Annotated in this window: 42 protein-coding genes and 1 pseudogene; 22 read left to right on the top strand and 21 right to left on the bottom strand. The window is 69.7% G+C overall.

All coding sequences use genetic code 11. The annotated features are described in order from the left end of the window. Positions 1 to 127 precede the first annotated feature (127 nt). The 4 genes from ACIBO1_RS30285 to ACIBO1_RS30300 all read right to left on the bottom strand — a co-directional run bounded on the left by ACIBO1_RS30285 (position 128) and on the right by ACIBO1_RS30300 (position 3,141). A complete protein-coding gene (locus ACIBO1_RS30285) occupies positions 128 to 334 on the bottom strand; it encodes a helix-turn-helix transcriptional regulator (protein WP_350695398.1) in 207 nt (68 codons plus the stop codon). Then, entirely contained in the window at positions 334 to 813 is a 480-nt protein-coding gene (locus ACIBO1_RS30290; protein ID WP_396752426.1) for a DUF2975 domain-containing protein, read from the bottom strand. The genes ACIBO1_RS30285 and ACIBO1_RS30290 overlap by 1 nt, the downstream gene beginning before the upstream one ends. Before the next feature lie 63 nt (positions 814 to 876). Beyond that, entirely contained in the window at positions 877 to 2,253 is a 1,377-nt protein-coding gene (locus tag ACIBO1_RS30295) for a transaminase (protein ID WP_396752428.1), read from the bottom strand. 69 nt (positions 2,254 to 2,322) lie between these two features. Further along, complete coding sequence (locus tag ACIBO1_RS30300) at positions 2,323 to 3,141, bottom strand: SAM-dependent methyltransferase (protein ID WP_396752430.1); 819 nt, start codon at positions 3,139 to 3,141, stop codon at positions 2,323 to 2,325. Between the two features lie 209 nt (positions 3,142 to 3,350). Between ACIBO1_RS30300 and ACIBO1_RS30305 the strand changes: the two genes are divergently transcribed. Further along, positions 3,351 to 4,598: a cysteine desulfurase-like protein gene (locus ACIBO1_RS30305; RefSeq protein ID WP_396752432.1), complete on the top strand. Its 1,248-nt coding sequence runs from the start codon at positions 3,351 to 3,353 to the stop codon at positions 4,596 to 4,598. A 121-nt stretch (positions 4,599 to 4,719) separates the two neighbouring features. Here ACIBO1_RS30305 and ACIBO1_RS30310 read toward each other — a convergent pair whose 3' ends face one another. Continuing rightward, a complete protein-coding gene (locus tag ACIBO1_RS30310; protein ID WP_396752434.1) occupies positions 4,720 to 5,103 on the bottom strand; it encodes a hypothetical protein in 384 nt (127 codons plus the stop codon). Between the two features lie 50 nt (positions 5,104 to 5,153). Between ACIBO1_RS30310 and ACIBO1_RS30315 the strand changes: the two genes are divergently transcribed. Next, complete coding sequence (locus ACIBO1_RS30315; RefSeq protein ID WP_396752436.1) at positions 5,154 to 5,807, top strand: TetR/AcrR family transcriptional regulator; 654 nt, start codon at positions 5,154 to 5,156, stop codon at positions 5,805 to 5,807. A gap of 46 nt (positions 5,808 to 5,853) precedes the next feature. Beyond that, positions 5,854 to 6,204: a UBP-type zinc finger domain-containing protein gene (locus ACIBO1_RS30320; RefSeq protein WP_396752438.1), complete on the top strand. Its 351-nt coding sequence runs from the start codon at positions 5,854 to 5,856 to the stop codon at positions 6,202 to 6,204. Positions 6,205 to 6,286: 82 nt separating this feature from the next. On the opposite strand, the gene ACIBO1_RS30325 is transcribed toward ACIBO1_RS30320, so the two are convergent. Next, a complete protein-coding gene (locus ACIBO1_RS30325; RefSeq protein ID WP_396752440.1) occupies positions 6,287 to 7,861 on the bottom strand; it encodes an alpha/beta hydrolase in 1,575 nt (524 codons plus the stop codon). Between the two features lie 402 nt (positions 7,862 to 8,263). On the opposite strand from ACIBO1_RS30325, the gene ACIBO1_RS30330 reads away from it, so the two are divergent. Further along, positions 8,264 to 8,977, top strand: a complete 714-nt coding sequence (locus tag ACIBO1_RS30330; protein WP_396752442.1) for a DNA alkylation repair protein — start codon at positions 8,264 to 8,266, stop codon at positions 8,975 to 8,977. Between the two features lie 132 nt (positions 8,978 to 9,109). Here ACIBO1_RS30330 and ACIBO1_RS30335 read toward each other — a convergent pair whose 3' ends face one another. Then, positions 9,110 to 9,628: a hypothetical protein gene (locus ACIBO1_RS30335; protein ID WP_396752444.1), complete on the bottom strand. Its 519-nt coding sequence runs from the start codon at positions 9,626 to 9,628 to the stop codon at positions 9,110 to 9,112. 138 nt (positions 9,629 to 9,766) lie between these two features. On the opposite strand from ACIBO1_RS30335, the gene ACIBO1_RS30340 reads away from it, so the two are divergent. The 3 genes from ACIBO1_RS30340 (at position 9,767) to ACIBO1_RS30350 (ending at position 11,862) form a co-directional block, all read left to right on the top strand. Next, on the top strand, positions 9,767 to 10,993 hold the full coding sequence (locus tag ACIBO1_RS30340) for a trypsin-like serine peptidase (protein ID WP_396752446.1): 1,227 nt from the start codon (positions 9,767 to 9,769) through the stop codon (positions 10,991 to 10,993). A 102-nt stretch (positions 10,994 to 11,095) separates the two neighbouring features. Continuing rightward, on the top strand, positions 11,096 to 11,290 hold the full coding sequence (locus tag ACIBO1_RS30345) for a hypothetical protein (protein ID WP_396752448.1): 195 nt from the start codon (positions 11,096 to 11,098) through the stop codon (positions 11,288 to 11,290). 86 nt (positions 11,291 to 11,376) lie between these two features. Beyond that, positions 11,377 to 11,862, top strand: a complete 486-nt coding sequence (locus ACIBO1_RS30350) for a hypothetical protein (protein ID WP_396752450.1) — start codon at positions 11,377 to 11,379, stop codon at positions 11,860 to 11,862. Between the two features lie 9 nt (positions 11,863 to 11,871). On the opposite strand, the gene ACIBO1_RS30355 is transcribed toward ACIBO1_RS30350, so the two are convergent. Continuing rightward, a complete protein-coding gene (locus ACIBO1_RS30355) occupies positions 11,872 to 12,765 on the bottom strand; it encodes an endo alpha-1,4 polygalactosaminidase (protein WP_396752504.1) in 894 nt (297 codons plus the stop codon). Positions 12,766 to 13,102: 337 nt separating this feature from the next. Then, on the bottom strand, positions 13,103 to 13,777 hold the full coding sequence (locus ACIBO1_RS30360; protein ID WP_396752451.1) for a TetR/AcrR family transcriptional regulator: 675 nt from the start codon (positions 13,775 to 13,777) through the stop codon (positions 13,103 to 13,105). Between the two features lie 75 nt (positions 13,778 to 13,852). Here ACIBO1_RS30360 and ACIBO1_RS30365 point away from each other — a divergent pair, with 75 nt between their 5' ends. After that, entirely contained in the window at positions 13,853 to 15,445 is a 1,593-nt protein-coding gene (locus ACIBO1_RS30365) for an alpha/beta hydrolase (protein ID WP_396752453.1), read from the top strand. A 65-nt stretch (positions 15,446 to 15,510) separates the two neighbouring features. Here the strand turns inward: ACIBO1_RS30365 and ACIBO1_RS30370 are convergent, their stop codons facing one another. Both ACIBO1_RS30370 and ACIBO1_RS30375 read right to left on the bottom strand, forming a co-directional pair. Further along, positions 15,511 to 16,032 carry a hypothetical protein gene (locus ACIBO1_RS30370; protein WP_396752455.1) on the bottom strand — a complete coding sequence of 174 codons (522 nt, stop codon included), beginning with the start codon at positions 16,030 to 16,032 and terminating at the stop codon, positions 15,511 to 15,513. Between the two features lie 427 nt (positions 16,033 to 16,459). Continuing rightward, positions 16,460 to 16,744 carry a hypothetical protein gene (locus ACIBO1_RS30375; RefSeq protein WP_396752457.1) on the bottom strand — a complete coding sequence of 95 codons (285 nt, stop codon included), beginning with the start codon at positions 16,742 to 16,744 and terminating at the stop codon, positions 16,460 to 16,462. Positions 16,745 to 17,043: 299 nt separating this feature from the next. On the opposite strand from ACIBO1_RS30375, the gene ACIBO1_RS30380 reads away from it, so the two are divergent. From ACIBO1_RS30380 to ACIBO1_RS30390, 3 genes are all read left to right on the top strand, one after another. Next, on the top strand, positions 17,044 to 19,521 hold the full coding sequence (locus ACIBO1_RS30380; protein ID WP_396752459.1) for an AAA family ATPase: 2,478 nt from the start codon (positions 17,044 to 17,046) through the stop codon (positions 19,519 to 19,521). Positions 19,522 to 19,562: 41 nt separating this feature from the next. Continuing rightward, on the top strand, positions 19,563 to 19,685 hold the full coding sequence (locus ACIBO1_RS30385) for a hypothetical protein (protein ID WP_396752461.1): 123 nt from the start codon (positions 19,563 to 19,565) through the stop codon (positions 19,683 to 19,685). 78 nt (positions 19,686 to 19,763) lie between these two features. Continuing rightward, a complete protein-coding gene (locus tag ACIBO1_RS30390) occupies positions 19,764 to 20,669 on the top strand; it encodes a copper transporter (protein WP_396752463.1) in 906 nt (301 codons plus the stop codon). Positions 20,670 to 20,690: 21 nt separating this feature from the next. Here ACIBO1_RS30390 and ACIBO1_RS30395 read toward each other — a convergent pair whose 3' ends face one another. Then, a complete protein-coding gene (locus ACIBO1_RS30395; protein ID WP_396752465.1) occupies positions 20,691 to 21,638 on the bottom strand; it encodes an SDR family NAD(P)-dependent oxidoreductase in 948 nt (315 codons plus the stop codon). Positions 21,639 to 21,747: 109 nt separating this feature from the next. Between ACIBO1_RS30395 and ACIBO1_RS30400 the strand changes: the two genes are divergently transcribed. Further along, the gene (locus ACIBO1_RS30400) at positions 21,748 to 22,413 is read left to right on the top strand and encodes a TetR/AcrR family transcriptional regulator (protein ID WP_396752467.1); all 666 of its coding nucleotides are present in this window, start codon (positions 21,748 to 21,750) and stop codon (positions 22,411 to 22,413) included. Positions 22,414 to 22,447: 34 nt separating this feature from the next. Further along, complete coding sequence (locus ACIBO1_RS30405) at positions 22,448 to 23,167, top strand: hypothetical protein (protein ID WP_396752469.1); 720 nt, start codon at positions 22,448 to 22,450, stop codon at positions 23,165 to 23,167. Positions 23,168 to 23,264: 97 nt separating this feature from the next. Here the strand turns inward: ACIBO1_RS30405 and ACIBO1_RS30410 are convergent, their stop codons facing one another. Then, entirely contained in the window at positions 23,265 to 24,218 is a 954-nt protein-coding gene (locus tag ACIBO1_RS30410) for a ketopantoate reductase family protein (protein WP_396752471.1), read from the bottom strand. A gap of 84 nt (positions 24,219 to 24,302) precedes the next feature. Here ACIBO1_RS30410 and ACIBO1_RS30415 point away from each other — a divergent pair, with 84 nt between their 5' ends. Further along, positions 24,303 to 24,872 carry a TetR/AcrR family transcriptional regulator gene (locus tag ACIBO1_RS30415; RefSeq protein WP_396752473.1) on the top strand — a complete coding sequence of 190 codons (570 nt, stop codon included), beginning with the start codon at positions 24,303 to 24,305 and terminating at the stop codon, positions 24,870 to 24,872. 186 nt (positions 24,873 to 25,058) lie between these two features. Here ACIBO1_RS30415 and ACIBO1_RS30420 read toward each other — a convergent pair whose 3' ends face one another. Beyond that, a complete protein-coding gene (locus ACIBO1_RS30420) occupies positions 25,059 to 25,808 on the bottom strand; it encodes an SDR family NAD(P)-dependent oxidoreductase (protein WP_396752475.1) in 750 nt (249 codons plus the stop codon). Positions 25,809 to 25,922: 114 nt separating this feature from the next. After that, a complete protein-coding gene (locus ACIBO1_RS30425; protein ID WP_396752477.1) occupies positions 25,923 to 29,609 on the bottom strand; it encodes an endonuclease/exonuclease/phosphatase family protein in 3,687 nt (1,228 codons plus the stop codon). Positions 29,610 to 29,881: 272 nt separating this feature from the next. Between ACIBO1_RS30425 and ACIBO1_RS30430 the strand changes: the two genes are divergently transcribed. Next, positions 29,882 to 30,364 carry an RICIN domain-containing protein gene (locus ACIBO1_RS30430; protein ID WP_396752479.1) on the top strand — a complete coding sequence of 161 codons (483 nt, stop codon included), beginning with the start codon at positions 29,882 to 29,884 and terminating at the stop codon, positions 30,362 to 30,364. A gap of 67 nt (positions 30,365 to 30,431) precedes the next feature. Here ACIBO1_RS30430 and ACIBO1_RS30435 read toward each other — a convergent pair whose 3' ends face one another. The 3 genes from ACIBO1_RS30435 to ACIBO1_RS30445 form a co-directional block, all read right to left on the bottom strand. Beyond that, positions 30,432 to 31,334, bottom strand: a complete 903-nt coding sequence (locus ACIBO1_RS30435; RefSeq protein ID WP_396752481.1) for a zinc-binding dehydrogenase — start codon at positions 31,332 to 31,334, stop codon at positions 30,432 to 30,434. 162 nt (positions 31,335 to 31,496) lie between these two features. Continuing rightward, complete coding sequence (locus ACIBO1_RS30440) at positions 31,497 to 31,718, bottom strand: hypothetical protein (protein ID WP_396752483.1); 222 nt, start codon at positions 31,716 to 31,718, stop codon at positions 31,497 to 31,499. 2 nt (positions 31,719 to 31,720) lie between these two features. Next, complete coding sequence (locus ACIBO1_RS30445) at positions 31,721 to 32,929, bottom strand: helix-turn-helix domain-containing protein (protein WP_396752485.1); 1,209 nt, start codon at positions 32,927 to 32,929, stop codon at positions 31,721 to 31,723. A gap of 245 nt (positions 32,930 to 33,174) precedes the next feature. On the opposite strand from ACIBO1_RS30445, the gene ACIBO1_RS30450 reads away from it, so the two are divergent. Together ACIBO1_RS30450 and ACIBO1_RS30455 are read left to right on the top strand one after the other, a co-directional pair. Continuing rightward, positions 33,175 to 34,305 carry a helix-turn-helix domain-containing protein gene (locus tag ACIBO1_RS30450; protein WP_396752487.1) on the top strand — a complete coding sequence of 377 codons (1,131 nt, stop codon included), beginning with the start codon at positions 33,175 to 33,177 and terminating at the stop codon, positions 34,303 to 34,305. After that, complete coding sequence (locus ACIBO1_RS30455; protein WP_396752489.1) at positions 34,302 to 34,883, top strand: HD family hydrolase; 582 nt, start codon at positions 34,302 to 34,304, stop codon at positions 34,881 to 34,883. The genes ACIBO1_RS30450 and ACIBO1_RS30455 overlap by 4 nt, the downstream gene beginning before the upstream one ends. Positions 34,884 to 35,020: 137 nt before the next feature. Here ACIBO1_RS30455 and ACIBO1_RS30460 read toward each other — a convergent pair whose 3' ends face one another. Then, the gene (locus ACIBO1_RS30460) at positions 35,021 to 35,245 is read right to left on the bottom strand and encodes a hypothetical protein (protein ID WP_396752491.1); all 225 of its coding nucleotides are present in this window, start codon (positions 35,243 to 35,245) and stop codon (positions 35,021 to 35,023) included. A 62-nt stretch (positions 35,246 to 35,307) separates the two neighbouring features. On the opposite strand from ACIBO1_RS30460, the gene ACIBO1_RS30465 reads away from it, so the two are divergent. Together ACIBO1_RS30465 and ACIBO1_RS30470 are read left to right on the top strand one after the other, a co-directional pair. Further along, entirely contained in the window at positions 35,308 to 35,844 is a 537-nt protein-coding gene (locus ACIBO1_RS30465; protein WP_396752493.1) for an AAA family ATPase, read from the top strand. A 1,073-nt stretch (positions 35,845 to 36,917) separates the two neighbouring features. After that, a complete protein-coding gene (locus ACIBO1_RS30470; protein WP_396752495.1) occupies positions 36,918 to 37,394 on the top strand; it encodes a DUF4231 domain-containing protein in 477 nt (158 codons plus the stop codon). Here the strand turns inward: ACIBO1_RS30470 and ACIBO1_RS30475 are convergent. Further along, positions 37,373 to 38,248: a hypothetical protein gene (locus ACIBO1_RS30475; RefSeq protein WP_396752496.1), complete on the bottom strand. Its 876-nt coding sequence runs from the start codon at positions 38,246 to 38,248 to the stop codon at positions 37,373 to 37,375. The two genes, ACIBO1_RS30470 and ACIBO1_RS30475, sit on opposite strands and share 22 nt — an antisense overlap. A gap of 164 nt (positions 38,249 to 38,412) precedes the next feature. Here ACIBO1_RS30475 and ACIBO1_RS30480 point away from each other — a divergent pair, with 164 nt between their 5' ends. Together ACIBO1_RS30480 and ACIBO1_RS30485 are read left to right on the top strand one after the other, a co-directional pair. After that, complete coding sequence (locus ACIBO1_RS30480) at positions 38,413 to 40,014, top strand: helix-turn-helix domain-containing protein (protein WP_396752498.1); 1,602 nt, start codon at positions 38,413 to 38,415, stop codon at positions 40,012 to 40,014. Further along, complete coding sequence (locus tag ACIBO1_RS30485; RefSeq protein ID WP_396752500.1) at positions 40,011 to 42,365, top strand: hypothetical protein; 2,355 nt, start codon at positions 40,011 to 40,013, stop codon at positions 42,363 to 42,365. The genes ACIBO1_RS30480 and ACIBO1_RS30485 overlap by 4 nt, the downstream gene beginning before the upstream one ends. A 182-nt stretch (positions 42,366 to 42,547) precedes the next feature. Here the strand turns inward: ACIBO1_RS30485 and ACIBO1_RS30490 are convergent. Further along, positions 42,548 to 42,677, bottom strand: a pseudogene (locus ACIBO1_RS30490) (arginine deiminase family protein); the annotation flags it as partial. Between the two features lie 168 nt (positions 42,678 to 42,845). Here ACIBO1_RS30490 and ACIBO1_RS30495 point away from each other — a divergent pair. Continuing rightward, positions 42,846 to 43,217 (top strand): transposase, encoded by a 372-nt coding sequence (locus tag ACIBO1_RS30495; protein ID WP_396752502.1) that lies wholly within the window; start codon positions 42,846 to 42,848, stop codon positions 43,215 to 43,217. Positions 43,218 to 43,300 lie beyond the last annotated feature (83 nt).

Genomic DNA, 43,300 nt, shown 5'->3' on the forward strand with positions numbered 1-43,300 from the left:
GTTTTGGGCGGGGCTGGGGGGGCCCCCCCCCCCGCGGGGGTGGGGCCCCCCCCCCCCCCCCGCCCCCGCCCCCCCCCCCCCCCCCCCCCGGGGGGGCCCCCCCCCCCCCGCCGGCCCCCCGCGAGGCTCACTCCTCCACCCATTCGAGCAGGTCACCGGGCTGGCATTCGAGCACCCGGCACATGGCCTCCAGGGTGCTGAACCGGACGGCCTTGGCCCGGCCGTTCTTGAGCACCGCCACGTTCGCCGGTGTGAGCCCGACCCGATCGGCGAACTCACCGACGCTCATCTTGCGCTTGGCGAGCTGGACGTCGATGCGTACCACGATGGGCATCAGATCACCGCTTCCATGTCGGTCCGCAGCGTGGTGGCCTGTCGCAGCAGCGCGCGCAGCACCACCATCAGCAGCCCCAGCACGGCGACGCCGGTCGAGAGCAGGAGCAGCAGGAACGGGACTCCGGGGTCGTCGGCCCTGAATCCTACGTAGAGGAACACGGCCACCAGCACCACCCAGGCGGCGGCGACGGCCCACACGATCACGTCCACCCAGACCAGCGAGGCCGGGCTGAAGATTCGGTCGTTCTTGACCAGGGTGAGCAACTTCCAGGTGGCGACGACCACCACCTGGACGCAGAGCACCCAGAAGACCGTGACCGCGGTCAACGGCCACCGCAGGTACGCCTGTTCCGGTGACTCCTGCGCCATGTGGGCGAACTGCCCCGGCAGCGAGAGGGTCTGGAACACGACCAGGATCCCGAACAGCACCACGAGGAAGACTCTGAGGGCGGCCACCGCCCAACGTGTCACCAGCATGTATCGACTATCACTCGCTACCTATCGAGAGTCAATAGGTTTCGGCTGTTCCCACCCGATCGGTCACCCCACCAGCTCGCCCAGCGCGTCACCGAAGACCTCGTGGTGTCGGCGTACGTCCTCGACCGTGGTCTGCGGACACATCAGCGCCATGTTGTGGAACGGGGTCATCAGGATCCCCCGGTTGAGCAGGTAGACGTGCAGGTAGTCCTCCAGGTCGGCATCGGCGCACCGGGCCGACTCGGTGCCGGTACGCGGAGCCGGGTCGACGAATCGGTACTCCACCCGCGCGCCGAGCCGACTTACCGACCACGGCAACGCGTACTCGGCGAACAGCGCGCCCACCCCCTCGGCGAAGCCGGTCGCCACCTCGGCCATGCCGGCGAACGCCTCGTCGGTGAGCACCTCCCGCAGGGTGGCCAGGGTGGCCGCGATCGACACCGGGTTACCGGCCAGGGTGCCGCCCACCCCGCCCATGTCGACCAGGTCGAGGTCGGTCCGGCCGGTCAGCGCGGCGGCCAGTTCGGCAGAGAGGCCGTACGCGCCGACCGGGATGCCGCCGCCGATGGCCTTGCCGATGGTGACCACGTCCGGCGTCAGATCCCAGGCGGCCGTCGCGCCGCCCGGCCCGGCGGAGAACGTGTGCGTCTCGTCGTTGACCAGGTAGGTCCCGTGCTGCCGGGTGAGCGCGCGTACGCCGTCGAGGTAGCCGGGCTCGGGCAGCACGATGCCGATGTTGGTCAGCGCCGGCTCCATCAGCACCGCGGCCACGTCACCGTGGGCGAGTTCGCGGGCCAGCCCGTCCAGGTCGTTGAACTCGGCGACCCGACTGGTGGAGGTCACGTCGCAGGGAGCGCCGACATTGCCCGCCCGGCTGGTGGGCCGCCCGTCCGGCCCGACCACGATCAGCGACTCGTCCACCGATCCGTGGTAGCAGTAGCTGTTGACCAGGATGCGTGGGCGGCCGGTGACGGCGCGCAGCAGCCGGATGGCCCACCGGTTGGCGTCGGTGGCGGTCAGCGTGAAGCTCCAGGCGGGCAGCCCGAAGCGGCGGGTCAGCTCGGCACCGACCGCCGCCGCTTCCTCGGTGGGCAGCATGGTGGCCGCCCCGCCGAGGTCGGCGAGGCGTCGGGTGACCGCCTCGACCACCGGCGTCGGAGAGTGTCCGGCCATCGCCCCGGTGTCCCCGAGACAGAAGTCCACGTACTCGTGGCCGTCGACGTCGGTGACCCGGGCCCCGCGTGCCCGGTCCAGGTACACCGGGAAGCCGGCCGCGTTCTTGTTCATCCAGGTCATCGGGACCTTGCCGAACAGGTGCCGGGCGTCGGCGTACGCGGCGGCCGAGCGGGGGTGGCGGTCCACGAACGTGGACCGCTCCCGCGCGAGCAGCCGGCCAAGACGGGTGCGGTCGACGCCCTTAGCTTCGAAATCCGTCGGCATCGGGCGACAGTACCAACGAGATAGCCTGCCAGCTAGATGACGGACGACTGATTACTGCCGCTGACCCGGTCAGGGCTTACGACCGACCGCGCAGTACTGGTCGATCTCCTCGGGCAGTTCGGCCGGGTCGCCGTCGGGACGCCAGCGGGTCACCGAGACCACGCCCGGCTCGACGAGTTCAAGACCCTCGAACAGTCCGGCGATCCGTTCCGGGCTGCGCAGGTGGTATCGGGGGTTGGCGGAGAGGTTCCAGATCCGGACCGCCTCGGTGACCGCCTCGCTGGTGTCGCTGCCGTCGTACATCGCGAGGTAGCTGCCGGAGGGCAGCCGACCGACCAGGCCGTCGATGATCGACTTCGCCTCCTCGTCGGACTCGACGTGGCCGAGGATGCCCATCAGCATCACGGCGACCGGCTGGTCCAGGTCCAGCGTCCGGGAGGCCGCGCGCAGGATCCGGTCCGGGTCGCGCAGGTCCGCGTCCACGTAGTCGGTGGCACCCTCGGGCGTACCGACCAGCAGGGCGCGGGCGTGTGCCAGCACGAGCGGGTCGTTGTCGACGTACACGATGCGCGCGTCCGGGACGACGGACTGCGCCACCTCGTGAGTGTTGTCGGCGGTGGGCAGGCCGGTGCCCACGTCCAGGAACTGGCGGACGCCCGCCGTACCGGCCAGGTGGCGCACCGCCCGGGCCAGGTAGGCCCGGGACAGCCGGGCGTTCTGCGCGAGCTGCGGCAGGTTGGCGATGATCTGGTCGCCGACCTCGCGATCGGCGGCGAAGTTGTCCTTGCCGCCGAGCAGGTAGTTCCAGATCCGCGCGGTCTGCGGCACTCCGGTGTCCAGAGTGGGCCTGTCCTGTTCGCCGCCGTTCACCGCCGTGCCGTCCACCACGTTCGCACCCTCCGTCTCATTCGGACCAATGTCGTCTTCCGGGCGTCAGCCTAGACCGCCGGATCGACCATCGCCGCCCCCGCCGACCGTGCGTACGCCCCCGACCGACGGGCCGACACCGCGTGACCGGCGCACCGGCCTGCACTATGTTGCAGGCGTCGCGCCCCTCGCCGGTGCCGGACCACCCGCTCGACCGCCAGGAGACCGAGATGACCTCCACCGCATCCGCCGGACCGACCGGGTTCGACGTCGCCGCGCTCCGCGCCCACTTCCCGTCGCTGGCCTCGGGCATCGCACACTTCGACGGCCCGGGTGGCACGCAGACACCCCGGCCGGTCGCCGACGCGGTCGCCGCCACCATGACCGCGCCGATCTCCAACCGGGGCACCGGCGCGCTCTCGGAGACCAACGCGGACGCCGCCGTCGGCGCGTTCCGGCTCGCCTACGCCGACCTGCTGGGCGTACCCGCCGCCGGGATCGTGCACGGCCGCAGCGCCACGCAGTTGACCTTCGACTTCTCCCGGACCCTGGCCCGCGACTGGGGTCCCGGTGACGAGGTGGTGGTGACCCGGCTCGACCACGACGCCAACGTCCGGCCGTGGGTGCTGGCCGCCGAACGGGCCGGTGCGCAGGTGCGCTGGATCGACCTCGACCCGACCACCGCCGAACTCGACCCGGCCTCGGTCGCCGCCGCTGTCACCGAGCGGACCCGGCTGGTCGCCGTCACCGGCGCGTCGAATTTGCTCGGCACCCGACCCGACGTCCGGGCGATCGCCGACGCCGCGCACGCGGTCGGCGCACTGCTCTTCGTCGACGGCGTGCACCACGCGGCACACCAGTTCGTCGACGTGCCGGCGCTCGGCGCCGACTTCTACGTCTGCTCCCCGTACAAGTTCCTCGGACCGCACTGCGGGGTGCTCGCCGCCGACCCGGGCCTGCTGGAGACGCTGCGACCGGACAAGCTGATCCCGGCCACCGACGTGGTGCCCGAGCGCTTCGAACTCGGCACCCTGCCGTACGAGATGCTGGACGGCGCCACCGCCGCTGTCGACTTCCTCGCCGACATCGCCCCCGGCGACGACCCGACGAACACGTCTCGGCGGGAGCGGCTGCGTGCCTCGCTGCACGCCGTCGACGCGCACGAGACCCGCCTGCGGCAGCGGATCGAGGAGGGACTGGCGGACCTGGGGCCCGACGTGGTCGTCCACTCCCGGGCCGCCGACCGCACCCCGACGCTGCTGCTCACCCTGCCCGGCCGCAAGACCCGGGACGCCTACCGGTTCCTGCTCGGCCACGACGTCCTGGCACCGGCGGGTTCCTTCTACGCGTACGAGCCGTTCCGTCGCCTCGGCCTGGACGACGAGCACGCGCTGCGGCTCGGCCTGGCCCCGTACAACGACGACAGCGACGTCACCCGCGTCCTGGACGGCCTGGCCGCCTTCCTCACCCGCGTGTAAGGAAGGGTCCCCTGCTAACGCCTCGTGCATAGCAGGGGACCCTTCCTAACATCCCCGGTCGCCGGGGAGACGCGGGTCGGGGTCCGCCGGGGTCCTCCGGGATCGGTCGGGTCGGTCGGGATCAGGCGTCCAGGCGGACGGTGACGGTGACCAGGCCCTTCCCGTCGCGTCGGGCGACCGCGTGGCCGGTGCGGTCCACGCCGTCCAGATGCAGCGTGATCGGGCCGCCCTCGCCGACGAAGTTGCGCCACCACTTCTTGGCGTCGGCGAGGCCCACCGGGATCGTCACCGTGTCGCCGGTACGCCGGTATCCCACCGGGGTGCTGAAGGTACGTCCCGAGCGGCGTCCGGTGTAGGTGACGACGGTCAGATACCGACTGACCAGGCGACCCCATCGGCGCGAGGAGCGCAGGCTCAGGGCGCAGGCGTTCACCCGCGCGACGGCCCTGACGGGCAGGGAGAACCGGTAGCTCACCATACCTCCACGGATCTTGGTGCCCGCCAACGTAACAGGTTAAGCGGAGAGCACCATCCGCTTACGCTAAAGTGAGAAGGATGAGTGGGACCGCCTCTCGGATGCCGGCCGTGGACGGGCTGCGCGCCGACGCGCGACAGAACCGCGACCGGATCGTCGAGGTCGCCGGCGCGCTGTTCGCCGAACGCGGGCTCGACGTGCCGATGGCGGCGATCGCCCGCCGCGCCGGGGTCGGCGTCGCGACGCTCTACCGCCGGTTCCCCACCAAGGAGTCGCTGGTCGCCGAGGTCTTCGCCGACCAGTTCGCGGCCTGCGTGTCGGTGATCGACGAGGCCCTGGCCGACCCCGACCCGTGGCGCGGCTTCTGCACCCTGGTCGAGAAGGTGTGCGCCATGCAGGCCGTCGACCGGGGTTTCAGCGCGGCCGTCGTCGCGTCGCTGCCTCATGCCATCGACCTCGACCGGGAACGCGAACGCGGCCTCCGGGGGTTCGCCGAACTGGTTCGACGGGCCAAGGCCGCCGGGCGGCTGCGCCCCGACTTCAGCGAGGACGATCTCGTCCTGCTGCTCATGGCCAACGGCGGCATCGTCGCCCACTCCGCCGACGCGGCGCTGGCCGCCTCCCGACGGCTCGTCGCGTACCTGTTGACGTCCTTTGCCGGCGACGGTCCCCTGCCGCCGCCCGTCGCGCTCAGCCTGCGCGACGTCCCGCATCTGGCGACGAGCCGGACCTGACCCGCCGCCCCCGGCGGTGACCACCCACTTCCCACGGAGGAGAGCCATGGACGGCATCGACCCCTCGGTCCCACCCAGCGGCCCGGGATGTGCCGAGTGCGAGGCCGCCGACCCGCCGGGCTGGTGGGTCCACCTGCGGCGCTGCGCCCGGTGCGGGCAGGTCGGCTGCTGCGACTCGTCGCCCAGCCAGCACGCGAGCGCCCACGCCGCCGCGACCGGCCACCACTTCGTCCGCAGCTACGAGCCGGGCGAGGAATGGTTCTGGGACTACACCGAGCAGACGATGTACGAGCAGGGTCCGGAACTCGCCGCCCCCGCACACCGCCCCCTCGACCAGGGCGTACCCGGCCCCACCGACCGGGTCCCCCGCGACTGGCGGCGACACCTGAACCGCTGACGGATGTTAGGAGGGGTCCCCTGCTATGCGCGAGGCGTTAGCAGGGGACCCTTCCTTACATCCAGCCGAACATTCAGCCGGCTCAGAAGAGCCAGGTCGGCAGCTTCGGCTCGCTGCGCAGCGGCACCAGCGGCGGCGCCTCGTCGGCGGCCGGGCCGGCCGAGCGGCCCCGAGCCTCGTCGGACTCCGTGCCGGGCGGCGGCGCTGCCGCGCACCGCGTACCGTCCGCCGGCACCACCAGGTCGATCAGGTACGCCTCGATCGCCTCGTCGGCGCAGGCCACCCGGCCGTAGACGATGTGTCCCCAACCCTCGTAGGTCAGCAGCTCGGCGTGGTCACCGAACTGTGCGGCGGCACCGAGCGCCCAGTTGTAGCCGGTCGCCGGGTCGTGCAACGAGTTGACGAACAGCAGCTTGGCCTGGTTGGTCGGGGTGATCGGCCGCTGCGGGTTGTCCGCCGTGCTGGGCCAGCCGAGGCAGATGGCGCCGATGGCCGCCCGGGGCAGGTCCGGCAGGTCCGGCGAGGCGAGTTGGGCCGCGTCCACGATCGTCCGCCACTGCCCGATGTTCTGCGCCCCGAGGTTCCAGTCCTCGCAGAGCACCGCCTGGTACGCGAAGGGCACCACGGTCGGCGGCTGCTCCTCGGTCGACTGGCGGGCCGCCGGCACGCCCCACGGACGGCCGGCGTCGACCCGCTCCAGCTCGGCGGCGATGTCGAGCCAGTACGGCTGGTAGTTCACGTTGCCCAGCACGAAGTTGACCAGATCCCGCTTGGTGATCTTGTAGCTGTGGTTGTCCGGGTCCGGCAACTCGCCCCGGCCGGCGCGGTCGAGCAGCCGCTGCCAGAACCCGCGGATGTCCCGCCCGTGCAGCGCGCACTGCGGCAGCCGGGCGCAGCCGGCCACGAACTCGTTGAACGAGTCCTGCCCGGCGGCCGCCTGGGTGACGGCGAAACCCTGGGCGTCCAGGCTGTGGTCCATGCTGCTGTCGGCCACGATGGCGCGTACCCGGGTCGGGAACAGTTCCGCGTACTGCTGGGCCATCAGCGTGCCGTACGACATTCCGAGGAAATTCAACTGCGTGTCGCCGACGGCGGCCCGGATCGCGTCGATGTCCCGGATCACCTGAAGGGTGTTCACGTGGTCGAATACCGGCCCACTCCGGGAGCGGCAGTCGTCGGCCAGCGCCCGACTCGCGGTGACCATTTGGGTGAAGTCGGCAGCCGTCTTGATGGCGCCGGCCGGCAGGGCCGACAACTTGTCGACCGCACACATGATGGGCGCGCTGCGAGCGACTCCACGCGGGTCGAAACCGATAATGTCAAAATGACGACGCAATTCGTCACCGTACGTGGCCCACAAGGCGGAGTCCACGCCCGACCCACCCGGGCCGCCCGGATTCACCAACAGCGATCCACGCCGCACCTCGGGATCGGTCGCGGGCCGCTTGGCCAGCGCCAACTCGATCGTCGGGCCGAGCGGATCGGCCCAGTCGACCGGCACTTCGAGGGTGCCGCACAGGGCACTGTCATCCTGCTCACAGGGCTCCCACTGCACCTGTGACACGGGTGCCGCCGAGGCCGGCGACACCACGACCGGCACCAGCGCCGCCCCCACCGCGATACCGGCGAGTAATTGCCGGATCAATTTCTTGCGCATGTGCCCCTCTCCCCGATGACTTTCCCGGCCCCCTGCCGGGCGACGCTCAAGTTAGCGAATCCGCCGAGGCTCGGGGTTACCGGAAAGTGTCAGCGGCAATACCGTTCGGACAGCCCCGGCCAACAATGATCCGGAACCGCTTGTGATCTGATTCCGGGACGCCGACGTGAATAGAGAGGTCACCGCCGTCGCGGAGGCGGCGAAGGTGGCGTGAATGAAGGACCACCGAGGACTGTCAACATGGTGGACGTCACAGGGCGGCGCATTCTTGGAATTCACCTACCCGGCACTTTCCCGCAACGCCCGTCAAAACTGCGTGACGGATTCGAAACGTCGCCGCGCCACGGTGGGCCCGGGCGGCCGACACCGTACGGCGCACCGTTCGCGGTAGGTTGCCGAGTCATGGCCACCACTGCCGCCGACATCCGGCGCGACCTCGCCCAGCTCGCCGACCCGGCCCGCGCCACCGGTGTGAGTCGGTACCTCAAGATGTTCCCCGGCGGGTACGGCGAGGGCGACCGGGCCATCGGCGTCACCGTGCCGCAGCAGCGCCGGGTCGCCGGCCGACACTGGCGCGGCCTCGACCTGGCCGAGACGGCGACGCTGCTGACCAGCGAGGTGCACGAGGAGCGGCTGACGGCGATCTTCATCCTGGTGCGCAAGTTCGGCAAGGCCGACGAGCCGGAACGCGGCCGGATCGTCGAGCTGGTGCTGACGCACAGCGGTCACCTGAACAACTGGGACCTGGTGGACTCCTGGGCGCCGTACGTCCTCGGGCCCTGGCTGCTCGACAAGGACCGCGAGGTCCTGGACCGACTGGCCGGATCGGACCTGGTCTGGGACCGGCGGATCGCGGTGATGGCCACTCTCGCGTTCATCAAGGCCGACGACTACGCGTGGACGTTCCGGCTCGCCGAGCGGCTGCTGCGCGACCCGCACGACCTCGTGCACAAGGCCGTCGGCTGGATGCTGCGCGAGGTCGGCAACCGGGACCTGGCGGCGGAGGAGGAGTTCCTGGTGCGGCACTACCGGGTGATGCCGAGGGTCATGCTGCGGTACGCGATCGAGAAGTTCCCGCCGCAGCGACGGAAGGACTACCTGTCCGGAACGGTCTGAGGCCGCCCCGGACGGCTCGGGCGGCTGTCGTCACATGACGTAGGTCAGGCTGACCCAGAAGACGAGGACGGAGGCGGCCAGCATCCCGCCCACACACCGCACCACCCGCGATCACGGTCAGCACGGCGCGGGTCAGGGCCGGGTCGCGCGCAGATAGATCGTCACGGCGTCCGCCGCGTCCAGGTCCACGAGCAGGCGACGGTACGCACCGCCGGGCCCCGGCGCCTCTTCGGCCAGTCCGGAGACGCGGGCCGCGCGCTCGGGGTGCCAGGTGTCCCCACCGCCCACGTCGTCCTCCCGCGTGACGGCGCGGAGCCCCGGAGTCAGCTCCGCGCCGAAGCCCCCGTCGGCGACGAAGGTGTCGAGGGCGGCGCGGGGAATCCGGAACTTCGCCGACAGGTGGGTCTCCAGCCCGTTGCTGCTGACGGCCGAGAGGAACACCGTGCCGGGCGGGAACGTGACGTGGGCGACGGCCTCCACCTCCGACGCGGTCGCCGGTCGCGGCGGTGACTGGAGCGCGTCGTCGGTGTCGCCGAGCTGCGCCACCGCCACCACGCCGCAGGAGATCAACGACAGCACGAGACTCAGCCCGGCCAGGACGAGGGCGTACGTGGAGGCGCGGCGGGGCTCCCGCGTCGGCTGGTCGGACACGGGCAGGACCCTACGCGACGGGTGCCGTCAGGCCGGAGTCCCCACCGACAAAACATCGACGGTCTTGCATGTATCGCCGCAGCTCGTGTATGAAGACTGAGCAATCGTTAAGGTTCCGGTCTCCTGGGAGGAGCGACGATGACACACGCCCCGCGCCGTCTGCGCACGCTGGCGGTCATGCTCAGCGCCTGCACACTCGGGCTGAGCCTGCTGTCGGCACCAGCCGAGGCGTACTCGGCGCCACCTCTCGCGCCGCAGTCCGCGCGCGCCCCCGAGTCGGAGCAGTTCGTGGCCGAGGGCGTGACGACCGTCGGCGAGCTGCGCACCGTCGACGGCGCCTTGTCGTACGCCCGCGACGGCCGGACGCAGGTCATCCACCACCCCGGCGCCACCTACGTCAAGGTGCACTTCGCCTCACTGCGGCTCGGCCCCGGCGAGTACGTCACCGTCGCCAGCCCGGACGGCCGGGAGAGCCACCGGTACGACCGCGACCTGAACCGGGCCACCGGCTCGGACTACACCACCGACGGGCGGCCGGGCTTCTGGGCCATGTCCGTCGAGGGCGACACCGCCGTGGTGACGCTGCACAGCACCCGCGCCAGCCGGGGCAGCGCCGCCACCATCGACCGGTTCTGGCGCGGCTACGACCGCACCGAGATCGCCGCGCACAACTTCTCCACCCAGTCGGTGTGCAGCACCGACGCCCGCCGCGACGTGGTCTGCTACCAGAGCAGCCACCCGACCGAGTTCGCCCGGGGCAACGCGGTAGCCCGCCTGCTGATCAGCGGTGGCGGCATGTGCACCACCTGGCGGGTCGGCAACACCAACCGGATGCTGACCAACAAGCACTGCTTCTCGACGCAGTCGGCGGTCAGCGGCAGCGAGATGCAGTTCAACTACCAGTGCGCCACCTGCGGCGGTGCCAACCCCGGCCCCGGCACCAAGGTCAGCGGCGCCACGCTCTACCGGGTCAGCAGCGGCGGCTCCAACCAGCTCGACTACGCCCTGTTCTCGGTGAACAACTTCGCGGCCATCCAGGGCTTCGGCACGCTCTACCTGGCGACGACCGCCACCACCACCGGCACCCAGATGTACATTCCCGGCCACGGTGACGGCAGCCCGAAGCGCCTCTCCATCTTCGAGGACACCCAGAACGGCGCGCGCTGCACCGTCCGGAACGCGAACTACAACACCTGGAACATCAGCTACAGCTGCGACACCTCCGGCGGCAACTCCGGTTCACCGGTGCTGAACAGCAGCCACCGGGTGATCGCCCTGCACCACCTCGGCGGCTGCCCGTCCAACCAGGGCGCGAAGGCGCACCTGATCTACAACGAGATCGCCAGCCTGATCGACAACGGCTGACCCGAGCAGCACCGCAGTCACCACCGGCTGGCCGCCGCCGACACCGGCGGCGGCCACGCCGTGACGCGCATCGCGCAGAGGCTCTCGGGGTAAGAAACTGCCATGAGACGGTGGCCGTACCCGGTGCGGATGTTCCTCGCCCTGCTCGTTGCCATGCCGGTGATGCTGCTGATCAACTGGATCATTCGTGGCTCCTGGCAGGACGCCCTGATATCGACGCTCCTGCTCACCGGCGTCTACGCGGTCGTCCTGGCGATCGGTCTGCGGACCGGCTACTTCCGGGAGCGGCAGAAGTGACGACCTCCCGTCCGTGACCCCGACTCGTCCGCCTCGGCGACGAACATCGAGGTCAGGGGTTGCGACCAGGGCATACGCTCCGGCGCATGAAGGCTTACCGCGCCTTGCCCCTGGCCCTCCTGTTCCCGCTCCTGGCCGCGTGTGTGGTCAGCCCGGTGGAGGAGGTCGCGGCGTCGACGCTCACCTACTCCTGTTGCGAGACCGCCGACGTCGAGAGGTCGTACCAGCCGGGGCAGACCTTCACCCTGAACTGGGTCGTCGAGTCACCCGACGAGCCGCCCGTGACGCCGACTCCCGGGCCCGGCGTCGAGCTGACCGCCCACCTGATCGGCCCGTTCGAGTCGGTCGAGCAGCTCACCGCGCACGCGATGGGCACGCTCACCGTCCCCGGGCTGGTCACCTACCCGGCCGAGCCGGTACGCCCCGCCGACGCGCCTGACCGACGTCCGGTCAGCACCATCGTCATCGCCCCGGACGCCGGCCCCGGCTACTACAACCTGATCAGCTCGATGGCCGACCAGGGGAACGCGGTCGGTGGCGAGAGCGTCATCCAGGTCGTACCCGCGGACTGAGGTCCCCGCTCAGCACGCCTTACGGACGTACGTGCGGGAGCCGGGCGCCGAGACGGCGAGGTCGCGCAGCACGACCGAGAGGGTGCTGCCGTGCGACCCGCACCCCTTGCTGAAGCCGCTCTCCGTGTACTCGATGACGATCACGTTGGCGCCGTAGGTGCGGGTGTACGCGTCACACTCGTTCCAGGTGCCGCACTCCTCGGCGACGGCGAAGTCGAACCCGGCCTTGCGGGCGTTCGAGGTGCTCAGCTCCGCGAGGTTCTTCTGCGCCACGGCCAACCCCTTGCCGTGCGCGTATGCGCTCAGCGACGCCGCGTACGCGACCGCCTGCGACTCGGTCAGCAGGCCCTTGGACCGGGTGAACGAATCCAGGTTGTCCGGCTCGATCGCCTTGAACCCCTTGCTGGCGCACCGGTCGATCCACCCGCCCACGATCGTGGTCAACGCCGTCCGCTTGGCGGCGGTCGAGAAGTCCAGCATCAGCTCGTTCCAGTCCTCGTCGACCACGAGGTTGCCCTGCGCGTCCCGCAGCAGCAGGTCCGGGTGGTTGGTCTTCCACCACGACTCCGCGCCCGGCTGCGCCTGGAAGGCGTTGACGTAGCAGATGTTGTACAGCCCGGCGGCCGGTGACGCCTCCAGGTCACGGCTGACCACGGTGACGCCGGACGGCGGCGCGTACACCCCGCCGATCTGGTAGTCGAACCCGGCGTTCGCGGGCGGCGGCGCCCACGTCGGCGCGGTCGTGCGGTTCCCGGTCGGCGGGGTCGGCGACGACGCCGACGAGGCGGGGCTGCCGGAGGCCGACGGGGTCCGCGAGGGCGGCGGCGTGGTCGCGGGCACGCTCGGGGACGTACTCGCCGACGGTGCCGCCGTGGTCGGCCCGGCGCTCACCGGCGCGCCCAGGGCCGACGACGCATCGGAGGTCGGGGCGTCGCTCGGGGTCACGCTCGGCGTGGGCGTGGCCTGCTGCCCGAGGCCCCACCAGGGCTGTCGGCCGCTCGCGCCGGCGGCGCCGATGCCGACACCGAGTACGACGACAGCCACCGCCGCCGCCGCCGTCAGCCCCACCCGGGCCCGCCTGCGCTTCGATCCCATCGAGCCCAACTCCTCCAGGTACGTGTGAGCGCACCCTATGAGACCTGGTCGGGACCGGGACACCCCCCGCTTCGAGGGGTGCGGACACCCCCTCCGACACGGTCGTTGTCCCTCGCTGCGGCACCGCCGCAGCGCTGGCCGGCGTTCAGCGACGCGGTACGCCGCACCTCGTCGGGTAGGCCCCGCGCAGCCGCTCCAGCATCCGGGTGACGATCTGCCGCACGTCGTGCGCGGCCAGGGGCTCCGGCGCGTACGCGTCGGTGAGCGCCAAGCCGTTCAGCATCGCCGTGATCGCGGCGGCCTCCAACCGCGTGTCCGCCTCGGACGCCGTGGTCCCCGCCAGAGCGCCACGGACCAGGTCGGCGATGATCCGTTCCCCCTCGGCCTGGATCCGCGCCAGTTCGGCTCGGAGGTGCGGCACCGTGCGAGCCCGCATCAGGTATTCCAGGTAGGCCACGTTCTCCCGGTGCGGCACCTGACCGGGCGCCGACCGCAGCAGCAGCGCGCCGATCGCGTCGAGTGCGTTCGTGCCGGTCGGCCCGGCCACAACGCCCTCGCCGCCGCCCGCACCGCCCTCGCCGCCGGCCGCAGCGCCCTCGCCGCCGAGGCGGTCGCTCATCCGGGAGACGACGACGGAGAAGGTGAAGGTGAGCATCTCGTCGTGGCCGGTGAAGAAGTGCCGGATGCTGCCGATGGCCAGTCCGGTGCGCTGCGCGATGCGGGCGAGGGTCACCGACTGGATGCCGTTGTCGAGGATCTCGTCCAGAACGGCATCGGCGACCAGGCGTCTGCGCTGGTCAGGGTCAACCTGTTTGGGCACCCCATCTTTCTAGCATGACCGTGCTACGGCATTTAGCATGGTCATGCCAAATAAGACGGACGGCGGTCGGGAGCGATGAGAACCGAACCCGCCCTGCGGCGACGGGCGATCGTCGTCGCACTGGCCGCCACGCTCGTCGCGGGTACCGCCGTACCCGCGACGGCGGTACCCGCCGAGGCCCGTCCCCCCGCCACGCCCACCGCCGCCCCCGACCGTGGCTACCGCGCCGACATCACCTGGGCGCCCTGCCCCGAACGGGCCGAGGTCGAGTGCGGCACGATCCCCATGCCGATCGACTGGACCGCCCCACACGGCGCGACGTTCGACCTCGCGCTGGCCCGCCAGATAGCCGCCGTCCCGGCCGAGCGGCGGGGGGTGCTGTTCGTGAACATCGGCGGCCCCGGGGGCTCGGGAGTGGACTTCGCCCTGGTCGCCGACCGCTACTTCAGCCGCGAGGTCCGGGAGCGGTTCGACATCGTCGGCATCGACCCCCGCGGAATCGCCCGCAGCACCGAGGTGGTCTGCTCGCCGGACCTGCTCGACCGACGTCCGTCGCTGCGACCCGACAACCAGGCCGAGTTCACCCGCCTGGCCCGGTTCAACCAGCGGTTCGCCGACGACTGCCGGGCCCGGACCGGTCCGCTCTACGACAACGTCGACACCCGCAGCGTGGTCGAGGACATGGACGCCGTACGCCGCTCGCTGGGCGAACGCACCATCAGCTACTTCGGCCTCTCCTACAGCACGCTGATCGGCCTGCAGTACGCCGAGCGGCACGGTGAGCACGTCCGCGCCATGGTGCTGGACAGCGTGATGGACCACAGCCTCGGCACCCGGGCCTTCCTCACGACCGAGGCCGCTGCCGCCGAGGACTCGTTCCAGGAGTTCGTCTCCTGGTGCGCCCGCACCCGGTCCTGTGCGCTGCACGGCCGCAACGTGCCCCGGCTCTGGCACGACCTGCTCAAGCGGGCCGAACGTGGCGCACTGGTGCATCCACGGTCGCCGGACACGCCGGTCACCCCGCACCTGATCCGTGATGAGGCGTTCCTCGCCTTCTACGGACCCGACTGGGCCGGGCTCGCCACGTTCCTGGCGAAACTGGACCGCCCCGACCTCACCCCACCGACCACCCCGGCGGAGGAGGAGCCGTATCTCAAGGCCCACCTGTTCCCTGCGGTCTTCTGCCTGGACTGGAGTCTCCCGGTCCGCGACCACCGCGAATTCACCGCCCTGGCTAAGAAGGCCCGCACCGTCGCACCCGCCATGAACGGCTCCCCGCTGGGAGCCGAGGCGGTCGCCTCCTGCATCGGCCGCTCCGGCGACACCGTGAATCCGCAACGCCGGTTGCGCATCACCGACGCGCCGAAGATCCTGCTACTCAACGCACGGCACGACCCGTCCACGGCGTACGAGTGGGCGGTCAACGTCCACCGGCAGACCCGCGACACCACCGTCCTGCTCACGTACGACGGTTGGGGTCACGGCGTCTACGACCGCAGCGACTGCACCCGCCGCACCACCGACGCGTACCTGGTGGACCTGGCCGTGCCGCCCCGCGGCGCACGGTGCGCCGCCGTCGAGCCGCCGGACACGGCGAGCGCCTCGACGGCACGTCCCGCGCTCGGACCGATGGGGTACCGGCCACACCAGCCGCAGAACGGTCGGTAGCGCCGAGGCCCGCCGCGCCTACCCGATGGTCGATTCCGGCCGGTTCGGGTTCGCGCGGCGGCCGGTCATCCTGTGGTCAGGAGGACCGGCAGCCCCTGCCGAGCTTCGAGGACCACCCGTGCGCCGAGTGGTCGCGCCAGTTCCAGAGTGGCGGTCCGGGGGTGACCCGAGAGCAGGCACGCCTCATCGGTGGCGTACGGCTGCGCGATCACGATGACGACCACGGCGTTGGCGGATTCCACGGCCTCGGCACGGTAGTCGACGCCGCAGGGCTCGGTCGCCGGTCCCGCCGCGCCGGTGAAGGTGACCGTCAGCCGGGTGCCGGTCCTGACGCCGGTCGCCGCTTCGATGGAGATGCCCGGTGGCGACTTCCATGGCGGCGGTGTCACGTCGACGGTGGTCAGATCGGCGGCGGCGAGGACAGCCTGGTCGTAACGGGCCAGTGCCTCGCCCGCTTGCTGGCGCATCTCGCCCAGGCTCTCCCCCTTGGGCGGCGCGCCCTCGTACGGGCCGTCGTGCACCTCCGCGCCGCAGCCGGCAAGCAGCGCGACTGCCGCACCCCAGAGCATCCACCTCCGTCGGGTCACTGTTGACTACTCCCGCTCGTTCGCCTGACCCCGCCGAAGGGCCCGGGACGCGCTCAAGCTACTCGGCGAATCACCCACCCTCTGCCCCGTTCTCCTCAGCGACCGGATGCGTCGCAAGGCAGACTTCGCATCGCACGATCGCGGGCGGCAACGCTCCGGCCCACGGACCGATTGCGGTGAACGCTCTGTTCCCGGCCGCGATGCAGGCTGGACGCTCCGACGGCTGCCCCGCGTGGGCCCGCATCCGCCCGCTTACCTCGAAGTAGACATTGCTGTAGTCGTCGCGAGGCGGCCCGGGGTAACGCGCCACCACGGGATCGACGACCTCATACCAGGTGACCGGGCCAGGGTCATCGCGAGGAGGCGAATTTTCGTCGTCAGGCTCCATGCTGCCGTGACCTCCTCAGCAGTGGCGCGGGAAAGGCGCTCATGCGAGTTCCGGCACCTGGAGGCGGGTCGGCTCAGCCTGGGTCCGAGCGTCGAAGGCGTACCAGTCCCAGGGGCCGTCGAAGCGCCATGCCCGACCATCACTGTCGGCGAGTTCGTCACCGATATCGAGGAACGGGTACGGACGGAAGACCAGATCGAGCCGGATCGGTATGTCGTCGTCGGGGTCGATCTCGTACCCCTGCTCGTCGCACGTCGGATCGTACGACTGGCCCTCGCGCAGGACCACGACGTGGGTCCGGGGTCGCGGGAGTCGTCCCGTCACGAGCGGAGGGTCGAAGCGCCCCATTCGGTCTCCGGGTCGGCCTGCCACCCACGGCCACCGCACGGACACGAAGAACCGCGACGTTCCGGTCACCGAGGCGGGGGTGAACGGGCAGGAGAGACGGAGCACGTCGCCGGTACGGAACCCAGCCTCCACAGCTCTCCTCCTCCGACTCGACGCGGCGGCCCGCAATCGCCGAAACCGTAGTGGCTGCCGCGACGGGGTTAGCCGACGTTATCCGATCTCGACGCACACGGTGTGCGACATCGGATCGGGGTCGACATCGATACGATGCCTCGGTGGATCGGGGTAGTTTCGTCGGCCGAACCGGTGAGCTCAAGCACCTGCGAGCGGTAGTGGAGGGCATCGGCCGACGGGGCGTCCTCTTCAGCGGCGACGCCGGTGTCGGCAAGAGCCGGCTGGTCCGCGAGGCCGTGGCCGAGCTTCCCGCGAGCCGGTACGTCGTCTGGCCCATCGCCGCCGGCCATCCGAGTACGGCGCTGCCCTTCGGTGGTCTGGCCCAGGTGCTTCCCGTCGCGCAACCGGCGGGTCTCACCCCCGCCGGGGTGCTGCGGTGGGTGGTGGACTCGCTGCACGAGCAGGCCATGGGCCGCGCGATCGTGCTCACCATCGACGACGCCCACCTGCTCGATCCGCCGTCGGCGGCGCTGGTCCACGTGCTCACCCGGCAGGAGGACGTCGTCCTGCTCGGGACGGTGCACGACGGGGAGCAGGTGCCGTTGCCGCTGCGGCCCCTGTGCGTCGACGATCTGGTCGAGCGCGTCGAGTTGACCCCGTTCGGCCGGGGCGAGACCACCGAGTTGCTCGCGGCCGTCCTGGGCGGGCCGGCCGAGGCGCGGTCGATCGACCGGATGTTGCGCCTCTCGGCCGGTAATCCGCTGCTTCTCCACGAGCTGCTGCGCAGCACGACGGACAGTGGCGAGTGGGCCTGCTCCGGTGGCGTGTGGCAGTGGACCGGCCACTCGACGCGGCCGCTCGACGTGACGGACGTGATCGGCACCCGGATCGACCACCTCGCTCCGGGCGTCCGCAAGGTGGTGGAGCTGGTCGCCCTGAGCGAGCAGATCGGCCTGCACCTGCTCACCACGGCGACACACGCCGCCGACGTCCGGCAGGCCGAGGAACACGGCCTGATCGCGGTCGTCCGGCGTGACCGGCGGGTCGACGTGCAACTGACGCATCCGTTGTACGGGGAGCTGCTGCGCCGCCGTTGCCCGCCAGCCCGGACCCGGCAGTTGCAGGCGGAACTGGCCGACCTGGTGCAGGCCACCGGCGCCCGACGCCCGGGTGACCTGCTGCGGGTCGCCCTGTGGCGGCTCGGCGCGGGCTCCGCACAGGATCCCCGCCTGTTGCTCGCCGGTGCCGCGCAGGCGTTCGCCCGCTACGACGTACCGCTCACGGTCCAACTGGCGCAGGCGGCGCTGCATGCCGGGGGTGGTTACGACGCCGCCGAGCTTCTCGCCACCATCATGATGCTCTGCGAGCGCCCCCACGAGGCACTCCAGGTGCTCGACCAGGTCCGGGACGATCTGGTCGACGAGCGGCGTCGGAGCCGTTGGCTGACGGTGCGGGGCATGGTGACGTACTGGAGCCTCGGCGAGGAGTCCACCGTCGACAGCCTGGCCGAGGCGGCCGGCGCGCTCACCGATCCCGGCCACCAGGCACGGGTCTGGGCGTTCGAGGCGCTCATGCGGATGCACCGGATGGAGATCGCGACGGCGCTGCGATTGAGCCAGTCGGTGTTGGCCCGCCCGGCGTCCGGCCCGGGTGCCCGTGGGCTGGCCCGGTGCGTGGTCGCCTACGTCGACGCGACGCGCGGCCTGTTCCGCCGCAACGCCGACGCGATCGCCCAGGTGGAGGCGGACGTGGCCGGCTGGCGGGGAGACTTGCCATACCTACAGGCGATGGTGGAGTCGACCCGGGCCGCCCGGCTGGCGCTCACCTGCGACCTGCCCGGCATCGACGCGATCGCGGCCGACGAGTTCGCCGACCTGGTCAGCTCCGGCGGCCTGCGGCTCGGCAGCGGCTTCCTGACCGTCCTCCAGTCCTACGCCGCACGGCTCCGAGGGCGCACCGACCAGGCGGTCACCTTCAGCAACACGGCCAGCGCGATGCTGGCCACCAGCCGGCTCTACGGCAGTCTCGCCCACGGTGAGCGCGCACAGGTGGCGGCCTGGCGCGGCGACGCCGACACGGCCTCGGCGGCGATGACGGCGGCAGACCGTGCGTACTCCCCGTGCATCGCGGTGTTCTACCCCTGGCTCGAACTGGCCCGTGGCGCGACGATCGCCGCCTCCGGCGACCTGCCCGCCGCCGTCAGACACCTGGTCGCGCTGGGCGACCGGCTACGCTCCGACGGCCTGACCGGGTACGAGGTGCTCGCCCTGCACGACCTGACCCGGCTCGGTCAGGCGGCCACCCTGATCGGCCCGACCTGCGCCGACGGCGCACGGCGCTCGGTGGCCCAACGGCTATCCGAGCTGGCCGAGCGTACCGACGGGACCCTGTCGCCGTTGCTGGCCCGGCACGCCCGCGCGTGCGCCGCCGAGGACGGCACCGGCTTGTTGGCGATCGCCGACGCCTTCGCCGCGGCGCAGCTCACCGTCTGGGCGGCCGAGGCCACCGCGACGGCGGTACGCGTGCTGCGCCGCGAGGACGATCCGTTGGCGGCTGACGCGCGTCGCCGTCTCGGCATGCTGCTCGCCACCTGTGACCAGGTCCGCACCCCGACGCTGGACGCCGCCCGGGATTCCTGACCCAGCCTGATCAGCGGTCAGGCAGCGCGTAGGTTCGTGCCGTGGACTACGGGGACTACGGCTTCTTCGGTGGCGTTGCTGCCCTGATCTGCGGCGGTGTCGGATGCATCGTCCTCATCGGAGCGCTGGGCTTCCTGGCCCTGTGGTGGCGGGAGAAGTGGTAACGCAAGCCCGTGGGATTTCGGAGGGTACGCCGAACAGGATGAACGCGACCGTGCCATGGATGCTCATAAGATATCTTGGTGATTAACTTCCGCTATCACGTCATCTCGCTCGCCGCGGTGTTCGTCGCCTTGGCAGTGGGTGCGGTATTCGGCACTGCCGCAGCAAACGGCTCGGCCACCGATGTACTCAGCGATTCTCTGAATGCAGCCCACAAGACGAACGAGCAGCTCCGCGAGACGACCGAGGACCTTCAGACAGAAGCGAGCCGCAAGGACGACTTCATCAACGACACGGCGCCCTCCGTGCTGAGCGGGACGCTGGCCAACCGGCGGATCGTGGTGTTGACGACTCCGTCCGGACGTGACCATGCCGAGGGTGTGATCGGGAAGCTTGGCGTAGCGGGTGCTGCCGTGATCGGGCCCATCGACCTTCAGGAGTCGTTCTTCGATCCGCAGAACAGCCTGAATCTGCTCGAGTTGACCCACCGTATTGCCGCGTCCAGCGCCCTCCCTGGTAACAGCGACGGAGCTGAAACCGCAAGCGCGCTCCTGGCTGCGGTCCTGCTCGAAGCACCGCCCAGCGCCCACCGCGCCACGGCGATATCCGCGTACGCAGGTGCCGGTTACCTCACCGCGCCCGAACAACTCGATGGCGCCGCAGACGGAGCGGTGCTGGTGACCGGGGCACCTTATGTGGATCAAAATCCCGTCAAGCGCAACGCGGCGATCGTGGCCGTGGCCGCGCAGTTCGGCTTGGTCGGACCGACCGCTGTGGCAGGCACCGCCGCCGGGGACGGCAGCGCGATCAGAACGTTACGCGGAGACGAGCAACTCACCGCGCGAGCCTCGACGATTGACGGCGTGGCCGGCGCGCAGGGCCAGGTCGTCACCGCGCTCGCGCTGGCCGAGCGGATCACCGCCGACCGAGGAGGGCACTATGGCACGGCCAACGGCGCTGACGATCTCACTCCAAGCCGGCGGTGACGTGTTCGGCACCGATCTGCGCTACGCCCCAACGACCGAGCTGGCCGAGATCGAGTTCTGCATGGCTTTGGCGATCGGGAACGTCACGCCGGTGAGGTCTTCGGAGACGGTCCAGAGTCGCTTCTGGACGGCCATCTCGTGCGACTTCGGGCTGGACGTGACCAGACGGGGGTGGCCCATGACCTCGTTGCGTCCGCCGGGGCCGTAGTACTGGCCGCCGAGCACGGCGGGGTCGGTGGCGGCGCGCAGGGTCGGCAGCGCGCCCATGGCCGGCGTCTGCGTGATCACCGGTGCGAGCCAGGTGAGCGGGAGCCGGAGGGCTGCCGGGCTGTTGCGGGCCAGTTCGGTGCTGGACATGCCGGGGTGCGCGGCGACCGCGACGGTGGTGCCGTGCGGGGCGAGGCGGCGCTGCAACTCGTAGGTGAACATCAGGTTGGCGAGCTTGGACTGTCCGTAGGCGGCGGCCCGCCCGTACGACCGCTCCCAGTGCAGGTCGTCGAAATGGATGTCGGCCCGGATGCGGTGGCCGGTGCTGCTGACCGTCACCACCCGTGAGCCGGGCACCGGCAGCATCAGGTCCAGCAGCAGCCCGGTGAGCGCGAAGTGACCGAGGTGGTTGGTGCCGAACTGGAGCTCGAAGCCGTCGCGGGTGGTCCGCTTCGGGGTGTACATGACACCGGCGTTGTTGATCAGCACGTCGATCCGGTCGAGCCGGGACCGCAACTGCTCCGCTGCGGTCCGGACGGAGTCGAGCGAGGTCAGGTCCAGCGCCTGCACGGTGACGTCCCCGGTCATCCGCGACGCGGCCTGCTCGCCCTTGTCGACGTCGCGTACGGCGAGCACCACGGAGGCCCCGCGCTCGGCGAGCGCCTTGGCCGTCTCGTACCCGAGTCCGGTGTTGGCGCCGGTCACCACGGCGACCCGCCCGCGCTGGTCCGGGATGTTCGCCGTCGTCCACTTCTCGCTCATGCCAGGCTCCCGATCATCTTAAGTACCGGAGGTATCTTGTGGTGACGACGTTAAAGTACTTTCGGTACGTTGTCAACGTACCGGAGGTACCTAAGCTAGGCTGGCGGTCGTGACCTTCCAGCGAGCACGCACCGAGGAGCAGCGGGAGATCCGCCGACGGGCGATCCTCGACGTGGCGTCGGCGATGCTCGACGAGATGCCCGTGGCTGCGGTCACCCTGAACGAGTTGAGCCGCCGGGTGGGTCTGGCGAAGCCGAACGTGCTGCGCTACTTCGAGTCCCGCGAGGCGGTGCTGCTGGAACTGCTCGACCGCTACCTCCAGGAGTGGCTGACCGACCTGGCCGGTGAGCTGGCCGACGGAGTCGACGACAGCCTGCCCATGGCGGAGCGGGCGACAGCGGTGGCCGAGATCCTCAGCCGCTCACTGGCCAGCCGGGTGGTGCTGTGCGACCTCTACGGCGCACAGGTCGGCGTCCTGGAACACAACGTCTCCGTCGAGGTCGCCATCCGTCACAAGCGCGCCTCCATGGGGCATCTGGCCACCATGACCGCCCTGGTCCAGGAGCGCCTGCCGGAGCTGGGCGAGAACGCCGTGCTGTTCAACCTGCACACCATGACCATGGCCGGCGCGCTGTCGGCGTACAGCACGCCTCCGCCCAGCCTGGAGGCGGCCTACCAGGCCGCGCCCGACCTGGCCCACTTCCGCATGGAGCTGAAGGACTCCCTGAAGCTGGCGCTGACCGCGACCCTCCTCGGCGTGCTACCCCGCCACTGACGCCCGGCGTGACGGGATCGGACATGATCGACGCGTGGGTGACCTTGTGATCAATCTGCTGGCGAGCGTCATCGCCGGTACGGCCGTCTGGCTCTCGGGGTTTCTGTTACGTCGGCGCAAACTGAACCGGGCACGTGCCTTCTTCGGCCTGACCGCCGGAGCGAGCTGCCTCCTGGTGGTCTCCCGGCACGCGTCGTCGCCGCGCGAGTTCAGCGTCCACCGTCGCGACGTCGCCGCGCTGGTGGAGCTGGCGACCATCGCCCGGGAGTGCGGCGCACACGCGGACCGGGTCGGCGAGGACCAGCCGACCGGGGAGATCGGTCGGCTGACCGAGTTCTGCGTCGGCGGTCCCGGTGGTGCGAGCCCGCGCAGCGTCACGCACCTCCGCGCGATCCTGCGGGGCGTGACGTACGAGATCTTCGACGAGGAGAAGCGCCGGAGGGCGTTCACCGTCGGCGGCACCGAGTACGTCTACAGCCCGGAGATCAGCTACGTCCTGCTCGCCCGGTTCTGGGGCCCGGTCGGTGGACGCCCGGTGTTCTTCATCGGCGGCCTGACCGCCGGCAGCAACCTCGCCGCCGCCCGCTACCTGACCACGCACCATCCGGACCTCGCCCGCACCTACGGTGCCGACCGACCGTTCGCGCTGGTGCTGCGCATCATCGAACCAGCCGCGTACGGCACCGACTTCACCGAGCTGGTCGCCGACGTGAGCGACGTGGCGTTCCAGCCGGAGCCGCAGCCGGCGCAGTAGGCAGCTCCAGACTCGGCAGCACGCGCCCCTGGGTGTAAGGAGGGGTCCCCTGCTATACACCAGGCGTTAGCAGGGGACCCCTCCTTACAAACAGCTCCTACACCCCGGACGCCGTCGCGTCCGCGAAGTACGGCTCGGCCGCCTCCAGCCGGGGCACCTCCACGCCGAGCCTGCGCGCCTCCGCCAGCGTGTCGCGGCAGACCGCGCGCAACTCCTCGGGGTTGGCGTGCGCCGTCGTCACCCTGCGCGCCGGCGGGAATCGGCCCATCATCCAGGCGAGTGCCGGCGCGGCCAGCCAGACGGGTCCGGTGAACGGCAGCAGCGAGGACCGATGCCGCCGCAGGTCGACGCCCCGTGCCTCGACCAGTGGTAGCAGCTCGCGGACGGCGAGGATCGCTTCGCGCATGTCGCCCCTCGTCAGCGTGGACAGGGAACCTCGCCGCAGGCTCTGCGTGTGCAGACCCGCGTTCTGGACGAAGTGGATCGCCAACCAGCCCCGGAAGTCGGAGTTCTCCTGGATCCGGAACCCGGCCCCGCGAAACACCTCGCGGACGGCCCGCTCGCGCTCGGTGGGCGGCCGGTCGAGAGTGCCGAGGAAGACCATGGGCAGCAGCGACGCGCGCAGCACCCCGTCGTCACCGAAACCACCGCCGGCCCCGGGAAAGCCCCAGGCCACCTGCTCGGTGGGAAGGTGTTCGATGGCGGTCAGCGGCTCGACCCACAGGTTGTTGAAGACGAGCACCGTGGCCCCGCCCACGCGCGGCCCCAGGAAGGCCGCAGCTTCCGCGAAGCCGTAGTGCTGCACGCTCAACACGATCAGGTCGAAGTCATGGTCCGGCTCCAACGACTCGCGCAGGCGCACCGGCCACTTCTCGACGACACGCTTGCCCCACGGCCGCCGTCGCGCGTCGAGCAGATCAACGTCGATCGCATCTCCGTACGCCGCCGCCCGCCCCGGCCGGACGTAGAACTCGACGTGGTGTCCGGCCCGTTCCAGGGCCCAGCCGTAGGCTGCACCGATCACGCCCCGCCCGAACATCAAGACCTTCAAGCGCCACCTCGCACCCTATAATCGGAGACAGTCTCCACTTTCAAAATATGGAGACAATCTCCACTTGTCAACACGGGACCCCACATGACCGACGCCAAGCCGCTCCGCGCCGACGCCCGCCGCAACCGCGAAACCCTGATCGCCAAGGCCCGCGAACTCTTCGCGAAGAACTGCTTCGACCTGCGCTTCGACGACTTCGCCAAGCTGGCCGGCGTGGGCACCGGCACGCTCTACCGCCACTTCCCCACCCGGGAGGCCCTGGCCGAAGCGGTCTATCGCGAGGAACTCGCCGCGCTGTGCGACCGCGCCCGCGAGTTGCACGCCACCCTTCCCGCCGACGAGGCGCTGGAGTCCTTCCTGCGCGGCTTCGTGGCCCACCTGGACGCTCACGAGGGTCTCGCCCGCACCCTCGCGACGCTCATGGCGACCCGCTCGGACACCCTGGCCGAGGGCGCCCAGGCCCTGCACCAGGTCATCGCCGACCTCCTGACCGACGCCGCCGAGGCCGGCACCGTCCGCGACGACGTGAGTGCCGACGCAGTCATGATCGCCATCAACGGCATCTGCGCGGCCTACGACCACCCGAGCTTCCGCATCAACGCGGACCAGGTCGTCACGCTCGTCGTCGACGGCCTCCGCCGTACTACAGCCTGACCACGGCTCGGTACTCGGGACACCGCACGCCGGGCCGACACCGCACGGGCCACGCACGGTGCCGGCACCGACCGCGACCGCTAGCCGGGGGTGGAAGATCACCACCGGGTACGCCTCGACGGCGCGCTCGATCATCGCCGTCGCTGGTCGCCGACGGTCTTGTGGGCGAGTGGGGCGGTCTGCCCGCTACCGCGGCAGGCCCTGATAGTCGGCCGGGCCGGCGATCTGCCCACCGTCGCCCGCGACCTCGCTGCCGGTGACGAACGTCGAGTCGTCGCTGGCGAAAAAGAGGACGATCCGGGCGATGTCGTCCGGCTGCCCGACCCGGCCGAGCGCGACGTTGCTCGTGTCGAACGTGACGCCTTCGGTCATCGGCGTCTGGATCTGGCCGGGGTGCACCGCGTTCACGCGGATCCCGTGGACGCCCAACTCCAGCGCGGCGGTCTTGGTCAGACCGCGTACGCCCCACTTCGACACCACGTAGCCGGACATCCTCGGCACGCCCTGCAGAGCGCCGACGGAGCCGATGTTGACGATCGATCCGCCGCCGGCCCGCTTCATCGCCGGGACGACGGCCTGGATGCCGTTGAAGACACCGATCAGGTTGACGTCCAACGTGCGCTGCAACCGCGCGGCGTCCCACTGTTCCAGCGGAGCGGGGTCGGCGATGCCGGCGTTGTTGACCAGGATGTCGACGGAGCCGAAGCGCTCCTCCGTCCGCCCGACGAGGGCCGCCCACTCCTCTGCCGACCGGACGTCGAGTCTCTCGGCGACGGCCTGTGGCCCGAGTTCCGCGGCGAGCGCCTCCGCCACGGGCAGATTGACGTCGGCGATGACCACATTGGCGCCCTCCGTCACGAACCGTCGGACGGTTGCCGCTCCCATTCCCATCGCTCCGCCAGTGACCAGAGCGGTCTTTCCCTGGAGCCGTTCCATGGCGAGTTCCTTCCTCCCGCACCAACGGCGCGGGAACCTCATATCGTCGATATCGGTGCGGCGGCTGAGGCAGCCCCAGGCGACCTGCTCGGCCTGGGGCTGCCTCGCCGTGAGTCAGGCCCCCCAGCGCCAGTTCTCGACGCCGTCGGAGCCGGCGAACTCCACCGTGAGCTGGGCGTGAACCCCGTGGTCGGTCAGGTACAACGGAACCGGCGCACCATGGAACCCCGTCATGTTGTAGATGCTCATCGAGTCGGTGTCCTGGTGCATGCACCACACCTGTCCGTCGCTGTTCGGCGCGTACGGCTCCACCACCACCTGCCCACCCGGCACCGGTTCCGTCCCGCCGGGCGACGAGGTCAGGTACTCGTCACCGAAGAGCAGATGGAAGCAGCGGTCGGCACCGCGCTGGCCGACGAAGATCGGCTCCCAGCCTTCGGTCGCCGTGTCGTTCGGCAGCAGCCGCACCGGTCGATTCTCGACGCCGTCCGGATCGGCGACGTCGATCTCGGCCTCCCCTTGCGGCGACGTCGCCACGTGCCGGATCTCCCGCCGTTCCCCGACCTCGGTCTGGGAGGCGAAGAACCAGAGCTGCTCCGCCGAGCCGTCCGCGTTGCGGACACCCAGCAGGAAGTCACCGGGCGTGATGGCGGTGAGCAGTTGCCCGTTCACGTAGTTCCGCAGCGTCCACGCGCCGTTGTCGGCGATGATCGGCCGCCACAACTGGTCGAGCCTCCGTGCCGAGCTGAGCGCGGCGCGGGAGTTCGGCGCGCTGCTCTCCAGCCCGATGTACCGGCCGTCCGCCACGTTCTGCAGCCGCAGGTGACCGTCGAACTCGGAGTCCCAGTCCAACCGCCACCGCTGATCCCTCCCCTCGTCGTGGGGGGTGTCCGGAACCAGTGGGCCACCGCCGGGCTCGACGTCGGCCACGTTCGTGGTGGCGGCGTTGCGCAGCAACGCCAGGCCCGGCAGCGTCGGAGTGGCAAGCGGTGGGTTCTCCGCAGCCGCGCGCAGCGTCAGGCTGTACCGGACGGGGAAGTGATCCGAGGAGACGGTCGTCGTCAGTGTCCTGGCGCTGAGCAGGGTCGGCGCCCCGCCCCCGAAATCCGTCACCCCGTAGTCAAGGCTGTGCGTCGGATTCCGCGTGGGATGCGTGTGTTGAGGCGGGTCCATCACTCCGAACTGTTGCGCAGGCAGCGCGGCCCGGAGATTGCCCGGCTCACGGTTGAAGTCACCGAGCACGATCCATTCGTAGGGACCGTTGGGTCCCGGGTTCTGCTGGATGTGGGTGCGGATGTTCTGCAGCAGCCCTGGCGTGTCGTGGCCGCCGGGCGACCAGCCGTGCACAGTGAAGAACACCGTCTCGCCGAGCCGTACGCCGAGCGCGGGACGGGCGCCGTTCAGTCCGGCGGCAACCACGATGACCTCGTCCGCAGCCTCTCGGGTGGCCACCGCCAGGTTGACCCGCCCGAAGTTCGCCATCGACGTGTCGGTGTGCAGCCAGTACACCCGTGCGTCACCGGGGCGTCCCTGGCTGCCCCAGGCGTACTCGCGCACCGGCGTGAACCCCGCGTCGATCGTGCCCGGAGCGTTGCCCCGATCGTAGACCGCCTGCTGGTGCAGGCCCCGAAGGTGCATGCCTTCCGCCCGCTCCCCGGCCTCCTGCATCGCTACGACGTACGCCCTGTTCTGGGTGAGGAAGTTCCGCACCTCCGCGTACTTGTTCTGGTAGCTGCCCTCCGCCGCGGAACCTGCTCCCTGCATGTTCCAGGTGATGACCTCCTGGCGGTTCTCGTCCCGGGGTTCGAGCTGGCCGACGTCGCGGAGGAACAGGGAGGGCCACCGCTCGTTGCGGACGACGACGCCCTGGCCGTCGTAGGTCGCGGTCTCCCGCCCGGACCAGTCCTTGATCGGTACGCCGCCCTGGCTCAACGGAGCGAACGCGCGCGGGTTGTTCGCGTCGGAGCCGAACTGGTAGATCGCGGTGCTGGTGCCGCTGCCCACCGAGTAGGGCTCGTACGGCAGGAAGGGGCCGCCGGGCGTGGACTGCTTGATCAGGGTGTTCTGGTGGAAGACGTTCTGCGGGCCGGAGGCACCGGACCATTTGATCGCCTTGGCCGCCGCCGCCCACCAGATCGGGAACCAGGTGCCGTCCTCCAGTTCGCCGCCCTCACCGCCGCAGTTGGCGGTGCAGTTGCCCGACCGGTGCTCGTACGGCACGCGTACGGTGTTGCCCTCGAACAGGTTGTACCGTTCCCAGCCGCCATGCAGGTTGAGGTCGGAGTCGAGGTCGTTGCGGAACGCCACGTTGCCGCTGGCCGACCACTGGAACGTGAAGTGCCGCAGGTTCCGGCTGGTGTTGTAGGCCCAGAGCGAGTCCCACACCCGGCTGCCGCGCAGGTAGCCGTTGCCGCCCTTGCCCTTGTTCCACGCGCCGTCGAAGGTGTTGTGCTCGATCTGCAGGTTGCGGGCGACCTCCGTGACGACCGGGTGCGAGCCGGTCATCGTGCCGGTCAGTCCGCGCACCCAACTGTTCGCGGCCCACTTGAAGGCGAGGCCGTGCATGGCGTACTCGGGCGCGAGGTTGCCGTAGTTGTGCACCGCGTCGCCCGGCGGCGTGGTGTAGCGACCGCCGCCGTGCTTCGGCATGTCCAGCAGTTCCTGGCTGAAGGCGAAGTTCTCGAAGCCGACCCCTTCGACCACGCTCAACGGCGTGATCTTGCTGGTGTACGTGCTGCTGCCGATCGGCGCCGAGCCGTCCGACGTCGAGTCGACCGGCACGTCGTACTCCAGCGGCCGGTCGAGGGTCACGGTCTTGCGGGTGCGGTCCACCTGGACCGCCCGGAACATCTGCTGGCGCATGTGCAGGTTCTCGCGGACACCCGGGTCGTCCGGCGACAGGCCCTGCTGCTCGTAGAAGTTCCGGCTGTTCGCGGCGCCGACCCAGACGTAGCCACCGGCGACGAACCGGTCCATCTTCGCCGCCGCGTCGATGTGGATCACTGACTGTCCGGTACGGGCCGAGAAGCCCGGGTCGCCGGTGGCCGCGGCCAGTTTGACGCCCGACGCCCAGTGCTGGTTGATCGACCCCTCGAACAGGTCCTTGCGGTTGCGCGGTGCGGTGGTCCACTCGTCCAGGTACCGCTCGGCGACCTCGCGGGTCTGCACCTTGAACAGGGCGCGACCGGGCCACATCCAGCCGCCCCTACCCTCGTCGGGAGCGGTGCCCCAGATCATCGAGTCCTGGTGCCACCGGCTGCCGTCGGCGGTCAGCGTGTCGTATCGGGTGTTGGCATTCGGCCGGAAGACGACGCGGGTGCCCCCGTCGCCCGCACCCTGACCCCGCAGGATCAGGAAGTTGGCGTCCACGTAGATCTGCTGGGTGATGTCGATCCGCCCGGCGGGCAGGGTGATCAGCGAGAGTCGGCGGTGGTTTCCGGAGGGCGAGCAGGAGTCCTTGATCTGGTCGATCGCGGCCTGAAGGCCGCTGCTGTCGTCGATGCTGTCGTTCGCGCGGACGCCGAACTCGCTGGCGAGCCGAGCCGTGCCGATCGTGCAGGCGCCACCGGCCAGGTCGTCGTCGGACGGCAACGGCGCGCCACCCAGATATCCCGCGCGGGACCAGTCGGGCATCCCGGCGACGGGCTCGATCCGGTTGGCAGCGGTCAGGTTCGCGGCGGTCGGGTCGGCGGCGGCGACCGTCTGGACCACCGCCGGCGGTGGTGTCGCCTGGACCGGGGAGGGTGCCAGCACCGCCACCGGTACCAGCAGCAGCGTCGATAGTGCTCGGACGTAGCGCACTGTGGATCTCCCACGTGCGGTGGATCGGAATTCCCGCATACCGATGACGACGAGCCGAGCGGTCGATGGTTCACGTGACCGAGAACACTTCCCCGCCGCAACGAAATCCCCTGACCAAAGTTCAGAAAGATCTTGTGCAGAGGGTCACCGGATCGGAACTTGCGTCGACAACTACCACGCCGATGTAATGACTGGCGCCGCCGTCCACAATGCTCACGAATCAGCGTGAGCGACTGCGGTGAATGTCATCACCTCATTCGGGAGACCGCAGAATGATCCGCAGCAAGTCCGCCGGGGCGCTGTTCACCATGGTGATCACCCTCCTCGCCAGCCTTACCACGGTGATCGCCACGCCACAGGCGGCGTCCGCCGCAGCGGCGCCCGTGTACCACCTGCGCAACGTGCAGACCGGGCTCTGCCTGGACAGCAACTCGTCGGGCACCGTCTACACCCTGGCCTGCAACGGCGGAAACAACCAGAAGTGGTACGACCTGCCTGCCGCTCCCATCGTCCACCGATACATCATGGTGAACGTCGCCACGGGCCGGTGCCTCTCCACCAACTACAACGGTGACCTCTACACCGCGGCGTGCGAGAACAGCCACCCGCTCCAATTCTGGTACTTCCTCACGCAGCCCTCGCGAGTGGCGAACGAATTGACCGGCCGGTGCGCGGACAACAATCACAGCGGATGGGCCTACGCCGAACCGTGCAACAACGGCAATTACCAGAGGTGGCACAAGAACTGGCTCTGACCGCATCGGAGCAGGGGCTGCGTCGGGGCCGTGGTGCCCGGCGCAGCCCGGTCGGCTTCCCCGGCGCTCAGATCAGCAGCAGGGTCTTCCCCACTGCGGTGCGGTTCTCGATCGCCGCGTGGGCGTCGGCGGCACGTTCCAACGGAAAGGTCTGCCCGATGACCGGCCGGACCACTCCGGCCGCCGCCTGGGCGAACATCTGCTGCGCCCACCGCGCCACTTCCGGCCCGAACCCGAACAGCTGCTCGATGCCGATCACCTCCACGCCCCTGCGGCGCGCCTCGGCGGGCTCGATGACCGTGACCTCACCGCTGGAAGCGCCGTGCACCGAGAAACGACCGCCACGGGCCGTCACCTCGAACGCGGCCCGCCCGATAGGGCCGCCGACACCGTCGAACACCACATCCGGTCCCCTGCCACCGGTCGCTTCGAGTACCCGCTCGGTCCAGCCCGGTTCGCTGTAGTCGACCACCGCGTCGGCACCCAGGTCCTTGACCACATCGAGCTTCCGCGACCCGCGAGCAGCTCCGACCACCCTCGCGCCCGCCGCACGGGCGAGCTGCACCAACAGGCTCCCCACCCCACCCGCCGCCGCTTCGACGAAAACCCACTCACCAGCGCCGATCGTGGCGTGCTCGACCAGCCCCTGCGCCGTGCTGCCGTCGCTGTACAGTGCGGTGGCCTCCGGAAGACCCAGGCCGTCCGGCACCGGAAACAGGTCCCCGACCAGCGCCACCGCATGCTCAGCGAAACCGCCGGTCTCTCCCGTGCTGGCCAGAACGCGCCGTCCCCGCCACGCCGGATCCACCTGCGCACCGACCGCGCTCACCAGCCCGGCGACCAGACTTCCCGGCACGTACGGCAACTCCGGCCGTTCATGCCACCTGTCGGTGCCACGCCGGATCTGCGTCTCGACGAACGTCATCCCCGCCACCGCCACGCTGACCACGACCTGGTCCGGTCCGGCCACCGGGTCTGGCACCTGAGCCGGCACCAGCACCTCGGGCCCCCCGAAACGAACTGCCTGGACCACTCGCATTCCACCCGCTCCCGTCCGTTCGCCGACGCGAACATCGAGAGCATGCAACCTGACGTTAGGTTGAGGTCAACCGATGCAGGTCGACGACCGCCGTCAGCCGGAGTCACCCTCTTCCGGCTGTCCTGCGGTACTCCACAGCCGTGTTTCCTTCGCCGATCGGAGGACGTCCCGGGCGGCGGCAGCGACCGGGCAGTCCGCCGCGCGGCAGATCGGGCAGTAGCCGTCGGGGCCGGGTCGGTGGTCGCGGAGTATCCAGCGGGCGGTCAGGATCAGTCGGTTGCGGATCTGGGCCAGGGACAGGAACGGCGCGGTCATCCTCAGCCCACCCCGATGGTGGCGGCGAGGTGCACGAGCGTGGTCGGGGCGGTGGGGTCGCGGACGATCTGAGCGAGTACGTCCCGGCCTGCCGGACGGTGCCGGATCTCGGCCGGCGCCATCCGGTCGGCTTCCATGAGTGTCCGGCCGGCGTTGATCGGATCATCGGTGTGCAGGTACGCGCGGGCGGCGTCGATCAGGTGCGCGGCGCGGTGCTCGACGGGCAGCCACCGCCAGCCGTCGCGGTCGGTCGTCTTCTCGTGCCAGGCGACGGCGTCGCCGCCGTCGCCCAACTCCACCGCTGCGCTCACCCTGGCCGCCTGCACCGACGTTGGCCCGAACCCGGTGCGGTGGTGATCATGCCCGTCACCGACCTGGGCGGCCAGTGCTGCCGCCTCGTCGAGCAGATCAGCCACCGCCGCCTCGTCGCCTGATCGGGCGGCAGCCAACGCCGCCTGCACCAACAGAGTCCCGCCCAGCGACAGCTCCTCAGGCGGGCCGTCCTCGATCGTCGGCGGCACGATCCGGTAGGCGGCGGCCAACATCGCCGACCTGGCCGCCCGCACCTGCCCACACCCACGCAACACCTGACCGAGCTGCACCGCTGCCGCAGCCACCAGGATGCGGTCCCCAGTGGCGGCGGCCATCGCCCGATCGACCGCCAGCCACGCCAGGTCCGGCTCACCCAGCTTCACCAACAGCGACGCGGTGATCCGGTACGCCTCCACCAGCGACCCCCGACCTGCCACAAGGTCCACCGCGTGAGCGCGCTCGACGTCGGCCAGCAACTCCGGCAGCCGGTCGGCCACCCGCTCGTAGCGGGCGTGCTGGAAAGTCGTCCAGACGTAGCCGACCTGCCGGTCCACCTGCGCGCCGGACGGCACGGGCCGACTGCCCGCCGGTCGGCCGAGGGGAATCGCGTACCGGGACAGGGCCGCGCGGACCCGTTCGACGTCTGCGGTCCGGTCGGACACGTCGGTGGCCTGGACGTCCCGGCCGAGCAGCACCGCCGTGTCGATACGCAGGACCGTCGCGACCTCCTGGAGCGTGGACACCTTGTCCAGCGAGCGCACTCCCCGCTCGACCTTGTCCACCCAACTCTTCGACTTGCCCAACCGATCGGCAAACACCTGCTGCGACAGCTTCCGCCGCCCCCGCCAGTACGCCACCCGCCGCCCCACCGGCAGCGTCTCCAACGGCCCGGCCGTCATCCGATCCACCCGACGTATACGCGCGGCGAGAGGGCGGGATCCTGCATGGCCACTGGGCATCACCCCTACCTCAGCGAAGGCCGGTCATCGCTCGCAGATCAGACCTGGCACGTTCAGTTACCGTGACGCTACGATCACGGCGAGGCACTGTGAACTCACCGGCAGTACGAATGAGCTGGTCAGGGCCATCCCCGCCGCTGTCCTTCGCCCGGAAACGTCGACTGCCAGTCACCGTAGGGATGTTGATGGCACCGCTCGGACGATCCACGCCCACACGCGGCGACGTGACCGGCTACTTACTGAAGCTGATTCGCGAGTCCATTCCCCACACCCAGGAACAGCTCGGCGCGACACTCGGCGTCGACCGCGCGACCATCCAGAGCTGGGAAACCGGACGACGTCCGTTCATCGCCGTCCCGTTCGGTCAGGCCATCAGCATCCGACACCAGCTCGGGAGACTCGGGGCGAACCCGTTGCTCCTCGACGCCGTCGGAGACGCCGTCGAGGCAGACACCATCCTCACCGCCCTACTCGCCCCGAGGATCGAACAGGCCGACATCACCGGACAACCGCTCGGCTGCGTCGTCCTGACCCACCGCCTCGCCGATCTGATCCTCTGGGCGGTCCTCGGCCAGACACCCACCTTCATCCGAGGCATACCGACCACCCACCGTCGACGCGGCCCGGTCGCCACCGGCCCGACCCTGCGGGCCGACGAACAGCGAATCTTCTTTGCCAACCTGCACGTCCTGGCCGAACGCGCCGCAGACCAACGGCAGCCGAACGTGCTGCTGCACCGGCAGGCATGCTTCCTCGCCGGCATGGACCCCACCGGATCGTCCGCCGCCTGGCTGGCCCACGACACCGTCCGCAAGACCCACCGGATCACCACCCTCCACACCTGGTCACCCCTATGGCCCGACGCCCGCTCCGTCGTCACCTCCCTCGCCAATCAGGGAGACCCCGAACCGCTACGGGACTTCATCGCCCGCGCGCACCCCGACGACGCCTGCCAACGCGCAGCCCTCAACTACTCCGCCTACTGGGTCGGCGAAATCCCCTACCGCCAACCCGACGACTCCTTCATGCCCACCACCAACACCGAATGGCGCGGCACCCGACTGCTGCGACACCTGGTCGAACGCCTCACCAACGACCACCCGTTCATCGACCTCAACATCCACAACCTCTGGGCACTACTCACCGCCCGACGCGCACTCGCCCACGACCACCCCGCCACCGGACACCACCTCGCCGCCCAAGCCGTCACGATCCTCGACAGCAACCGGATCTCGACACAGTCCCGACAGGAACTAACCTCGATCGTCTACAGCCTGCGCACCGAGGGCATCACCGGCACAGGGACGGACAGATGAGCCAGGACCAGCACGCCGCCACGATGAGATACATCTTCGAAGCCGGCGTCCTCAAACGCGCCGCCCGCACCGGCTGGTGGTTCGCCGGAGTCAAACACCCCGAAACCATCGCCGAACACTCCCACCGCACCGCCCTGATCGGCATGATCCTCGCCGCCATGGAAGGAGCCGACCCCGCCCGCGTCACCATGCTCTGCGTCCTGCACGACACCCAGGAAACCCGCACCACCGACCTACCCCACATCGCCAAGCGCTACCTCACCGCCACCCCCAACACCACCATCACCGCAGACCAGCTCACCGACTGCCCACCCGCCGTCATCGACACCATCACCGCCGCCGTCACCGAATACGAAACCGGCGACACCCTCGAAGCCACCGTCGCCCGCGACGCCGACAAACTCGAATGCCTCATCCAAGCCATCGAATACCGCCACCAAGGCATCGACAACGTCCAACGCTGGATCGACAGCAGCCGCACCGCCCTCAAAACCACCTCCGCCCACCACCTCGCCGACGCCGCACTCACCGGCCAACCCCTCGCCTGGCTCACACCCCCGCCGGACCAGGCGAACTAACCCCTCGTTTGCAAGCGCTGCGCTCTGCGCCCGATAGGGCCGCCCGTGTCAACGGCCTCGGACGGCTGTCTACCTCCGGCCACCGACGGCTGCTTCCACTCGACACGATGCGGTCAGGAAGCTCCACGCGAGAACGATCAGATCCGACGACGAGGTTCCTGCCCGGAAGCGTCGCCGTACGGGAGCGAGCGGCCCAACGCTCGCCAAAGGTCGTAGAGCACCCGCCCGAGCCTTTCGCTGTCGTCCTCGGACAATCGAGTGATAGGCATGCCGGCAGCTTGGTGCTCGCCAATGTTGTAGATCAGGTCCGCGAGCGACGTGGCTGTCTGTCGGTCAAGGCGAAGAACGATCTTCTCGGGCATGTCCGCACCCTACGGCTGCCGGCAGGCTGGCCACGGTCCGGACGGTCCCGTTAACGTGGCCTGTGATCGTATGGCTCAACGGCACCCACGGCGCAGGCAAGACGACGACCAGCATTCTCGTACAGCCACTGATCCCGAATTCACGAGTGTTCGACGCCGAGAAGGTCGGCGAGACACTCATGGACATCACTCCGAAGCTGCCCGAGACTGACAACTTCCAGCACTGGCCGCCCTGGCGGCAACTCGTCGTCGAGACCGCCCGCCGCGTGCTCGAATACACCGGCGGCACTCTGGTGATGCCCATGACTGTCCTGGTCGAGCAGTACTGGCGCGAAATCAATGCGGGCCTTGCCCGACACGCCATCCCAGTGAGGCACTTCGTCCTTCACGCTGACGAAGACACTCTCCGCGCACGCATCGAGGGGGAACACCCGGTTCCGTCGCCGTTCCGTCTCAAGTACCTCAAGCCCTACGCTGAAGCGGCCCGTACGTGGCTACATGCCGAGGCCGAGGTCGTTGACACCACGCACCTGACTCCCGCCCAGGCCGCCGCATACATCGCTTCCCGAGCTACCAGGGGAAGCTCACCTCGCTCGTAAGCTCTGGTCGACAGCCACCTCGGCGGGTGGGACGACCACCGCAACCACCGCAACCACCGCACCGCGGGGTATCCGGGGGCTCGGCCCCCGGAGCAGAAATGACAAGGCCCCCTGGTCCGCGCGTTCTGCGGACAGGGGGCACCTGGGGACTTGTGGGCGATACTGGGATCGAACCAGTGACCTCTTCGGTGTGAAGCGGGACGCTGCACCGACTCTGACCTCCAGAAACGAGAACCCGCAGGTCGTGGTGGGTGCAGTTGAGTGCCATTCGATGCCGTTGGGTGCGGTTCAGGGCCGTTCAGCGCACCCGGCTGCTCCCACGCTGCTCCCCGATCCCCGATAGTCGACCGCGTCGTCGGCCGGCGTCTTGGCGCGTCGCTTCGGCGCGTCTCCCAAGGAACAGCGTCGAGGCTGACGGGTACTGAGCGTGACCGGCGTGCTGGGACAGCGCGCGCACTGTCGGCGGCATGTGCGTGCACGTGATCTCGTGCGTCTGTGAGGGTTCATCCGGCGATGGCTGCCGCTATCAGGGCGATTCGTTTCCGATCGCTGGGGGCGGCGGTGGGTCGCTCCCACGGCGTTGACCCGTACGCGGTCGCCACTGAAGTCCGGGTTGAGGCGGCCGGCCAGACAGGACCGGTGCGCGGCGAACGACGCACACCCCGGTCCCTCACTGCTGCGCACATCGACGGTGACGCCGTCGCCGCCAGGGCTGAGGATCGTCAACTGGCCGCAGCATCCGCACGGGCGGGTGGTACCGGCTGATCTGCTGGATGACCCCGTCGACCTGCTCGCCTGATCGGCAAGCTCGACGCCACCACCGACCTGCCTGCCGGAGAGCTGCCGGTCAACGCCGTCTATCAGGAAACGCCGTTCACCAAGGTGGTCAACACCGCGGCCCACCAGGAGATCGAGTCGCTGGCGACGCTCCTCAAGTTGAAGCTGCGACTGCCGCGAATCGCGCACACTGCGTACCCTTGCATTTACGTACAGCGATGGGTGATCGCGTAGGGCATGGGAAGGCGGCAATGCGCAGCTCAACCTCCCCCAGTAGCGGACGCCGCTCGACCTGGATGTCCAGCATCCGCGGGCCCGGTGACGTCGAGGTTCCGGCCTTCGTCATGACCGAGTGGCGCTGGTACAGCGCTGGAGCGCGTCGATCCCGGCTCAGCTACCAACTGATGGAGCTTGCCAGCGTCCTCGGTGCCGCCGGCGTGCCTACCGCTGTGGCCTTGGGGGCGAGCGGCGTCGTCACCGCTCTCCTCGGCGGCGGGCTTGTCTTCCTCGCCGGCGTCCGACACACATTTGACTGGCACCGGAACTGGATCCGTTTCGCCCGCGTGAGCCGCCAGATCGAGCGGGAGGTGGCACGCTTCGGCGCGGGGCTGGAACCCTACGATGACGAGGGTCCCGCCGCCCCGCGCCTGGTGAGCGTGATCAACGAGATCGTGCGTGCCGACATCGAGGATTGGGAAGCGTGGCACCGTTCGAGAGCCAGTCAAGCGGCGGACGGCGGCACCGACAAGCGCTACATGTCCAATCCAGCATGAGGCCGCTCGAAGGCGACCTGGTACCGGCGGCGCAGCCGCTCGGTGATCTCGTCTGCAGTGAGGAGGTCGATTGGCGCCTCCGCGCCGAGCAGCTCATGGACGCTTCCCTGCGCTCCGATCCGCAGCGTCAGCCGGAGCGGACGGCGCAGCCGCAAGTCGTGGCTGTCCAGCAGGAGTCGACGGACGAGCCGGGTAGGGGCGAAGTTATCGAAGCGGAACAAAACAATGTGAACCTCGTTACGCTGATTCGAATCGAGTTGCTTGATCAGGCGACCGAGCCCCGGTCGCCACGGGTTGCGCAAGGCGTTCGTCACCGCGCCGCATGGGAACAACGTGACGAGATGACCCGCGACCAGCAGCTCAGCCGCGCGGGCGATGGTGCGGCGGTTAGCCTCGCGCAGGGCCGCTCGGGTCGGCGCCTGGCGTCCCAGGCGGAGCCGTTGTGGGAGGTCGCGGTTGAGCACAATCGGTCGGTCGCCGGCCAACGTGCCGGGGTCAACCGGGAGGACGATGCCCTCTGCAGCGCGTCCGGCGGCCCTGATGATCGCCGCGTTCATCGAGTAGGACTTGGCGATGACATGGACGTCGGATCGTCCGCACCCGCCGAGCATCGCGAACAGCGGGGCGAGTTCGAACCGATCCCGATGGTCGCCCACCAGCAGGCACGCCCGTCCGGGGCGAGACCAGACCGACGTGTCACCGATGATCCTGACCTGGATCCGAGCCCGCCGGAATTGGGCGTACAGGGCACGCGGGACGCTACGCACGCGGGTCGCGTCTTCCCGCAGCCGCCGCACGTACCTCGGCTCGCGGCTCCAGGGCACGGCCCTGAAGCGTTCGTCGTTGCTCTCCATGTTGGTTGCGCTCCTCGTCTGCGACCGACGCCGGAGCCTCGGCTGGAGCCGGGCCCGGATGAGTTGTGCGGTCAGGGTCAGCCAGACGGGCGACGCGGGACTACCGTGCTGGGATGTGCTGCGACGGCGTCGGATTAGGTAGGACGGGATAGGACACGGAGTCTGTGATTAGCCAGGACGAGCACGGCGACGACCACGCGCCGACGCATCCGATGAGGGCGCTCGGGGAGCGCATCGAGGAGGCCCGCCTTCGGCGCGGATGGACATATGAGGAGTTCGCCGAGAAGACTGGCGAGTCGAGTAGCCGGCTGCACTACCTGGTTAAGAAGCGCACCAAGCCGCTCGATTATCACGAACTCAAAGGTATCGTCAAGGAGCTCAGCGGGGCCTGGGACGACGAATGGGAGCGGCTTTGGCAGGCAACGGTCCGCGAGCGGAAGGTGCACGGAGATACGCCGACTGCCGCGACCAGCGCTGCGGGCGCGCTCAACGTGGCCGATACCCGTACCGGTGACTCCGCCACCCCACCGGAGCTGGACCGGATCAGGCGCCTGTCGCGCCGACTGGCAGATGATCTTGATGTTGTCGCCGTGCCACGGGACACGAACCGCGCGGGCACCGGTGGTGTCAAACGGCTGAGCGAGGGTCTCTACGTTCGGCGCTCCTGTCAGGACTGGATCATGCGGGAACTGGCCGCCGTACCGGAGCCGTCCCTGCTGGTCGTGCACGGCGAGGCCGGCTACGGCAAGAGCAGCCTCATGTGGGGCCTGTACAAGGACCTTCGCCTGGACGACACTGTGGAACCGCTGTTGATCAGCTCGACCTGGTTGATCAACGGTCCTGGGGCCTACCTCACCGAATCACGACTCGTGACCATCCCGGATATCCTGACCGCCGCGGGGCAGGCGCAGGATTCGGGGCGCTCGACTGTCGTTCTGCTCGATACGGCCGATCTCCTCCTGCACAGCGAGACCGATCGCCTCACCACGTTGGATCTATGTGAGGCGGTCGTCGGGCTTGGCGCGAAGATTGTTCTCGCCTGCCGGACCCGGGAGGCGACACTTATCCCCACCGATGGCAGGCCCCGGTTCGGGCTGACGCTATACCACGAATCGGACGAATTCCCTACAGCGGTCGCCAGCCATGTCGCGGCGTTCTGCACCGACGTCTCACCTACCGACCTCAGCGACAAGGTGAGAGAGCTGCGACACGCGGTGTCGGCCGGCCTGCCGGTCCGCGAGGTCTGCCTTAGCCCGTTGACGATGCGGATGCTCTTCGAGATGAGCGAGCCGCAGTTCCCCGCTACCGAACTCGACGTCGCCCGGCTGAACGACGAGTACTGGGAATACGCTGTCGTTCGCGATCGACGCCGCGTCGTCGACCCGGACACCTCACCGGGGCCGGATCTGGCGGAGCCCGCCATGGCGGCCGGGATCGCCCTGCTGTCGGCCGGTCGCACGGAGCTGCCGGAGACCGTCATCACCAGCTACATGTCGACCGTTCTGCGGGATTGGACGACCGGCGACCACCGGCCACAAGCGCGAGATCGAGTCACGCTGAGATCGGACCTAGACGAGCTTCGCCGCCGCCATGTGATGTTGGAGGCGAACGATGTCCAACGCTTCAACCACCAGACCCTCTTCGAGCAGGCGGCGCCCGTGGCCTCGTCGAACGGGACGGTGCCGAGGCCTCGACCCGCCTCCTCACGCGGCTCTCAGAGCACCCAGCCGACCTGTTTACCGGTGCTGTTCTCGAACAGACGTTGATCAGGCTGGCCCGCGATCCGCGGTTTGCGACCCGGGTCGGCGAGGCCGTCGATCAACTTCTCGCATCGGACCGTCCGGTGTTTCACGGTATCGCGCTGGTCGTGATGGCGCACCATCCAACGCTGGCGATTCGGGGACGCCGCCCGTTGCGGGATCTTGACGTGACAACCCTACGCCGGTTCACGCGCGTCGCACCCACAGTGCTGGACGCGCGGCCGATCGACGTCCTGACCCATCTCGGCGAGTTGTGGCAACGAGACGACCCGATGACTCGCCAGGCGGTGCTCGAGGCGCTCGAACGGCTGGCCCCGCGGGCGCCCGGACCGGTAGGGGCGTTTCTCCGTCAGCACGGCCGCCTCTCGTTCTTCATAGCGAAAAGGCCTGAGGCGATCACTACGAACCGGGCGCTTCCCCGGACGCTGGCAGCGGTTGGCCGCGCCGATCCCGCCTTTGCCAGGAGCGCGCTACTCCGCGTCATCAAGGAGGTCTCTCGACGCAACGCGGGTCGGGACCAGGTGATCTTCCTGCTTGACCTGCTCGCCGCTGAATGGCCGAACCTCGGTGACGGGCTGTTCCTGGAAAAGATCACGAACACCGTCCGCCATGCACAGTCCCAGCACCGAGACCGAGACAGCCGACCCGTCCGCCACGCCCTGGGCAGGGTGTTGGCCGCCGAGTGGGCGCGCCTCCACCCGGCGATCCTGACCTCAGCGGCTGGCGACGCCAACCGGAACGCCTGGCGAGGGCTCGTCGACGCGGTGTGCGAAGAGGTGGAGGCGGACGACCAGGATCCGCGTGCCGGGGCTGGCCTGTTCGGCATTGCGCTGATCCTCCAGCGACTCCCGACAGAGCACTGGGCCATCGCGGAGACCCTAGGCCGGCTGCTGGCCCTCCGGCCGCCGAACGCTCCGTACCAGCTGGCCAGAGGCCCGCTATCCGTACTCCTCGAGAGCGCCGGCCCGGCCAGCGACGCGGCCTGGTCGGTCGTCGCCGGCCTGCTGTCCGGTCTTCCCGCCCCCGGCAATCGCGCCGCACCTGGGCCCCAACTGTGGGCCGCCGTCGCACGCAGCGCCGTCAATGATGCCGCCCTGGCCCCCGAACAGCTGGCTGCACGCCTGAGCGACATTCCCGCAGCGGCCGACGTTCATACGTGGCTACGGGACGACGGGCTACTGCAACTGCTCGTACCCGCCGCTGTGGGCGGACACCCCGTTGCGCGCAAAGCGCTGAAGGCGTTGGGTACAACGCCTGAGAACACCAGTCCCAACGCACGTCGAATCGTCCGGCACACGCTTCGCGAGCACACCGGGCGAGCCTCGGACTTGGCCAAGTTGCTCGTCCGGCTCTGCGCGGTCGACGGCGAGGTGGCGCCGATCGGAGGCGTGGTGACGCAGGCCGCCGGTTCGGCGCACGATCCGACCATCCGTCGCCTACGCAGCGAGTTGCGTGGGCTCGCGCCCGCCATCTTGCTCCAGCTCGACGAGCTCGCCGGCGGTACGCCCGAACAACAGCGGGACGCCGCCGGTCTGTGGCTCAAGCTCGACGAGATCGATTCGCCTGCGGTGCCGGCTGCGGATCGGCTGCTCACGCTAGCTGCCACGGTTCCAGACCGCCGTGCGCGGATCAACCTGCTCAGGTTGATCGGCCGCCGTGCCGCCCGTGGCGTTATCCCCGTGCGGGATACGACGGCTCTGCTCGCCCAGCATGTCGGCCTGGACGGCGATCCGCCGCGTCTCATCGATCCCAGGGCTCCCGACCGCGCTGGAGATGCCAGCGTTCTCGACGCGGCCCGCACCGCCTGGATCCAGGTGCTGCTGGGGGCAGAGGACTTCGACTCCGCGAAGGCCAGGCGGGTGCTGGGGTTGGCCTCGGCCACTCCCACCGACGCCGGCGTCTTCACTCTCGTCGGTAAGGCGGTGCGACGCCTTGCTGAGCAGGGCGACGTGGAAACCGCGACGAGGCTCCTGCTCGACCTGTCGGCGGAGGCGGAAAGGGTGGAGCTCACGCTGAACAGCTACGAGGGCCTGGCCAACCGGATCCGCGGCGACGTACGGGCGCTGCTCAGGCGGGCATCCCAGGAGCAGGTGGACGTGCTGCTGAGGCGCGTGGTTGAGCTGCCTGCCGTCCTCGGGCGAATTATTGTCAGCTCGGCCGCGAGGGAATGCTTCGAGACAGCGGAGAAGGCCCTGCGGGATCTGGTCAACCAGCCACTGCCGCACGGCGTCGGCAAGCAGATTGAGACGGAGTTGCGCGCCCGAGCGAGGACCGTCGGATCACATCCGATGCCGCAGTTCCTGCACTCGATCGAGAAAGAGCGCGACTACCCGGGGTTGTACCGGGCACCGCTCTGACCAGAGAAGTGAGGAACCGGTAACGGTTGCTGTAATCCATCGATGACCACTGGCCGACTTCGGCAAGCGGTACACCGACACGCTCACCGAGGACGGCCTGCTCGACGCGGCCACGCGCCGGGCCATACAGGGCCTGCTGGGGGCCTCCAGCTGACCCTGCGCTGAGGCTCAGCCGCGGGCTCTCATCCCCCACGCTTGAGCAGTCCGCGGACCATCGGGCAGGACATGCACTGCGGACCGCCCTCGTCCGGAGCTCAGCTCGGAGCCGGGTATCGGGATCACCTCAATGCCCGCGCATTCGAGCTGGGCGCTAATACTCCAGCCGCACTTTCATGATCTGGAGTTTCAGCAGCTCAGCGTGATGATGGACGTCCGGATTATGTCGCCCGCGTAGCTGCGGATGTCGATGCTCTTGGCCGGATGTGTGGCTTGGTCGCACCGTCTGTCTGTTGTGGCCGATCGTAGGCCGGGCAGGCTGCCGTGCTTGTGTTGATCGATGAGATCGTGGGCTGGCGGGCGGGCCTGGATGATCTGTTGGCGCGGTTCGCGCACCGGTTCGGGCGTGCGGAGCCGCGCCGGCAGGCGCTGGCCTACCTGGTTGGGTTGCTGTCGCCGTTGGCGAGCAAGAACGGCTGGACCCGGATGCTCGAACGCGCCATCACTGCCGGCCTGCCGGCGCGCTGGGTCACCGCGGACGAGGCCTACGGGCAGGACTCGAAGTTCCGGACCTGGCTGCAGCAGCACCGGATGGGCTATGTGCTTGCCGTGCCCTGCAACCAGCGGGTCCCGACCACAGTGGGCAACTCCCGCCCGGATGTCCTCGCCGCCAACGCGCCGGCCCTAGTGCCGTGACCACGAACGTTCACGGTGTTGGATGACACGCCGTCTGGCCTGTCGGCCGGGTGGCGTCGTGGCGGTCAGGCTGTGGCGGTGGC

This window comes from Micromonospora sp. NPDC049903 (genome assembly GCF_044460945.1).
Taxonomy (GTDB): Bacteria; Actinomycetota; Actinomycetes; order Mycobacteriales; family Micromonosporaceae; genus Micromonospora.

Bases quoted from the DNA above. Each gene is read 5' to 3' on its own strand.
- ACIBO1_RS30460 (WP_396752491.1), bottom strand. From the start codon at position 35,245: ATGCCCGAGAAGATCGTTCTTCGCCTTGACCGACAGACAGCCACGTCG.
- ACIBO1_RS30395 (WP_396752465.1), bottom strand. From the start codon at position 21,638: ATGAGCGAGAAGTGGACGACGGCGAACATCCCGGACCAGCGCGGGCGG.
- ACIBO1_RS30365 (WP_396752453.1), top strand. From the start codon at position 13,853: ATGAGAACCGAACCCGCCCTGCGGCGACGGGCGATCGTCGTCGCACTG.
- ACIBO1_RS30320 (WP_396752438.1), top strand. From the start codon at position 5,854: ATGGACGGCATCGACCCCTCGGTCCCACCCAGCGGCCCGGGATGTGCC.
- ACIBO1_RS30350 (WP_396752450.1), top strand. From the start codon at position 11,377: ATGAAGGCTTACCGCGCCTTGCCCCTGGCCCTCCTGTTCCCGCTCCTG.
- ACIBO1_RS30290 (WP_396752426.1), bottom strand. From the start codon at position 813: ATGCTGGTGACACGTTGGGCGGTGGCCGCCCTCAGAGTCTTCCTCGTG.
- ACIBO1_RS30440 (WP_396752483.1), bottom strand. From the start codon at position 31,718: ATGACCGCGCCGTTCCTGTCCCTGGCCCAGATCCGCAACCGACTGATC.
- ACIBO1_RS30305 (WP_396752432.1), top strand. From the start codon at position 3,351: ATGACCTCCACCGCATCCGCCGGACCGACCGGGTTCGACGTCGCCGCG.
- ACIBO1_RS30455 (WP_396752489.1), top strand. From the start codon at position 34,302: ATGAGCCAGGACCAGCACGCCGCCACGATGAGATACATCTTCGAAGCC.
- ACIBO1_RS30415 (WP_396752473.1), top strand. From the start codon at position 24,303: ATGACCGACGCCAAGCCGCTCCGCGCCGACGCCCGCCGCAACCGCGAA.
- ACIBO1_RS30470 (WP_396752495.1), top strand. From the start codon at position 36,918: ATGTCCAGCATCCGCGGGCCCGGTGACGTCGAGGTTCCGGCCTTCGTC.
- ACIBO1_RS30330 (WP_396752442.1), top strand. From the start codon at position 8,264: ATGGCCACCACTGCCGCCGACATCCGGCGCGACCTCGCCCAGCTCGCC.
- ACIBO1_RS30325 (WP_396752440.1), bottom strand. From the start codon at position 7,861: ATGCGCAAGAAATTGATCCGGCAATTACTCGCCGGTATCGCGGTGGGG.
- ACIBO1_RS30285 (WP_350695398.1), bottom strand. From the start codon at position 334: ATGCCCATCGTGGTACGCATCGACGTCCAGCTCGCCAAGCGCAAGATG.
- ACIBO1_RS30430 (WP_396752479.1), top strand. From the start codon at position 29,882: ATGATCCGCAGCAAGTCCGCCGGGGCGCTGTTCACCATGGTGATCACC.
- ACIBO1_RS30420 (WP_396752475.1), bottom strand. From the start codon at position 25,808: ATGGAACGGCTCCAGGGAAAGACCGCTCTGGTCACTGGCGGAGCGATG.
- ACIBO1_RS30450 (WP_396752487.1), top strand. From the start codon at position 33,175: ATGGCACCGCTCGGACGATCCACGCCCACACGCGGCGACGTGACCGGC.
- ACIBO1_RS30340 (WP_396752446.1), top strand. From the start codon at position 9,767: ATGACACACGCCCCGCGCCGTCTGCGCACGCTGGCGGTCATGCTCAGC.
- ACIBO1_RS30445 (WP_396752485.1), bottom strand. From the start codon at position 32,929: ATGACGGCCGGGCCGTTGGAGACGCTGCCGGTGGGGCGGCGGGTGGCG.
- ACIBO1_RS30345 (WP_396752448.1), top strand. From the start codon at position 11,096: ATGAGACGGTGGCCGTACCCGGTGCGGATGTTCCTCGCCCTGCTCGTT.
- ACIBO1_RS30315 (WP_396752436.1), top strand. From the start codon at position 5,154: ATGAGTGGGACCGCCTCTCGGATGCCGGCCGTGGACGGGCTGCGCGCC.
- ACIBO1_RS30475 (WP_396752496.1), bottom strand. From the start codon at position 38,248: ATGGAGAGCAACGACGAACGCTTCAGGGCCGTGCCCTGGAGCCGCGAG.
- ACIBO1_RS30295 (WP_396752428.1), bottom strand. From the start codon at position 2,253: ATGCCGACGGATTTCGAAGCTAAGGGCGTCGACCGCACCCGTCTTGGC.